55 protein-coding genes, 1 tRNA gene and 1 pseudogene (1 of these 57 running past the window's edge) are annotated in these 54908 nt (G+C 62.2%); 21 read left to right on the top strand and 36 right to left on the bottom strand.

Annotation, left to right across the window (positions count from 1 at the left end; all coding sequences use genetic code 11):
- Positions 1 to 353, top strand: the 3' portion of a protein-coding gene (locus tag ACZ1JX_RS11940) for a DUF3237 domain-containing protein (protein WP_465123764.1). The gene continues 109 nt to the left of window position 1, outside the view; only the last 353 of its 462 coding nucleotides appear in the window; the start codon falls outside the window, past its left edge; the stop codon is at positions 351 to 353.
- 99 nt (positions 354 to 452) lie between these two features.
- Here ACZ1JX_RS11940 and ACZ1JX_RS11945 read toward each other — a convergent pair whose 3' ends face one another.
- The 5 genes from ACZ1JX_RS11945 to ACZ1JX_RS11965 all read right to left on the bottom strand — a co-directional run bounded on the left by ACZ1JX_RS11945 (position 453) and on the right by ACZ1JX_RS11965 (position 7095).
- On the bottom strand, positions 453 to 2048 hold the full coding sequence (locus tag ACZ1JX_RS11945; protein ID WP_465123765.1) for an MFS transporter: 1596 nt from the start codon (positions 2046 to 2048) through the stop codon (positions 453 to 455).
- Between the two features lie 188 nt (positions 2049 to 2236).
- Positions 2237 to 3292: an amidohydrolase family protein gene (locus ACZ1JX_RS11950; protein WP_465123766.1), complete on the bottom strand. Its 1056-nt coding sequence runs from the start codon at positions 3290 to 3292 to the stop codon at positions 2237 to 2239.
- A 98-nt stretch (positions 3293 to 3390) separates the two neighbouring features.
- Positions 3391 to 4821, bottom strand: coding sequence for an NAD-dependent succinate-semialdehyde dehydrogenase (locus tag ACZ1JX_RS11955; RefSeq protein ID WP_465123767.1), 1431 nt, complete (start codon positions 4819 to 4821; stop codon positions 3391 to 3393).
- A 57-nt stretch (positions 4822 to 4878) separates the two neighbouring features.
- Entirely contained in the window at positions 4879 to 5619 is a 741-nt protein-coding gene (locus tag ACZ1JX_RS11960) for a nuclear transport factor 2 family protein (protein WP_465123768.1), read from the bottom strand.
- A gap of 72 nt (positions 5620 to 5691) precedes the next feature.
- On the bottom strand, positions 5692 to 7095 hold the full coding sequence (locus ACZ1JX_RS11965; protein WP_465123769.1) for an MFS transporter: 1404 nt from the start codon (positions 7093 to 7095) through the stop codon (positions 5692 to 5694).
- Positions 7096 to 7254: 159 nt separating this feature from the next.
- Here ACZ1JX_RS11965 and ACZ1JX_RS11970 point away from each other — a divergent pair, with 159 nt between their 5' ends.
- Together ACZ1JX_RS11970 and ACZ1JX_RS11975 are read left to right on the top strand one after the other, a co-directional pair.
- Positions 7255 to 8175: an SDR family NAD(P)-dependent oxidoreductase gene (locus ACZ1JX_RS11970; RefSeq protein WP_465123770.1), complete on the top strand. Its 921-nt coding sequence runs from the start codon at positions 7255 to 7257 to the stop codon at positions 8173 to 8175.
- A complete protein-coding gene (locus ACZ1JX_RS11975; RefSeq protein WP_465123771.1) occupies positions 8172 to 9092 on the top strand; it encodes an SDR family NAD(P)-dependent oxidoreductase in 921 nt (306 codons plus the stop codon). Before ACZ1JX_RS11970 ends, ACZ1JX_RS11975 begins: the two co-directional genes overlap by 4 nt.
- 148 nt (positions 9093 to 9240) lie before the next feature.
- On the opposite strand, the gene ACZ1JX_RS11980 is transcribed toward ACZ1JX_RS11975, so the two are convergent.
- The gene (locus ACZ1JX_RS11980; RefSeq protein ID WP_465123772.1) at positions 9241 to 10428 is read right to left on the bottom strand and encodes an amino acid aminotransferase; all 1188 of its coding nucleotides are present in this window, start codon (positions 10426 to 10428) and stop codon (positions 9241 to 9243) included.
- A gap of 112 nt (positions 10429 to 10540) precedes the next feature.
- The gene (locus tag ACZ1JX_RS11985; RefSeq protein ID WP_465126406.1) at positions 10541 to 11338 is read right to left on the bottom strand and encodes a DUF1134 domain-containing protein; all 798 of its coding nucleotides are present in this window, start codon (positions 11336 to 11338) and stop codon (positions 10541 to 10543) included.
- Positions 11339 to 11555: 217 nt separating this feature from the next.
- Here ACZ1JX_RS11985 and ACZ1JX_RS11990 point away from each other — a divergent pair.
- Positions 11556 to 11648: transfer RNA gene (locus tag ACZ1JX_RS11990), tRNA-Ser, on the top strand.
- A gap of 398 nt (positions 11649 to 12046) precedes the next feature.
- Here the strand turns inward: ACZ1JX_RS11990 and ACZ1JX_RS11995 are convergent.
- From ACZ1JX_RS11995 to ACZ1JX_RS12005, 3 genes are all read right to left on the bottom strand, one after another.
- Positions 12047 to 12514 carry a PIN-like domain-containing protein gene (locus ACZ1JX_RS11995; protein WP_465123773.1) on the bottom strand — a complete coding sequence of 156 codons (468 nt, stop codon included), beginning with the start codon at positions 12512 to 12514 and terminating at the stop codon, positions 12047 to 12049.
- On the bottom strand, positions 12511 to 13209 hold the full coding sequence (locus ACZ1JX_RS12000; RefSeq protein WP_465123774.1) for a MerR family transcriptional regulator: 699 nt from the start codon (positions 13207 to 13209) through the stop codon (positions 12511 to 12513). The genes ACZ1JX_RS11995 and ACZ1JX_RS12000 overlap by 4 nt, the downstream gene beginning before the upstream one ends.
- A gap of 94 nt (positions 13210 to 13303) precedes the next feature.
- A complete protein-coding gene (locus tag ACZ1JX_RS12005; protein WP_465123775.1) occupies positions 13304 to 13903 on the bottom strand; it encodes a hypothetical protein in 600 nt (199 codons plus the stop codon).
- A 74-nt stretch (positions 13904 to 13977) separates the two neighbouring features.
- Between ACZ1JX_RS12005 and ACZ1JX_RS12010 the strand changes: the two genes are divergently transcribed.
- On the top strand, positions 13978 to 14370 hold the full coding sequence (locus ACZ1JX_RS12010) for a hypothetical protein (protein ID WP_465123776.1): 393 nt from the start codon (positions 13978 to 13980) through the stop codon (positions 14368 to 14370).
- Here ACZ1JX_RS12010 and ACZ1JX_RS12015 read toward each other — a convergent pair.
- The 11 genes from ACZ1JX_RS12015 to ACZ1JX_RS12065 all read right to left on the bottom strand — a co-directional run bounded on the left by ACZ1JX_RS12015 (position 14367) and on the right by ACZ1JX_RS12065 (position 22518).
- Positions 14367 to 14570 (bottom strand): HGGxSTG domain-containing protein, encoded by a 204-nt coding sequence (locus ACZ1JX_RS12015; protein WP_465123777.1) that lies wholly within the window; start codon positions 14568 to 14570, stop codon positions 14367 to 14369. The two genes, ACZ1JX_RS12010 and ACZ1JX_RS12015, sit on opposite strands and share 4 nt — an antisense overlap.
- Positions 14473 to 15357: a hypothetical protein gene (locus tag ACZ1JX_RS12020; protein ID WP_465123778.1), complete on the bottom strand. Its 885-nt coding sequence runs from the start codon at positions 15355 to 15357 to the stop codon at positions 14473 to 14475. Before ACZ1JX_RS12020 ends, ACZ1JX_RS12015 begins: the two co-directional genes overlap by 98 nt.
- Positions 15358 to 15450: 93 nt before the next feature.
- Positions 15451 to 16746 (bottom strand): AAA family ATPase, encoded by a 1296-nt coding sequence (locus ACZ1JX_RS12025; protein ID WP_465123779.1) that lies wholly within the window; start codon positions 16744 to 16746, stop codon positions 15451 to 15453.
- On the bottom strand, positions 16739 to 17689 hold the full coding sequence (locus ACZ1JX_RS12030; protein WP_465123780.1) for a toprim domain-containing protein: 951 nt from the start codon (positions 17687 to 17689) through the stop codon (positions 16739 to 16741). Before ACZ1JX_RS12030 ends, ACZ1JX_RS12025 begins: the two co-directional genes overlap by 8 nt.
- Complete coding sequence (locus tag ACZ1JX_RS12035; protein ID WP_465123781.1) at positions 17686 to 17997, bottom strand: hypothetical protein; 312 nt, start codon at positions 17995 to 17997, stop codon at positions 17686 to 17688. Before ACZ1JX_RS12035 ends, ACZ1JX_RS12030 begins: the two co-directional genes overlap by 4 nt.
- Positions 17990 to 18190, bottom strand: a complete 201-nt coding sequence (locus ACZ1JX_RS12040; RefSeq protein WP_465123782.1) for a hypothetical protein — start codon at positions 18188 to 18190, stop codon at positions 17990 to 17992. The genes ACZ1JX_RS12035 and ACZ1JX_RS12040 overlap by 8 nt, the downstream gene beginning before the upstream one ends.
- Positions 18183 to 18371: a hypothetical protein gene (locus tag ACZ1JX_RS12045; RefSeq protein ID WP_465123783.1), complete on the bottom strand. Its 189-nt coding sequence runs from the start codon at positions 18369 to 18371 to the stop codon at positions 18183 to 18185. Before ACZ1JX_RS12045 ends, ACZ1JX_RS12040 begins: the two co-directional genes overlap by 8 nt.
- Positions 18372 to 18374: 3 nt before the next feature.
- The gene (locus ACZ1JX_RS12050; RefSeq protein WP_465123784.1) at positions 18375 to 18563 is read right to left on the bottom strand and encodes a helix-turn-helix domain-containing protein; all 189 of its coding nucleotides are present in this window, start codon (positions 18561 to 18563) and stop codon (positions 18375 to 18377) included.
- A gap of 94 nt (positions 18564 to 18657) precedes the next feature.
- Positions 18658 to 20301 carry a hypothetical protein gene (locus ACZ1JX_RS12055; protein WP_465123785.1) on the bottom strand — a complete coding sequence of 548 codons (1644 nt, stop codon included), beginning with the start codon at positions 20299 to 20301 and terminating at the stop codon, positions 18658 to 18660.
- A 202-nt stretch (positions 20302 to 20503) separates the two neighbouring features.
- Positions 20504 to 20977, bottom strand: coding sequence for a hypothetical protein (locus ACZ1JX_RS12060; RefSeq protein ID WP_465123786.1), 474 nt, complete (start codon positions 20975 to 20977; stop codon positions 20504 to 20506).
- Positions 20978 to 21261: 284 nt separating this feature from the next.
- Positions 21262 to 22518, bottom strand: a complete 1257-nt coding sequence (locus tag ACZ1JX_RS12065; RefSeq protein ID WP_465123787.1) for a tyrosine-type recombinase/integrase — start codon at positions 22516 to 22518, stop codon at positions 21262 to 21264.
- Positions 22519 to 23384: 866 nt separating this feature from the next.
- Here ACZ1JX_RS12065 and ACZ1JX_RS12070 point away from each other — a divergent pair.
- From ACZ1JX_RS12070 to ACZ1JX_RS12085, 4 genes are all read left to right on the top strand, one after another.
- Positions 23385 to 24005, top strand: coding sequence for a hypothetical protein (locus tag ACZ1JX_RS12070; RefSeq protein WP_465123788.1), 621 nt, complete (start codon positions 23385 to 23387; stop codon positions 24003 to 24005).
- Positions 23998 to 24582, top strand: coding sequence for a hypothetical protein (locus ACZ1JX_RS12075; protein ID WP_465123789.1), 585 nt, complete (start codon positions 23998 to 24000; stop codon positions 24580 to 24582). Before ACZ1JX_RS12070 ends, ACZ1JX_RS12075 begins: the two co-directional genes overlap by 8 nt.
- Positions 24583 to 24591: 9 nt before the next feature.
- Positions 24592 to 25320 carry an NUDIX hydrolase gene (locus tag ACZ1JX_RS12080; protein WP_465123790.1) on the top strand — a complete coding sequence of 243 codons (729 nt, stop codon included), beginning with the start codon at positions 24592 to 24594 and terminating at the stop codon, positions 25318 to 25320.
- Between the two features lie 230 nt (positions 25321 to 25550).
- A complete protein-coding gene (locus tag ACZ1JX_RS12085; protein WP_465123791.1) occupies positions 25551 to 27026 on the top strand; it encodes an ADP-ribosylglycohydrolase family protein in 1476 nt (491 codons plus the stop codon).
- 21 nt (positions 27027 to 27047) lie between these two features.
- On the opposite strand, the gene ACZ1JX_RS12090 is transcribed toward ACZ1JX_RS12085, so the two are convergent.
- Complete coding sequence (locus ACZ1JX_RS12090) at positions 27048 to 27284, bottom strand: helix-turn-helix domain-containing protein (RefSeq protein WP_465123792.1); 237 nt, start codon at positions 27282 to 27284, stop codon at positions 27048 to 27050.
- Positions 27285 to 27293: 9 nt separating this feature from the next.
- On the opposite strand from ACZ1JX_RS12090, the gene ACZ1JX_RS12095 reads away from it, so the two are divergent.
- Complete coding sequence (locus ACZ1JX_RS12095) at positions 27294 to 27938, top strand: hypothetical protein (RefSeq protein ID WP_465123793.1); 645 nt, start codon at positions 27294 to 27296, stop codon at positions 27936 to 27938.
- Between the two features lie 402 nt (positions 27939 to 28340).
- Here ACZ1JX_RS12095 and ACZ1JX_RS12100 read toward each other — a convergent pair whose 3' ends face one another.
- From ACZ1JX_RS12100 to ACZ1JX_RS12125, 6 genes and pseudogenes are all read right to left on the bottom strand, one after another.
- Positions 28341 to 28841 carry a LacI family DNA-binding transcriptional regulator gene (locus ACZ1JX_RS12100; protein WP_465123794.1) on the bottom strand — a complete coding sequence of 167 codons (501 nt, stop codon included), beginning with the start codon at positions 28839 to 28841 and terminating at the stop codon, positions 28341 to 28343.
- Positions 28842 to 28849: 8 nt separating this feature from the next.
- Positions 28850 to 30841: a glycoside hydrolase family 97 protein gene (locus tag ACZ1JX_RS12105; RefSeq protein ID WP_465123795.1), complete on the bottom strand. Its 1992-nt coding sequence runs from the start codon at positions 30839 to 30841 to the stop codon at positions 28850 to 28852.
- 50 nt (positions 30842 to 30891) lie between these two features.
- Positions 30892 to 33336, bottom strand: a complete 2445-nt coding sequence (locus tag ACZ1JX_RS12110; RefSeq protein WP_465123796.1) for a TonB-dependent siderophore receptor — start codon at positions 33334 to 33336, stop codon at positions 30892 to 30894.
- Positions 33337 to 33576: 240 nt separating this feature from the next.
- Positions 33577 to 34632 (bottom strand): LacI family DNA-binding transcriptional regulator, encoded by a 1056-nt coding sequence (locus tag ACZ1JX_RS12115; protein ID WP_465123797.1) that lies wholly within the window; start codon positions 34630 to 34632, stop codon positions 33577 to 33579.
- A gap of 63 nt (positions 34633 to 34695) precedes the next feature.
- Positions 34696 to 36003 (bottom strand): MFS transporter, encoded by a 1308-nt coding sequence (locus ACZ1JX_RS12120; RefSeq protein ID WP_465123798.1) that lies wholly within the window; start codon positions 36001 to 36003, stop codon positions 34696 to 34698.
- Positions 36004 to 36185: 182 nt separating this feature from the next.
- A pseudogene (locus ACZ1JX_RS12125) lies at positions 36186 to 36818 on the bottom strand (tyrosine-type recombinase/integrase).
- A gap of 566 nt (positions 36819 to 37384) precedes the next feature.
- Here ACZ1JX_RS12125 and gntA point away from each other — a divergent pair.
- From gntA to ACZ1JX_RS12140, 3 genes are read left to right on the top strand one after another with little or no spacing between them, the layout of a single operon-like run.
- The gene (gene gntA / locus ACZ1JX_RS12130; RefSeq protein WP_465123799.1) at positions 37385 to 38071 is read left to right on the top strand and encodes a guanitoxin biosynthesis heme-dependent pre-guanitoxin N-hydroxylase GntA; all 687 of its coding nucleotides are present in this window, start codon (positions 37385 to 37387) and stop codon (positions 38069 to 38071) included.
- Positions 38029 to 38655, top strand: coding sequence for a DUF1989 domain-containing protein (locus ACZ1JX_RS12135; protein ID WP_465123800.1), 627 nt, complete (start codon positions 38029 to 38031; stop codon positions 38653 to 38655). Before gntA ends, ACZ1JX_RS12135 begins: the two co-directional genes overlap by 43 nt.
- Positions 38655 to 38939 carry a UvrB/UvrC motif-containing protein gene (locus ACZ1JX_RS12140; protein ID WP_465123801.1) on the top strand — a complete coding sequence of 95 codons (285 nt, stop codon included), beginning with the start codon at positions 38655 to 38657 and terminating at the stop codon, positions 38937 to 38939. The genes ACZ1JX_RS12135 and ACZ1JX_RS12140 overlap by 1 nt, the downstream gene beginning before the upstream one ends.
- Positions 38940 to 38979: 40 nt before the next feature.
- Here ACZ1JX_RS12140 and ACZ1JX_RS12145 read toward each other — a convergent pair whose 3' ends face one another.
- From ACZ1JX_RS12145 to ACZ1JX_RS12155, 3 genes are all read right to left on the bottom strand, one after another.
- Positions 38980 to 41160 (bottom strand): hypothetical protein, encoded by a 2181-nt coding sequence (locus tag ACZ1JX_RS12145; protein ID WP_465123802.1) that lies wholly within the window; start codon positions 41158 to 41160, stop codon positions 38980 to 38982.
- Positions 41161 to 41814: 654 nt separating this feature from the next.
- A complete protein-coding gene (locus ACZ1JX_RS12150) occupies positions 41815 to 43083 on the bottom strand; it encodes an SGNH/GDSL hydrolase family protein (protein WP_465123803.1) in 1269 nt (422 codons plus the stop codon).
- 126 nt (positions 43084 to 43209) lie between these two features.
- Positions 43210 to 43698 carry a recombinase family protein gene (locus ACZ1JX_RS12155; RefSeq protein WP_465126407.1) on the bottom strand — a complete coding sequence of 163 codons (489 nt, stop codon included), beginning with the start codon at positions 43696 to 43698 and terminating at the stop codon, positions 43210 to 43212.
- Here ACZ1JX_RS12155 and ACZ1JX_RS12160 point away from each other — a divergent pair.
- The gene (locus tag ACZ1JX_RS12160) at positions 43586 to 43825 is read left to right on the top strand and encodes a hypothetical protein (protein ID WP_465123804.1); all 240 of its coding nucleotides are present in this window, start codon (positions 43586 to 43588) and stop codon (positions 43823 to 43825) included. The genes ACZ1JX_RS12155 and ACZ1JX_RS12160 overlap by 113 nt on opposite strands.
- A 255-nt stretch (positions 43826 to 44080) precedes the next feature.
- On the opposite strand, the gene ACZ1JX_RS12165 is transcribed toward ACZ1JX_RS12160, so the two are convergent.
- Positions 44081 to 44857: an IclR family transcriptional regulator gene (locus tag ACZ1JX_RS12165; RefSeq protein WP_465123805.1), complete on the bottom strand. Its 777-nt coding sequence runs from the start codon at positions 44855 to 44857 to the stop codon at positions 44081 to 44083.
- Between the two features lie 83 nt (positions 44858 to 44940).
- Here ACZ1JX_RS12165 and ACZ1JX_RS12170 point away from each other — a divergent pair, with 83 nt between their 5' ends.
- From ACZ1JX_RS12170 to ACZ1JX_RS12185, 4 genes are read left to right on the top strand one after another with little or no spacing between them, the layout of a single operon-like run.
- The gene (locus ACZ1JX_RS12170; protein WP_465123806.1) at positions 44941 to 45726 is read left to right on the top strand and encodes a 2-keto-4-pentenoate hydratase; all 786 of its coding nucleotides are present in this window, start codon (positions 44941 to 44943) and stop codon (positions 45724 to 45726) included.
- Position 45727: 1 nt separating this feature from the next.
- Entirely contained in the window at positions 45728 to 46669 is a 942-nt protein-coding gene (locus ACZ1JX_RS12175; RefSeq protein ID WP_465123807.1) for an acetaldehyde dehydrogenase (acetylating), read from the top strand.
- Complete coding sequence (dmpG, locus tag ACZ1JX_RS12180; RefSeq protein ID WP_465123808.1) at positions 46666 to 47706, top strand: 4-hydroxy-2-oxovalerate aldolase; 1041 nt, start codon at positions 46666 to 46668, stop codon at positions 47704 to 47706. Before ACZ1JX_RS12175 ends, dmpG begins: the two co-directional genes overlap by 4 nt.
- 4 nt (positions 47707 to 47710) lie before the next feature.
- Positions 47711 to 48655: a ketopantoate reductase family protein gene (locus ACZ1JX_RS12185; RefSeq protein WP_465123809.1), complete on the top strand. Its 945-nt coding sequence runs from the start codon at positions 47711 to 47713 to the stop codon at positions 48653 to 48655.
- Here the strand turns inward: ACZ1JX_RS12185 and ACZ1JX_RS12190 are convergent.
- From ACZ1JX_RS12190 to ACZ1JX_RS12200, 3 genes are all read right to left on the bottom strand, one after another.
- Positions 48643 to 49488 carry an aldo/keto reductase gene (locus ACZ1JX_RS12190; RefSeq protein ID WP_465123810.1) on the bottom strand — a complete coding sequence of 282 codons (846 nt, stop codon included), beginning with the start codon at positions 49486 to 49488 and terminating at the stop codon, positions 48643 to 48645. The genes ACZ1JX_RS12185 and ACZ1JX_RS12190 overlap by 13 nt on opposite strands.
- Positions 49489 to 49629: 141 nt before the next feature.
- Positions 49630 to 49806 (bottom strand): rubredoxin, encoded by a 177-nt coding sequence (locus tag ACZ1JX_RS12195; RefSeq protein ID WP_465123811.1) that lies wholly within the window; start codon positions 49804 to 49806, stop codon positions 49630 to 49632.
- Complete coding sequence (locus ACZ1JX_RS12200) at positions 49799 to 51043, bottom strand: cytochrome P450 (protein ID WP_465123812.1); 1245 nt, start codon at positions 51041 to 51043, stop codon at positions 49799 to 49801. The genes ACZ1JX_RS12195 and ACZ1JX_RS12200 overlap by 8 nt, the downstream gene beginning before the upstream one ends.
- Before the next feature lie 136 nt (positions 51044 to 51179).
- On the opposite strand from ACZ1JX_RS12200, the gene ACZ1JX_RS12205 reads away from it, so the two are divergent.
- Positions 51180 to 52322, top strand: a complete 1143-nt coding sequence (locus ACZ1JX_RS12205) for an acyl-CoA dehydrogenase family protein (RefSeq protein WP_465123813.1) — start codon at positions 51180 to 51182, stop codon at positions 52320 to 52322.
- Positions 52323 to 52355: 33 nt separating this feature from the next.
- Here ACZ1JX_RS12205 and ACZ1JX_RS12210 read toward each other — a convergent pair whose 3' ends face one another.
- On the bottom strand, positions 52356 to 53009 hold the full coding sequence (locus ACZ1JX_RS12210; protein ID WP_465123814.1) for a class II aldolase/adducin family protein: 654 nt from the start codon (positions 53007 to 53009) through the stop codon (positions 52356 to 52358).
- Positions 53010 to 53119: 110 nt separating this feature from the next.
- Between ACZ1JX_RS12210 and ACZ1JX_RS12215 the strand changes: the two genes are divergently transcribed.
- Positions 53120 to 54382, top strand: a complete 1263-nt coding sequence (locus ACZ1JX_RS12215; RefSeq protein WP_465123815.1) for an aromatic ring-hydroxylating oxygenase subunit alpha — start codon at positions 53120 to 53122, stop codon at positions 54380 to 54382.
- Between the two features lie 2 nt (positions 54383 to 54384).
- On the top strand, positions 54385 to 54894 hold the full coding sequence (locus tag ACZ1JX_RS12220; RefSeq protein ID WP_465123816.1) for an aromatic-ring-hydroxylating dioxygenase subunit beta: 510 nt from the start codon (positions 54385 to 54387) through the stop codon (positions 54892 to 54894).
- The last annotated feature ends 14 nt before the right edge of the window (positions 54895 to 54908 follow it).

Raw genomic sequence — 54908 nt, forward strand, 5'->3', positions numbered from 1 at the left:
GCGGCGGGCGTGTCGAGGGGCCGCTGATCCAAGGCAGGCTGATCGGCAATGCGGCGGACTGGCAGGTGACGCGGCCCGACGGGGTGACCGTGGCCGATGCGATCTATGCGCTGGAGACCGATGACGGGGTGGTGATCCAGATCCGCAACCGCGGGCTGCGGCACGGGCCTCCCGAGGTCATGCAGCGGCTGGCTTCGGGGCAGGAGGTCGATCCTGCGGAATACTACTTCCGCACGGTGCCGGAATTCATCGCGCCCAAGGGGAAGTATGACTGGATGAACCGGTCGATCTTCGTTTGCTCGGGCGCGCGCTATCCGCTGGGGATCAAGCTGTGGGTCTGGCGGGTGACTTGAGCGAACCTTGCACCCCCGCGAAAGCGGGGGTCTCCATCGGTTTGCGCTCACGTTCCGCAACAACAACGAGGCCCCCGCCTTTGCGGGGGCGCAGATATGCTAGGCAGCCCGCTCCAGCAATGCCGCCTCGTCCCGCTCGGCGCGCTTGGCGATGATCAGCATCAGCACCACGATCGGGATCGCCACGGTGTTGATCGAGAGCATCGCCGTGCGCAGGGAGCCGGTGGCGTCGGACAGGAGGCCCACCACGTAGGGGCCGATGCCCATGCCGAGGATGGTCATGACCAGCAGGTAGAGGCTGGAGGTGAGGCCTCGCATGCGCGGCAGGACCTGATCGTACATGATCGCATAGAGCGGGGGCAGCCAGCCGGTGAGGATGAAGCTGTAGATCAGGAAGCGGGCGTAGAAGCTGCCGGGATCGGCGGCGTAGTAGACCCAGAACGACATGATCGGCGAGATGCCCATGGCAAAGAGCGCCACCCATGCGCGCCCTGCTCCGGGGAAGCGCTGTTGCAGCCAGTCGGACAGCGGGCCCCAGACGAGCGGGCCGATGATGCCCATACCAGCCGAGAGCAAGCCGAACTGCAGCGCGGTCTCCTGCATCGTCAACCCGTAGCTGCGGATCAGGAAGCTGGGGTTGAAGGCCATCATGCCGTAGTTCAGCACCGACTGCAGCGTGCCGACCGCCATGCACATCATCACAGTGGGCGAGCGCGAGATGACGCGGAAGGCCTGGGCATCGCCCAGCTTCATGCCCTGCATCAGGTTGACGATGACGAAGACGCCGAGGCCGATCACGCTCCATTGCAGGGCGTGGGGATTGATCGACAGGCCGCCCAGAACCATCGCGGGCTTGGGGCTGATCGCGTTGCTGAGCTGTGTGAGCGCGTAAGCGGCAGTGGCGATCAGAGCGAGGGCCAGCAGATTACCGCGCACCATCGCGGGGCTGGCGCCCCTGCCCTTCATGCCGATCCAGTGGAAACCGGGGGTGACCGAGCCGAGCAGGGCAAGGCTTTTGCGGAAGGGGTTGGCTTCGGGCGCGGTTTCGATGCCGTCCATCTGGCCGCGGACCGGCTCCTTCAGCGTCCACAGGAACGCGGCGAGGACGAAGCCGGGGGTGGCGGCGACGAGGAAGGCGAACTGCCAGCCCTTGAGGCCACCTGCGGCATGGTGTGCGTCCCACCAGCCTGCCGCCACGCCGCCCAGCACCAGCGATCCGCCAAGGCCCAGCGCGATAGCCGAGGCCATGACCGACATGACGAAGCCGCGCCGATGCTTGGGCCAGAAGTCATAGAGCAGCGAGGTGCCTGCAGGCGACGTTGCCGCCTCGCCGATGCCGACGCCGAGGCGTGAGAGGGCGAGCATCGAGAAGCTCGAGGCAAACCCCGCCAGGCCGGTGGCGGCGGACCAGAACAGCAGGCTTATCGCCAGCAGACGGGTGCGTATCCAGCCGTCGGCCAGGCGGCCCACCGGCAGCGAGAACAGCGCGTAGAACAGGGCAAAGACGGTGCCGTAGAGCAGGCCCATCTCGGCATCGCCGATGGCCAGATCCTTCTTGATCGCAGGCGCGAGGATCGCGAGGATCTGGCGATCGAGCAGGCTCATCGCATTGGTCAGCGCGACGAGGACGAGCGCGTACCATGCGCCGGGGGCCAATTTCGCACTTGGGGGCGTGCGGCGCGGTTCTATGGTCATTGGCTCTCCCGTCGTTCTTTTTCGCTACCTCGGAATGCCCACCCCCAGCCCCTCCCGCCTGCGGGAGGGGGGATGAAAGTCCGTCATAAATTCCTGCTCCCCCGCGAAGGCGGGGGCCTCAGTCGGTCTAAGACGCGTTCCGTAACACCACCGAGGTCCCCGCTTTCGCGGGGACGCAGCGGTGATTCCTACAGCTTGAACCACTTCTCCGCGTTCGTCTGGAAGAACTTCTTCTTGGTTTCGGCACTCATGTCCATTGCATCCAAGTCGCGGACTTCCTGCGCGACGTACTGGTAGGGGTAGTCCATCGCGTACATCACGCGGTCCTCACCCATGACCTGCTGGCAGAACTTGATCGCCGGTTCCCACGCCACGCCCGAATTGGTGACCAGGACGTTGGTCTGGAGATATTCGGCGATGGTCTTCTTCAGCGGCTTCATGCGCTCGTAGCGCTGCGAGCGGACGCCGGCCTGGTGCATGTAATCAAGGCGGTAGAGCCAGTAGGGCAGCGCCTCGCCCATGTGGCCGACCATGATCTGCAAGCTGGGGTACTTGTCGAAGATGCCGATGGTGATGAGGCGCAGCAGGTGCATGCCCGTCTCGACGCCGAAGCCGAAGATCGCGCCATCGAGCCCGGCATCGAGCATCGGGCCGATCATCGAATCCGGCGAAGTGGCGGGGTGGATGTAGAGCGGCTGGTCAACCTCGACGAGGGCGCGGAAGATCGGGTCGAAGAATTCCTCGTCGAGATAGCGGCCTTGCGTGTGGCTGTTGATCTGGATGCCCTTGAAGCCCAGTTCCCTGGCGCCGCGATGGATTTCACGGGCCGACCATTCGGGATCCTGCGGGGCCACGGTGCCCATGCCGATGTAGCGATCCGGATGCTTTTCGCAGGCGGCGGCGAGTGTGTCGTTGGCGCGGGTGGCGAGGGTTTTCGCTTCCTCGACGTCGAGCAGTGGTTGGACCCCGGGCGAGGTCAGCGCGAGGATTGCCTTGTCGATGCCGGTCGCATCCATGTCGGCGATGCGGCGATCGCCGAGGTCAAGCAGGCGCTCGAGGATCTGGGTGGCGCGTTCAGAGGGCGATTGCGCGTAGAAGCCCCAGAGCGAAACCATGCCCTTGTCGGCAGTGCCATCGCGGATCATGCGCAAGTAGACGTCGATGATCTCGCGTGTGGCGAAGGCTTCCTCGGTGGCGATGCGCAGGTAGCCTTGGCTCCCGCCAGTTTTCAGTTCTTGCGTCATTTTCTCTCCGATCCTCGCCACATACCTAGCGCTTGCGGAAGGTGCCCCTCCCCCATGCTTCGCATGGTCCCCCTCCCCGTCCCGGGGAGGAATGAAATTCAGCCCTCGTGCACGGCCTTGGTGACCATGCAGGCGAGGACGCCTTCGGGGCCGTCTTCGGCGCCGTGGCCGGACCACTTGACGCCGCCGAACGGAGAGTCCGCGCCGCCGATCATTGTCGAGTTGAGGCCAAGCATGCCGGTCTCGATCTCGTGCGCTAGGCGTTTCTGGCGGGCAGCACTGTCGGTCCAGGCGTAGGCGGCAAGACCATAAGGCAGGCGGTTGGCCTCGGCGATCATCGCCTCTTCGCCGGTGAAGGGGTTGATCAGGGCGACGGGGCCGAAGGGCTCCTCGTTCATGATCGAGGCATCGAGCGGGACTTCGGACAGGACTGTGGGGGCGTAGAAGTACCCGGCGTTGCCGATGCGCTCACCGCCGGTGTGGAGGCGTGCGCCGCGCGTGACGGCATCGCCGATCAGGCGGTCCATCGCCTCGGGACGGCGGAGGTTGGCCATCGGGCCCATCTGCGAGCCGTCTTCCAGACCGTTGCCGACCTTGATCCGGCCCACGCGCTCGGCAAAGCCATCGCGGAAGCGTTCGAAGACGTTTTCCTCGACGATGAAGCGGGTGGGCGAGACGCAGACCTGGCCTGCATTGCGGTACTTCGACGCGGCCATCGTATCGAGGGCCTTGTCGATATCGGCATCGCCGAAGATCAATACCGGGCCGTGGCCGCCCAGTTCCATCGTGGTGCGCAGCATGTTGTCGGCGGCAAGGCGCATGAGGTGCTTGCCGACGACGGTCGAGCCGGTGAACGACAGCTTGCGGATGACGGGCAAGCCAAGCAGGTGGCGGCTAACTTCATCGGGCACGCCGAACACGGCTTGCGCGACTTCCTTTGGCAGCCCGGCATCGAGCAGGCACTGGAGCACGCCAAGCGCCGAGGCGGGCGTTTCCTCCGCTGCCTTGAGGATGACCGAGCATCCGGCGGCGATGGGCGCGCCAAGCTTGCGTCCCGGATTGCCGAGCGGGAAGTTCCATGGCGCAAAGGCGGCGACGGGGCCGACCGGTTCGTGCGTGATGGTGCTGCGTTGTCCGGCGGGGCGGACGAGCGTGCGGCCATAGATGCGGAAGACTTCGCCCGCGTAGAAGTTGAACAGGCCGACGTTCATCAGGACTTCGATGCGCGCCTCAGGCAGGGTCTTGCCCTCTTCCATCGTGGCGATGCGGGCGAGATCCTCCTGCCGCTCCATCATCAGGCGCGCTGCGCCTTGCAGCACGGCGGCGCGCTGCTGTGGCGTGCTGGTCCGCCAGATGCGGAAGCCCTTCGCCGCGACTTCGAGCGCGCGGTCGAGATCGGCGGCTTCGGCCAGCGGCAGTTCGCCAATGGTCTCGCCCGTGGCGGGATTGACGACGGCGTGGGTGCGCCGGCCTGCGCCGCTCACGCGCTCGCCGTCGATGATCATGTGAAGCGTGGGATAGGTGGTCATTTTCATTCCAGTGCTGCCGACGGGAGCCGGGAGGAAGTGGCTCCCGCCAGCATTCGTTTAGCCGCGCGCGTTCTCGCGGTCGATGTCGCCCTGCCAGCGCTGGGCGACCATTTCCTCGCCCGTCACCGGGTGCTTCATGTGGAAGGCGTTGAGCTTGTGCGTGGGCCACAGCCAGTGGTCCTTGATCAGCTCGTCCGGGCCGGTCGGATCTTCGGGATAGGTGACCTTGGGGAACGGCACGTATTCGTGCGGGGTGTGGGCCCAGCCGTGTTCGAAATCGGCATGCCAGATCGGCATGTAGTTGAGGATGTGCATCCGCCACACGCCGTCCACCTTCTTGTAGGTGTTCTCGTAGATGCCGCCTTCCCACCACTGGCGCGCCTTGAGGTGCGGGGCATCGCCTTCGTAGTCTTTGTGGCGCCCTGCCTGCATCATCGAGCGGGCGCGACCAAAGGCGATTTCGCCGCCGGGCTGGACGTTGATGATGTCCTGCAGCTGCGGGTGATCGAGCAGGAAGCCGTCGATCGGGCCGTTGTTGCCGTATGTGAAGCGCTTCTGGAAGCGTTCGACGTAGAGGCGGCGCACGCCTTCCTTGCCCTTCCAGACGCCGCCGAAGAAACGCACTTCGCCGTCGTCGGTGAACAGGTCCACCGTCTCGTTATACATGCACTTGTCGATCAGGTAGCCGTAGAGGTGCTGCAGCTTGCGGATATCAAGCTCGTCCTCGCGGACGGTGAGGCGCTTTTCGAGATCGGCAAGGCGGCTTTCGAGCGCGGCAATCTGGCTGCTATCGGACACGTTCAACTCCCATGTATTTTGCCAATTTATTTGTAAGTCTTACTAACAATCTGACCAAGTCGAACGACGCTGTCAACGCCCCTCCGCTTCAAGCCGTTCAACTTCCTCGCGATAGGGCTTGATCGCCCGGAACATGAGGAAGGTGGCGAGCGGCATGAGCACGCTGGCGGTGATCAGCATCGCTTTCCAAAGCTGCGTGGGATCACCGATCAGCACATCCTGCACCTTGCCGACGACGTAGCTGCCCATCGCGCCGAAGAAGGTGAACATGAACAGGTAGAAGGCGGTGACCTGCCCGCGCATGTCATTGGGAGCGACGCGCTGGACGGCGGCGTTCTGCGGCACGGCCCCTGCTATGCCGAACATGCCCGAGAAGCCGAACATGATCAGCGAACCCCACGCCGTGGGCATCAGGATGGCGGTGATCGTACAGACGGTGACACCGGCGGCGCAGCATGTTGCGGCGCGGACGTTGGCGTCCTTGTAGCGCTTGGCCAGCCATTCGACGAAGATACCGCCGAGCAAGAGGCCCGAAAGCGAGGCGACGAGGATCGTGCCGCCAAGCGCCGCGCCGATCTGCCCCTCGTTCCAGCCGAACGTGCGGACCATGAACGGCACGCGCCAGAACTGCAGGCCGAAGGTTTCGATGGCGCTGAGTGCGAGGGCTCCGAACAGCGGGTAATAGACGCGCGGCTTGGCGTTGATCGCGCGGAAGGCATCGAGGCCCATGAAGGTCAGCACCTTGCGGCCGAACGATGCGTCCTTGGGCACTTGCGGGCCATCAGCAGCAGGCGCGAGGCGCGGCGGCTCCTTCACGGTGAGGAACAGCAGGCCGACCAGCAGCGAGGGGATTCCCATGAACACGAGAATCCACTGCCAGCCGAGGATCGTCAGCGGCCCGAGGTGCGTCGGTCCCCAGGACGCAGTCATCATCACCAGCATGCCGCCGATCAGTGGTCCGAGCGTGGTGCCGCCGATGAAGCCGAACTGCAGCAGGGCGAAGGCGCGCGTCAGCTTCTTGGGCGGAAAAGCATCGGCGAGCAGCGAATAGGACGATGGCGCGTGGGCGGAGCCACCAGCCGCCAGAAACACGCGGCTGCCGACGAACTGGCCGAAGCTCTGCGCAAGGCCGCCCGCCGAGATGATCACGCCGACCAGCGCCGACCCTGCCCCCAGCACGTACTTGCGCGGATAGATGTCCGCTAGGCGCGCCAGGGGAATGCCGACGAAGAGGTAGCAGATGATGCTGGCCGGCCCTGCAAGGAAGCCCAGCTGCGAATCGGTGAGGCCGAAATCGTGCTTGATCCGCTCGGCCAGCATGCCGAAGGTCACGGCATCGAAGAAGGTCAGGAAGGTGGCGAGGATGATAACGGTCAGCGCCCAATAGGCGGCGCCCGCCGGGTGGGATTCACGCTCCTGCACGGCGATCCGATCGGGATTTGCGGCCAGTTCCGCTGGCGCGACGACACCTGCCATGACTTCTCCTCTCCTGCCGCGCCCTGCCCTTTGACGGACCTTTTCGAAGCGGCGATATTGTTAGTCTTGCATACAATTCTCTGCTGGTGAATACAAAAGGCGAAAAATGATTCCCGCTCCCGTTCAAGGGATGACGAACAGGCAAGAATGGAGAGGCAAATGCAGAACCTGCCGGGCAAGACGGCTTTCGTGACGGGCGGCGCCAGCGGCATCGGTCTTGGCATCGCCAAGGCGCTGCTGGGCGCAGGGATGAACGTGACCATCGCCGACATCCGGCAGGATCACCTCGATTCCGCGGTCGAGGAGCTGGCGGGCGGCGACCGCGTGCTGGCGGTCAAGCTCGACGTGACCAACCGCGAGCAGTTTGCAGCTGTGGCCGATGCGGTCGAGGCGAAGTTCGGCAAGATTCACATACTCGTGAACAACGCAGGCGTCGCCGTGGTCGGGCCAACCGAGCTTGCGACCTTTGCCGATTGGGACTGGGTCATGGGCGTGAACGTTGGCGGCACGATCAACGGCATCGTCACCATGCTGCCGCGCATCTTGGCGCACGGCGAAGGCGGGCACATCGTGTGCACCGCATCGATGAGCGCGCTGGTGCCGGTGGGAATGACCACGATCTATTCCTCGGGCAAGGCGGCGGTCACTTCTATGATGGAATGCATGCGCCCAGAACTCGAACCGCGCGGCGTGATCTGCAGCGCCTTTTGCCCCGGCGCAGTGCAATCGAACATTGCCGATGCTGCCAAGACCCGGCCTGCAGACCTTGCCGACACCGGCTATGCCGAGGCCGACAAGCGCCGCGCATCGGGCGGCAACTTCATGCACCTCTACCAGACCAAGGAGCAGGTCGGGCAGCGCGTGCTGGAAGGCATCCTCAACGACGAGCTCTATATCCTTACCCACTCCGAATTCCTGACCGGCGTGGAGGAGCGCGGGCTTGCCACAACAGCAGCGGTGCAGACGCATCTGCCCGAGAACCCGGAGTACAAGCAGACTTTCGCCATGCTGTTTCGCAACCCTGCGATCACCGAGGAGATCGCCCGGCAGAACAAGCTGAAAGAGGCGCGCGGCGCATGAAGGACTTCGCGGGACGCACCGCCTTCGTCACCGGGGGCGCGAATGGGGTGGGCATCGGACTGGTCCGCCAGTTGCTCAATGAAGGCTGCAAGGTCGCCATTGCCGATATCCGGCAGGATTCGATCGACAAGGCCTTGGCATCACTCGACAATCGGGAAGTGATGGGCGTGCAGCTCGACGTGGCCAGCCGCGATGGTTTCAAGGCGGCGGCGGACGAGGTGGAAGCCCAGTTTGGCCCGGTTTCGATCCTGTGCAACAATGCGGGCGTGAACCTGTTCCAGCCGATCGAGGAAAGCTCCTATGACGACTGGGACTGGCTGATGGGCGTCAACCTCCACGGTGTGATCAACGGGGTGATGACGTTCGTTCCGCGCATGGTCGAGCGCGTGAAGGCGGGCGAGCAGAAGGGCGGGCACGTGGTCAACACCGCCTCGATGGCGGCCTTCCTCGCTGCGGGCAGCCCCGGCATCTACAACACCACCAAGTTCGCGGTGCGCGGGCTTTCGGAATCGCTGCACTATTCGCTGCTGAAGTACGAGATCGGCGTCTCGGTGCTCTGCCCCGGCCTGGTGAAGAGCTACATCTATGCCAGCGACGACGTGCGGCCCGATGCCTTGAAGGGGGCGATGAAGCCGGTCGATCCAAGCGCGGTGGAGCGGCTGCAGGGGCTGCACGAATTCGGCATGGAGCCCGACGTGATCGGCGCCCGGGTGATCGAGGCGATGAAGGCCAACCGCCTGCACATCTTCTCGCACCCCGACCACAAGCAGGAAATGCGCGAGATCTTCGACGAGATCATCGCCGAGTATCAGGACTACCCGAAGGACCCCGGCTTCGACCGGCGCGTGGCCTTCGAGAAGTTCCGGGCGGACAGCTTTGCCGAGGCGCGACGGCAGTCAAGGGCGGCGGATTTTTGAGGGGCTGCGTTTGTGCCCACCCCTGCCCCCTCCCGCTTGCGGGAGGGGAATGAGAGCGCTGCCTTTGCCCTCCCGCAAGCGGGAGGGCCGCGAGACTTAGCGAGCCGAAGGCGAGCTTAGTCGCAGCGGGGTGGGCAGCCCGCGCCGCTCAAGCGACGTCGCGCAGAGCCTCGACGAACTTGTCGATGTTGCCGGTGGTCAGACCCGCAATGTTGATGCGGCCCGAGCCTGCCATGTAGACGCCATGCTTTTCGCGGATGGCGAGGATCTGCTCGCCGTTCAGCGGCAGCATCGAGAACAGGCCGTTCTGCACGCCCAGCGGGGCCATGTTGATCGGGCCGACCTGCTGCGCGGCGGCAAGACGATCGCGCACCCAGCGCATGCGGTCGCGCATCTCGTCAAGCTCGGCCAGCCACATTGCGGTCAGTTCAGCATCGCTGAGGATCAGGCGCACGGCAGCCGCGCCATGGTCAGGCGGCATCGACCACGAAGCGCGGGCGATGGTTGCGCCGTTGCCCATGGCATTGGCGAGCGCGGTTGCGTCAGACGTGACGGCGTAGAACGCACCGACACGGTCGCGATAGAGGCCGAAGTTCTTGTCGCACGAATAGGCCACCAGCGCTTCGGGCGCGAGGCTCAGCACCTTGCGCAAGCCATAGGCATCGGCTTCCATGCCAGCGCCAAGGCCTTGATAGGCAAGGTCGAGGATCGGCAGGACCTGGCGCTCGACCAGCAGCGGGGCGATCTCGTCCCACTGGGCTTCGGTGTAATCGACGCCGGTCGGGTTGTGGCAGCAGCCGTGGAGCAGGACGGCATCGCCGGCCTCGGCCCCTGCCAGCGCGGTCTTCAGCGCTTCGAGATCGGCAAAGCCATCGGCGGTCATGTGGCTGAAGGTCTTCAGCTCCATGCCGGCAGCCGCGATGATCTGCGCGTGGTTGGGCCACGAAGGCGTACCCATCCACACCCGCTTCACGCCCGACCGCTTGGCCACCTCGATGGCGAGACGCACCGCGCCGGTACCGCCAGGGGCCTGCATGCCCTCGACCTTCGAACGGTCGAAGTCCTTGCCGAAGACGTAGGGGATCAGCGCGTGGACGAAGCCCATGTCGCCTTCGGGGCCGAGGTAGGCCTTGGAATCCTGATCGGCCAGAAGCTTCGCCTCGGCGGCCTTGATCGCCTTGAACACCGGGGTATCGCCCTCGGAGGTGCGATAGACGCCAACGCCGAGGTCGATCTTGTCGGCACGCGGATCGGCGTTGTGGAGCTTGATCAGCGCCAGCAAGGCATCGGCGGGCTGCGCGGCAAGATTTTCGAGCATGGTTCTCAGGCCTTCCATCCGGGGAGCGAATTGCGGCGGCTCCATGCCGCCGGAAGGCCGCGGGGGCAACCCCCGCATTTCAATTACAAGGTATGCGGGGGGCAATTTGCACGGTTGTTGCGCAAAACCCTCAGAACGGGAACCAGTTCTGCTTGCGCGAGAACTTCATGTAGCCCCCGTTTATGCCGAGGCGCAGGCCCGCACCCGAACGGACGGGAATCAGTACCGTATCGCCCTTGCGCAAGTAGCTCACGTGGAAGCCGCCGATGAGGTAGGCCTGCCCCTCGCCCGCCGGGAATCGCTTGTAGAGCTCTTCGCTGTCGAAAAGGTTATACACGAGCACAAAGGTGCTGGCGGCATTGGCGCCTGCGTCGAAGCCGATTGACGGGCCGGTCCAGTAGACCGGGCGCTCACCCTCGACCTTGTGATGCAGCGTGCCCGAACCATAACGCAGGCCGACGACCAGCGCGCCGCCCGCCTCGCGCCCGACGATGTAGGCGTTGGGCTCGCCCTGCTTCTTGAGCAGGTCCTTGATCAGGTCGGCAAGGCCCGCCGCGCCCTTGCCGAACACGCCTTCGGCAGCGCAGATCAGGTCATCGTCCTTGTAAGTCGTTCCTGCAGCCGCTTTGGTGGCAGGCGGCGTTGCGGCGGTGGCTGGAGCCGTCGTGGCCGAAGGCGGCGGTGCGTCTGCGGGAAGCGCCGGGAGGCTGCCCGCCTCGGCTCCAGCCGGACTGGCAGCAGGGGATTGTGGGGACGTCTGCGCGGGCTGCGCCGGCATTGCACCGGGGGTAAGATCACCATCGATCACGGCGTTCGGGTCGACGGTCTGGACTTGCGCCGAAACGCCTGTCGCGGCCACGGACAGACAGGCCGCCATGCCGATAGCAAAGCGGCGACCGAGCACGCGTGCGTGATAAACCAGTGTCATCATATTTCTGTCCGTCCGATCCCTGCGCAATGCGCGCGCCCCTGCCATGCTACCAGAATCCAAGGCTGGCCTGCGAACAATGAACCGGCGATGAGTCGAGTCGGAAACGCGCCAAAGCGTAGTGAAGAGCAGATTTCCACCCATGCGGATTTTTGCCCGAGAAGCCCTTGCCGCCCCCCACAACCCTCGTTATAGCGCCCCCTCGCCGCTGCGATCCGGAGACGTGGGTGAGTGGCTGAAACCAACGGTTTGCTAAACCGTCGTACTGGTAAATCCGGTACCGAGGGTTCGAATCCCTCCGTCTCCGCCAACATTGCTTGATTTTATTGATATTTTTTCAAGATCGCACGCCTGTTCCCATAACCGCTCCCCGATAGGTCCGGCACTTGAGGCAAACGCCAGCGGCTGGATTCGCTCAATCGGCGCACACCTCAACATTTCTCAACAGGGGCGGGACAATCGTCTGTCATGTCATTCGGGCGGCCTTGCCGGTGCCCGCCATGGAAGCTGGAAACGACTACACACCGAACGCGACAAATCGCGGCTGGAAATGGCTGGTTTGTGCGGGTTTCGAGAGGTGGCAGCTTCTCAGTCAAAAATGACTTGCGACTTGGATTCGACCAAAAGCCCGGTTTTCTGCGGGTTTGCGGCAAGTCAGTTTCGGGTCACTCGTGAACCAGCCGAACCACAAGCCCATGGCACAGATGCCTATCCAGCCTTGCCCTTCTTGGCCGCCTTTTTCAGCTTCTTTTGCGCCGACTGAAAATCAATCGCGACCGGCTGTAGCTCCCCGGTCTCATTGATGTTCCACGGCGGGCGGAAGCATTGCCGAGGCTTCATGGCGAGCATGCATTCTTCGATCCTGGCCCACCACATGAGAATATGCGCCGATTGCATGGTGCCTTTCGCCTGCCCCCATTTCGGCGGCAGATGAATCACCTTTGCGCCAGTCCGGAAGACTGCATCGACCTGAGGGGGATTTTCCAAAAAGTCCCGGTCGGCTGAAAGAATCGCATCGCCGCCATCGGCCATAAACTCGGTGATCCAGTGAACGTCTGACTTCCCGGCCTGTCTGGCGCTCACGACGGAATCCAGTATCCAGCCGTCCCGCAATGCAATCTCGCGGACCGCTTTGATAATCGCCTCTGCGACGTGCTCGTCAGCCCTGATCCTCAACTTGCCAATTCAAGCTCAAAGCGCACGGCACCCTCAACCTGCCCGCGTGACACATTGAACCAGCGCGCCACTCTGTCAAAGTTGCCGTCTTCCGCTTTCCATTGCCGAAACAAGGCATCGGTCGGGATGCCTGCGCTGTCCACCAGCGGCTTTCCGAATGCCCGCGCCGGATCGAGAACAATATCGGGATGGTCGCCCGGGCGAGGCTTCCAGCGCGAGGCCAAATGCGTCGCCGGATCAAAGATCACTCCCTTGGCAATCGACGCTTCGATTGCATCCCAGATCAGATACTGACCCGTCACTAGTTCCCAAGTTGGCCGGTCGCCAACCTCCTCGGAAGCCTGAGCAATCACCCGGCGACGGTCGGTTAGATATTTCACATCGGACAAGGCAAAGGGATGCTGAACGCTCCATTCCTTGCGTGCCATTTCGGCAGCCTTGCGAAGCGTCTGCATCGAGACGCCTTGGCCACGAAAATACTCAATGAACCGCAGTTCCATCAGGTCCAGAAAGCTGACCGTGGGGGACTTCTTGAAGTCGCGATCCACAATCGGCCCGGATTTGCTGCTTGGCCAGCCGTTTATCCACCCGCGCAGCTTGGCCGCATGGGAAACGCCCAGCAATCGGGTTGCATCCCCGATGCTGTAGAAACCCGCAAGCAACGGGTCGCGGTCAATGGCTTCCATGACTCCCATGATCTTATCCTAGCGGCTGGGCTGTCCGATGACACCCCAAAATCGGCATGGCTTGCAATCGCACCATGCATCCCACCGGAACCAAGGGGCTGATTCAAAGATGCTCACCCAAGTATGCAATGGCTCTAATTATCGGGACGAAATGCCCGTCGAGCGCGGTTCGGCTTGGCTCGAATCCATCGCCCAATTGCGTTTCGATCCGACGTTCCAATTTCGCGCAGTTTGGGTTCGTCGGATTTTCCTTCCGGTCGCGCACTGCGAACACCTTTTGCATTTTTAGGTCCAGCCGGACCGAATAACGGGCGCAGTCTGGGCGATCATTCTCGTAGGAAACAGCATCCGGCGAGAACTGCGCGTCGAACCAGTCAATTTCCGGCGCATACACGTATTGCTCGCTCACCATAACCGACGCTTCGAGACAACGGCCTGTTTCCCGGTGACATTCAATTGTGACTGTGCCGGGAACCAGTGCGCCACCGCCATCTATGCGTTTCCAGCTCCCTTGAGCACGAACGTATCCGCCGTAGCTGAATAAGTGAGCGTTAGTGTTTGGCCGCGCCCCCTGTGCCGATTCTAGCACTGCAATTTCTCTAGTTAGTTCAAATGCAAGCAACGCGATGAAAAAGGCAATCTTCCACCAGTTGCGGCGACGTTTTGCACCAAGTTCTCGGGAATCGTTCGTCGCGTCGGTCATAGGCACCGCCTTCATTGCAAATAGCCGGTTTGGCGTTACGCTTGTTTCTTGTCCGGAATGATAGGCGTCAAGCGATGACAATCCAGTTCGTAATGGCTGTGCGCTTTGCCTTGGGATCGGCAGTCCTACTCTCTATGACAGCGTGCAACGGCAAACCGCTTCCCCTTCAGATCGAAAAATACTGCGTGAGCGACACCGGCTTGTCGAAATATTGGCTCACGCTGAATACCTCAGAGCGACGGGGCGCGATCAGGTATCAATACATGGGGCAAGATGCCCGGTATGTCGTCAAGGCCATGCAGATTGAAGGGCGCGAGGTAAGTGGCCGGGCAGATTTTCAGTCCAGTTCGACGGGCGAAACGCGCGGCAATCCGATAGTTTTCACGTATGACAGCGCCGCCGACACATTGAAGGACGGCGCTGCCTCGGCATCTTGCCAGAACCGTGAGACGAATGAGCAAGGCTAGCAGTCCACCACCCGCACCAGCTGGGCAATCTCCCTCAAGGATCGAGCCGCTGCCATCGCTCTGGCTGAGCGCCCGCCGTGTTTTCGGGCGTTGCTATTCCCCTCAGGCGCACCCGGATTCGTGCCCCCGTGCATACGGCACCGCTTCCGCCCCTTGACGGCTGGGGATTGACACTCCGCTCCCGAACGGGTCCGCGCCAAGCAGCGCGGGGCCGATGCCAGCCGTTCCGGTTGCATGGGATTGATCGTCAATTTTTCCATTTCCCTTCCCCCCGGTGTGGACGTTCTCGGCAATGACGGCCTGCCCGCCGCGATTATCGACATGGACATGGCGCACGACTTGTTCCCCGCCGCGACGCATCCGAGCTAGCGTTTCCATTTGCCCCTGAGAGGTGCGCAGCAGCTTTGTGGCGAGGTTGCCAAACATCTGCGCAGTCGGCACCCATTCCGCCGACCCGAGCTGGCTGAGCGCCCGGATTGCCGCGTCATGCGTGACATACATTTGCACCAGCAACAGCGCCTCCGCCTGATCGCGCGGGGCCATGCTTTCGATGAACGACAGCGCAGCGTTGTAGCGGTCGGCATTGTCCGCGCCGACTGAGCCAAGGTATTTCAGCAGTTCATTGGCGCGAGCGTTCACCGGGTCCATCGAAACCGCCGCGAACGTCTTTTGCAGCTTGAGCAAGCCGTGTGCCTCGCACTTCCCGGCAATGCCGATGGACATGCCACCTTCCGGCTTCCGCGTGAGCGTCACCCTGACCGGCTGGCGCTGCTTTCGCTGCGCAACGGCAATCTCCGCCAGTTCGGTTTGCTGTTCCTTGGTCATTTCATCCCAGCCGGGAATGCCCTTGGCCAGCGTCTCCTTAGCTTCCTCTGCCGTGCCCGATTCCGGCACCGCAATTTCAATCGTGTTGCCCTTGGCCGGGGCTTTCGATCCGGTCGCCTTTGCCCGCCGTGCCGGTTTGGTCCTGGTATCTTTCGCCGTCATTCCGCACCTTTAATTTAGGCCCTAAACCTCCACTCACCCGCACCCGCACCACCTGCACTCCCTATAAGGGAAGTGCGGAAGGTGCGGACGGGTTCAGCACGGGTCGCCAGCCGCACTTTCCGCACTTTCCGCACCGCACTTTTCAGAGTGCGGGTAACTCACCTGAGACGGGTCCACGGGATCACCGACCACGACGAACGGACGTTCATCGCCGTTCTTGTCGGGCAGGCTTTCCACCTTGAGCGCGCCGTTGCGCTTCCACGTCTTGAGGATCGCCTTGATACGGGCCTTGTCCTTGTCGGCGGACAGCCCGGCGACCTGAGCGACAGCATGGCCGACCCAATCCTTGGCCTGCGCACTGTCCCGCCATTGGCCAGCCGCGACGCGCAATTGCACTTGGTAGAGGTGCCACGTGCTCAGCCCGTGGAACACGTCCGGCTTCTCCCAGAGGCAGGCGACGCCGACATAATCGGCAGGCTCGCTGCCATCGCCGTTATCGAGGCACTGGCTTTCCAGCTTGATCCACGTTGCCGCGTCCGGGGGAGCGCGATTGGCCTTGCCAGTATCGACGCGCACCAGCGAGCGGCGAAGCGCGGGATCGGTAATTCCCAGTTCCTCGGCCTCGGCCTGGCTCATCGCATTGAGCGGCAGCACGACGCGGGCAGCATCGCGCAAGGCGACCGCGCCGCGCCCATCCTCTGCCGTCACCTCACGCCCGCCCAGCTTCTTGGTATGGTGCACCAGCACGACCGCGCAGCCCGTTTCCTGAGCCAGCCGCTTCCACCGCTTGGCGATGGCGTCGATTGCCTCATTGCTGCTTTCCCGCACGGTATGGCTGGACACGAACGGGTCCACGATCACGACCGAGATTGCCAGCTCCCGCACAGTCGCAGCGACCTGAGCAAACACGCCCTCGGCTATGGCGAAGCCGTCGCGATCCTCGGTTGCCGTGCAAAGCGGCTGGACCAGCCCACTATCGACGCAAAGCCGGTTTCGGCAGTCGTCCGGCACTATGCCGTGGAACAGGCAGGCAGCGGACACTTGACGGTCCAGCTCGTCTTGCGAATCCTCAAGGTTGTAGATCCATGCGGATTGCGGGCCGCGCGGGAGTGGCTTGCCAAGCAGCGGTTGCCCGGACGCGAGGGACAGCGCGAAAGCAACGCTAATCGTGCTCTTGCCGGTGCCGCCCGGTGCAATGATCGCCGTAACCTCGCCCCTCAGCAGCCAATGGCCAAGCAGCCATTGTCGCGTTGGCAGTGAGCTGGGATCGGGCCAGCGATAGGGCGTGGCACGAATGGCCGTGTCGGTGGGCGTGGCATCGGCAATGCGGCTGGCCACGTCATCCGGTTCCATATCGGCAAAATCCATGGGAGCGGTGGCGTTACGCATGGCCCACATTCCCCGCCTGAGCGATCCGGGCCGCGACCTCGGTAAGCGCAATGTCCGCAAAATCCGCTCCTGAGTCCGCTGAGCGCGTTTCCGGCGCTAGGGGCAGCGGAGTGGCCAAAAGCGCACCGATTGACTCAGCGGCCCTCTGAGCGGCTTCCAGCCCGATATTCTCCGATAGGTGACGGTCATCGTCCGCCGCGACGATCAGCGTTCGGCTGGGGAACAGCTTGCGCATGGCGCGGGCGACGGATTCGAGGTTGCGCGCTGACAAGGCCGCGACGACGCCGTGCCCGGTCGCGTGGTGGACCGCTGCCATAGTGGCGAAGCCTTCCCCGATCACCAGCGGCCCAGCCGATGGCCTGCCATCTTGCACTAACGCGCCGTGCGACCAGAACAGGCCATCGGTGCGCCCGCCGGACAGGAATAGCTTGCGCCCGCCCGGATAGACGCGCTGGACGTTCCACAGGCGAAAGCCGGGATCGACCATCGGGACAAGCAGCGCGTCACCATGCTGGCGGATGCCAAACGCGGGCAGGCGCTTGTGTGCCAAATAGCCGTGCGCGGGATCGGCTTTGCCAGCGCCGCGCCACAGGTTGCGGGCCGTGCCAGCCGCAGCTTCCTGCTTGGCCAGCGTTTCCGCCTTGCGCCGGGCTTCGCTTTCGCGGACCTGAGCCATGATCGCGCGCCGTTCGGCTGGTGACAGCGAACGGGGATCGCTCCCCGCGCGCCATACCGTTCGCACGCCCAGCCGGTAATGCCGGAACACGCCAGCGGGCACGCCATCGAGGTGCAGCCATGCCCAGCCATTGCGCCGTCCGGGCTTGTCGCCATCGGCGCGGAAGCGGACGGGATCACCGGAAGCGAGCTTGTCGGCAATCGGCTCTACGGGGCGTATGCCGGCAGCCCCCATGGCATCGAGAAAATCCGAAACGGGATCGGTCACAGTGCGGCCCTCCCTTTTTCGGTCAGTCGAAGCACCGCCGCGCCCTTGCCGGACGGATTGCAGCGACGCGCGCCAGTCGGCTCCACAAGCCCCATGGCCCGCAGTTCGGAGAAACGCGGTTGCAGGCTTTCGCGGGCGACCTCGGCAAAGGCGACAGCTTCCAGCACCGTTGCTTCGCCCAGCCGTTCCAGCGAGCGCATGGCGACGCGGCGAAGGTAGGAGACGCACGGCTTGATCGCCTCGGCAGCGTCCTGGCTGGTGCCGTCCGGGCCTTTCGAGCCGGGAATCTCGGGATAGCGATCAGACATGCTCGCCTCCCTTAGCCAGTGCGGGAAGGCCATGCCGGGAAAGCAGAATGCGCAGCCAGTTGGCCTGCTTGTCGCTGAGCGGGGCAGTGCGGAAGGCTAGGCCACCGCAGAATTGCCCTTCCTTTTCGGACAGGGAATCGACGGCCAGCAAGGCGCGTGCGGCATCGGGGAAGCGGGGGAAGGTATCAGCCATGACAGGCACCTCCCCCAAATGCGAGCGCGGCGACCATCGCAGCCAGTTCGGGCCGGACGTTGTGCGCTGCGATCAGGAATTGCGCCTGAATGGCGAGAGGGGTAGAGAGGGGGAGCGAAAGGCCTGCAAAGCTATCGCGCGAAGCCCCGGTGCCAGCCGGGGTTTTGCTTTTCTGGGGCATGGCTCAGGCCTCCCCCGCGATCAGGGCGTGCAATGCCTCTGCTGGAATGATCGTCCTGCCACCGACGCGAACGGCGCGAAGGCGACCAGCCGAAATGTGATTGTAGATCGTCGTCCGGCCAAGGCTGGACGCATGGCAGGCTTCCCGAATGCTGTAACCGATCTTCGGGGGATCGTGCTTGATGGACTGCATTGCTTCGGTCCCACATTGCGGAGGCGGGATGCCTTCGCTTGGTGGGGGACCAATTAGGCCGGATTTGGCTAGCCTTGGACCGGGGGAATGCGGCTTACCGGGGGGATTGTGAGAGTCCCCCCTCCCATAGATGCGCGATCATACGTTCAATGTGGCGCGTATCCCTCGGCTTCCCAGTCTTTGGATTGCGCGGCAAATCAGCCACGATTGATGCCGCTGCCGATCCTTTCGAGATACCCGGCTGAGCCGCCAGCATGGATATAGCCTGGCCGATAATTTCATCGTGATTTAGACTGCGATTGGCGGGCACAGTCCCCCCTGATCGTGTCGATTTGCCGTTTGTGGCTCGCCATGCATCGAACGCCAGCCGCGACAACAGAATCGCGCATCCCGCCCCATGATCGTCGGGCGTCATGCCGCGATAGACGTGGTGCAGGCTTTCCGGGTTTACACCGTTCCAATAAAAGCGAGGCACTAGCAGCGGACTGCCAATTGTCGGCGCCACATAGGCTGGCAAACTGCCGTCCCTTAGCGCGCCATGAAGCGCGCGACTGGCTTGGCGATACGTCTCCATGAACGGCGGGGGAGAGCCATCCACGCGCGGCTCGATAACCGCGCCACTAGGATCGCGGAAAATCAGATCACCAGCAGTATTCTGCCAAATTTCAATGTCGTGTGACGGCTTGCCATGCGCCAACCACGACAATGCTTCGTCCAGCGGCATGACGGTGCCGACCTCAGGCAATGCCGCTGGTAGCGGGACAAAAAACGCCCGCGCCGTGTCGTCCTGATCGGGAAACAGCTTCAACAGGTCGGCGCGGCTAACCTTGACCGAGCGGAATGCGTCCCTGCGATCCTGCAACACTCTTTCGATGGCGCTACCTTCCTTGCTCCAAGTCAGGCCCGTGCCGTATCGCAAGCCGTCATAGAGAATGTCGAATTGAGCAAAGTCCTCAAATCGCACCGGGTCAATCGGAGCAGTGAGCACCTTGCTTTCGTCAGTCGAATGGCTTTCCACATACTTGCCGCGCGCCGCGATTTGGCCACCGCTTGCCCGGATTGCCAGCCTAGCAATGGCATCGGAAAGCGCCGCCTGAGGATCGGTTGCATCGAAGGCGTTCCCGGAAATTGCACGGTCGAGGCTGTCACGGTCCAGCGCAAAGCCGAACGCGATCCACGTCAATGCCTCGGACAGCGTGACAAACGGCGCATCCGTGGGGAGCCGTTTCTTGACCGGCTCCGGCTTCGATTGGGCATCATATGGGCGCGGGAGCGCGGGCAAGTCAGCGGGATCATGCAAGGGCTGGCTTTCCATCCACTCCGTGAAAGCGTCGCGGTCCAGATACACCGAGTGACAGGACCAACGCTGCCATTCGTCGGGCAAGAATACATCTAAGGGCAAGCGCCCCTCAAACCAGACATGCTCGTTTCGTTCTGCCCCTGCCCATGCCCAGCCGGGAACGTCGCGGGATTCCAATCCGTCGCTGAAATGCGCCTGCACCGCGCCCGACAGCAAACCTCGCTGCAAGACAAGCATGGAACGCTCTTCCATCTTCTTGCGGCGGACGAATGCAACTTCATCGCCTTCGGAAAACATCTCGATAAGGACGGGCGAAACATCGAGCCATGGAGCGGGATCGGCATCAGGCACCGCAGCTTTGACGCGCTGGTGCAATTCCCGGATCGCATCCCGGCAGGAAATTGAATTGGGGCGGACGCTGCCGCCATGCGTTACCATATGTCCGCCTCCCTAGCGGTTCCCCAAAAGGTGGCGGGGAAGCACGTGGGAAGCGTGCTTTTCGGATGGCCGTCCTATCCCCGCCGAATTAAATAACGGTTGGATATTCATTTTTTCAGAGGGAAGCGTGAGCAATCCCCCAGCTGCTCAATACCCATCTTCATATTCGCCCGGATCGCTGATCGGACACCCCTTACAGCAGTCAGAATTTTAGACCTTTACGTTGGTCGGGGTTTTCCCGTTCACAACGGCCCACCCACTCGATGGAGCTAATTGACGGGTTTCTTGGATTCATCGTGTTAGTTGAGATCGATGATGATGTAATTGATCCATCTTCTCGGGATATACTGACGGTTTCGTAGTGATGAACAATGAAACCTGCATTATTTCGAGTATCCTCTTGACGTTCCCCCCAGTATGAACGTGGGCGCACAGACAAATCGTAGGTCGTTATCACAGCGCCTGAAAATGGGTCCCGGTAGACGATTTTTTTCCGCTTAAAGTCGATAACATAATGATCCTCATTGAGGTCGTTGGAAGGTGGCTCCCTGAAGTGGCCAATACACTTCAGACCGATGCGATTGTCCGGCGAAGACGCAGCAGTTAAAGCTACGATCAACAACGCGCCCGATGCGCACATTTTCGCTTTTAAGGTTTTACCGCTCCAAGCGTTCATTCCGACCGCTCCTGCCACGCGCCGGTATCTGGCTCATAGCATGTCGTTACTATGGGGCCGCCGCCGTCGGGTGTAATTTCGATCTTAGCGGGTTTTTCAGGGCTGTGCTTGGCGACTCCCGCAGCCATGGCGTCATGCTCGCTGTGATAGCGCTGCGCATCATTCCCGACGTGAAGTATTATTAGTGGCACAATTCCGTCCTTTTAAAAATCGCATCAGCGACGCCGCAATCTGGATGTCTTTATTCTCACAAACCCGCAAGACCATAAGAGTTCGTAGGCAGCTTATTGCAGAGGTCCAGCCTCGGCTTTCCGAATGGGCGTGACATTGGCACCAGCCGCAGGGCTCGTGGCGCAATAGGTCGCCCAATCGTCCATGAGCCTCCGCCGCTTGTCGAAGAGGTCGCCGCGCCGATAGGCCCGCTCCACCTTGTTCTCGATGGTATGCGCCAAGGCCATTTCCGCGACCTCATGGGCATAGCCGGTGCATTCAGCAGACCAGTCGCGGAAGCCCGAACGGAAGCCGTGCACGGTCACGTCAACTTTCATCCGGCGAAGCAGCATGGTCATGGCCATGCCCGACATTTTCCCGCCCTTGGTCGCCGGGAACAGCCATTCCTTGCGCAGCCCTTGCGTGGCTTTCAAAATCTCCACGGCGCGCGGCGACAAGGGCACGCGATGTTCCTTGCCCGCCTTCATGCGGCTGGCCGGGATCGTCCAGATTGCCTTGTCCAAATCGACCTCATCCCACTTCGCGCCGATCACCTCACCAGTGCGGGCAGCGGTTAGGATCGTAAATTCCAGCGCCAGCGCAGCCACGGCCTCCCGCTTGTGCAGCGCGCCGACGAATGCCGGGATCGCTTCATAGGCCATGGCCTTGTGATGGCCGCGCGTGAGCCGTGAACGGGCAGGCAGGATTTGGGCGATATGCCCGCGCCACCGAGCAGGGTTTTCGCCCTCTCGGTATCCGCGCGCCTTGGCGGCATCGAGGATCGTTTCAATGCGACCGCGCACGCGGCTGGCAGTCTCAGCCTTGGCTTTCCAGATCGGCTCAAGGATTTTCAGGACGTGGGCGGTCCCGACCTCTGCAACGGGCAATTCCCCGATCACCGGATAGACGTAAGTGGCCAGCGTGTTTTTCCATTGCTGCCGGTGCTTGTCATTGCGCCAGCTTCCCTCATTCGCGCCGATGTAGGTTTCCGCCACGGCCTTGAACGTCATCCCGGCGATTTGTGCCGCCTGAGCAGCAGCAAGGGCCTCAGCGGCCTCCCGCTGGCGTTCCTCAAGGGGGTCAATCCCCGCCTTCACCTTGAGGCGCAGCGCGTCGCGGGCGTCGCGGGCATCGGCAAGGGAAATGCCGTCCGGTCCAGCCGGGCCAAGCCCAATGTCACGCGACTTGCCGTTGAGCATGAAGCGATAGACCCATGACCGGGCACCGCTTTCCTTCACCAGCAAATGCAGCCCGCCACCATCGGCATGGCGACCGGGCTTTGCATTCTTCACCGCCAAGGGCGTGAGCACGTTGCTGAGCTTCTTGGGCATTATGGCTCCCTGTCCGGGAACCGAACCTGCCCTTAGATCGCCCCAATGGCGTCGCGGCATCGCGTTCCCAAAACTGCTCCCCGATAATAGCGCGGTTTTATGGGAACGCAACGGGACGCATTCGGATAAGCAGACGGGCAATCCCCACTAAATCCGCCTATTTTAGCAGTTATCGTGGAGGTGCTCGGACGCGGCTGGACGCTAGTTAGGCGGACTCCGTCTCCGCCACTCATTTCAGACAAACTTTTCTCTGAAAGGCCGCTCTCGGGCGGCAAGTGCGCGGATTCGTGCGACTTTTTTCTGCAGAACGGAACCACGAAACTGAACCAGCGGAGCATGCGGCCCCAAGTCGCGGCCATGGTCCGCAGCGGAGAACGGAAACTGGTTCCGTTCTGACTCCTCCCAGATGCATCAAAGCAGCCGGCCAGAGTGAACTCGCGACGGTTAACAGGCGATGGTTGACGCTCAGCAAAGTTGACGGCGTTAACTTCGCTCGCGCTGCCCAATTTACCGACGTTTCGGTCATCCCGCCCGCCTGAGCGTCAACTTTTGAACCACCGTGAGAAGCTGCGCTCACTCCAAGAAAAACGGCTGGGTTAACCGGCGTCAACCTGCAGCTCCCAAGGCATACAAAGATGTGGCCGCTTTAAGTTCACATTGCGATCCTAACCCGAAAGTAACTTTACCTCTCAGGTAAATTTACAACCTCGGGTTCGTTTGACAAATCAGGGCTCTTAAAATGAACCTGAAGTATATTTGTGGATAAGTGCACCTTCTTTACCTCTTATGTATAGACTTTGCCGACTTAATAGTATCGATGGGATTTTTAGAGTGTGCGTATTTTCTCCGGGTCAACGGAGGTACGCATGTCCCAATCAGAAGTCATCTTTCGCCATGACGAGTTCGGAGGCCTGGACTGGCTCGGTCTGCCCGGCCAGGATCCCGACCTTGTCATCCAGGTCATCACCGAGCTCCTGACCGAAATGAAGCCCAAGAACGTCATCGAGCGTTGCTGGGTGCGCGACATCGCGATCCTGACCGCCCGAATCGACTTCCTGCGCCGTGCCCACTGGATGATCATGGCCTGCATGATGGAAGACATCGCGTTTGCCGATGCAGAGATGGACAAGCGCGCGGGAAGGGCTTCCGCTGATAGCGAAGACCTGCTGATGCTGATCCGCCGGATGACGCAGGGCGAGAGCCTGCCCGAAGGTTCGCGAGACCCGCGTGTCATCCGCCTGCTGGGCCGGGCCATGCGACAGAACTTCGCCTTTACCAGTGATTTTACCAGACTGGAGATTGGCGTGTGCCGGGAGCGTGATCGCCTGCTTGGTCTCTATGACAGCCGCCGGGTTATGCAGAGGGCTGAAGCAGCTGAAGTGCTTGGCCTCACCGAAGCCCTTGCGATGGCGGGGACCTTGCCGCCAGGCAGCGAAGCGACTGCCGACGCCGCACCGCAAGCGGCAGTGGAGGCAGCCAATGGCTGAGCCGGTCCAGCGTAGCGAGGCCGCCCGTGCGGCCAGCCGTCGCAATGGTGCCCGCGGCTGTGGCCCTCGCACGGTTCAGGGGAAGCGCAAGTCTTCGCGCAACGCGCTCAAGCATGGCCTGCGCGCACGGCAAAGCATCGAGCCCAAGTTTCTGCCCGCCTGGGTGCAGATGATCGAAATGCGTATCCGTTCGTGCTTCGGCTTTATGGGCGCACGGCGGCGCGAAGCGATGGATCGTGCGATCACGGCCATGCTGCTGCTCGACCAGGTCGACCGCGCGCTGGCTGCCGAGATGGCAGACCTTCATGCGCAACTCCATTCGCCCGATCTTGCCGAACGCCTGCGCGATGGCCGCTTTGACCTTGCCCGGCTGCGCAAGTTGCTGGGCTACCGCTGCCGCTTTCGCGGCACCCGCGACAAGGCGTTCTACCGTTTTACGGTCGATGGGCTTATGGTTGATCCGCGACTGATGCCGCCGCCGAAGAAGAAGCGCCGCAAGAAGGTGGAGAAGAACGCAAAGGCGACGGCTGCGCCCTCCCCCGCATCTTCCTTCACCAGTTCCACCTCGGGGTCTTGAGGTTCGGCGATGCTCACCGATTATCCGCTGCTGTCGTTCGACCGCAATCGCTATACGGTGCCGCACCTGCGCGTCGAGGTAGTTGCGCTGACCGTAGACGACGGGCGCACCAAGGTGTTGATGCGTCAGTGGCGCGACGATCCCTTTGCTGGCCAGTTGATCCTGCCCGGCGGATTCGTCCGGACCATGGCATCTCTGGAGGACTGTGCCCGCGACATTCTCACAAGCATGGGGGGACCTGAAGAGGTCAAGCTGCACCAGTTTGGCGTGTTCAGCGCGCCTGATCGCGATCCGCGCGGCTGGGTCGTGAGTGTGGGCGTTTTCGCCCTCGTCCCCTTTGAGGCCATGACGGAGGCCATTGCCAACCTGCGTGACCTCAGTCTGGTCGAAGTCAGCTACGACGAGAGCGTCCGGCTTTCTACCCTCACAATCGAGCGCTACCGGGTTCCGGCGGGGTTCGATCACGAGGACATCATCGTTGCCGCGCTCCAGCATGCTCGGGGCACGCTGGAAGTGTCTACACACGCATTCGATCTTCTGCCGCAGGACTTCACACTGCTCGAACTGCAGCAGGTCCATGAGGCGCTGCTCGGCGAGAGCGTCAATCGGGCTGCATTCCGCAAGCGCATGCTGGCGCGGACCTTTCCTGATGGCTCTTACCTCGCGCCTACTGGCGAGCAGGCATGGTCAGACGGCAGGCCAGCCCGGCTGTACAGGCTGGCGGCGCACCACTTTTGAGCGGAGGAGAGGAGTTGTCACTACACTCTTGCGAGTAGTGCTGAAGTCGAGTGCGCAAAGGATCGCACAACGAACCAGTCACGAGGCGGCATTTGGATAAAGAGCTGGTCATCTGCAGATAAGACTTGAATGACACGCAAAGTCATGGCGACACACGAGACATCAAGCGCGAGGTGATTTGCATTGCCTTTGAGTAGCTTGGGTCACGTTGAACAGCAGATTGGTCAGCCATGCGTACCAGTATCACGCACCCGTTGCAGATTGCCGAAGTCACCGTGCCGGGCACCGGCGGCCGGATCGGGGTGACGTTCCTTCCCGGCAAGAAGCAGCCCCATGCCGCAACCGGGCCGTGGGCCCGCGACCTCGATCTCGACCTTGATGCCATCGCCGCGTGGAATGCGGCGGCGGTGGTGACGCTGGTCGAGGATCACGAGCTGGTGCGCTACGAGGTCGACGGCCTCGGCGCTGCCGTTGAAGCGCGGCACATGGCGTGGGTACACCTGCCGATCCCGGATATGGGCATTCCCGGTGCAGTGTTCGAAGATGCGTGGAACAAGGTTGGCGCCGGACTACGCTCAATTCTGCGCGATGGCGCGAGCATCGTGGTCCACTGCAAGGGCGGACTGGGCCGTGCTGGCACCGTTGCGGCGCGACTGCTGGTCGAACTGGGCACGGAGCCTGCCGCGGCAATCTCGCAAGTGCGCGCAGTGCGGCCCGGGGCGATCGAGAACGAGCGCCAGGAAGACTACGTCATGCGGCTCGCCCGAGTGGATGAGCCACTGCCTGATACCGGCCCCGATGCCACCCGGGATCGTGCGGTCGGCACGCTGCTTGGCCTTGCGGTTGGTGACGCGCTTGGCACCACGCTGGAATTCTCCCGCCGGGACAGCAAGCCGCGCGTGACTGACATTGTCGGTGGCGGTCCGTTCCGTCTGCGCGCGGGAGAGTGGACCGACGATACTGCCATGGCCGTGGCGCTCGCAGCAAGCCTGATCGAGAAGCGCAAGCTCGACGAGGCCGACCTGATCGAACGCTTCTGCGACTGGCAGGACAATGGCGAGTATTCCTGCACCGGCACCTGCTTCGATATCGGCGGCACGGTCAGCCAGGCGCTGGCGCGCTATCGCAGCACTGGTGATCCGATCGCAGGTTCCACCGCTGCGCACAGTGCGGGCAATGGCAGTCTGATGCGACTTGCGCCCGCTGCCATCCGTTACTGGCAGGACCGGCAGGCTCTGCGCGATGCCGCAGCCCGGCAGAGCCGCACCACCCATGGCGCGCCAGAAGCGGTCGACGGCTGCGTTGCCTTTGCCGAAGTGCTGGCCGATGCGATTGCAGGCCTGCCGCGTCATGAGGTGATGCGTTCGCGAACTGGCGACTATGTCGGAGCGATTGCGCCTATCATGGCGGGCTCGTGGCGCGGCAAGCACCGTAACGAGATCAGCAGTTCGGGCTATGTTGCGCACAGCCTTGAAGCCGCGCTGTGGTGCGTCAGCCGCACCGCAAGCTTTGCACAGGCCGTGATCCTTGCGACCAACCTTGGCGATGACAGCGACACCGTGGCGGCGATCACCGGGCAACTGGCGGGCGCGCTCTATGGCTATGAGGGTATTCCGAAAGACTGGCTGGACAAGCTTGCCTGGGCCAAGCCGCTGGAGACTATGGCGCTGGAACTGACCACGCCGTGGGGGTGGTACCCGAATTAGCGCTTCACCGCAGCGGCTGCCTCAGCCCAGCCCGCCACCGCCTTCAGCATCCGGCTTGCGCAGCAGCAGATCGGAATCGACCTTCAGCGCGTTCGAGAGGAGTTCGACCATCTCCAGCGTCGGGCAATACCGCAGCCGCTCAAGTGAACTGACGTAGGTCCGGTCAATCCCCGCAAGGTGCGCGAGCGCCTCCTGCGACAGGCCACGCTCGCGCCGCCAATGGCGCAGGTTCCGAGCGAAGATCTGTTGCAATGACATGGCCCGCACATGGCAGGAGCGCTGACTTTACATCTACGGAGTATACTCTACATTCTTTGTCATCCATGCAACTCGATGAGGGAAACCGTGCCTGAGTGCTATCTTTGTGGTGCCTATATCCAACCGGGCCGCGGCCACCGTCGCAACATCGAGACCGGGACTTCCGTGCGCTACTACATGAACCGCCATGGGGGCACGTCCTACGGTGTCCGTTACGGACTGCGCACCCTGTGCCACATTTGCGCGCAGATCCATGATCGCTCCCGCGAAGGCAGCGCCGCTCGTGCTGCACTTTACGCTATCGGATGGGGTCTATCGGCATTCCTCGGTTGGCAGATGCTGGGCCAGGCCGAAGGCCCGGGCGGAAAGCTTTTCGGCATCGGTTTTCTGCTTGGCTTGCCGGTGTTCATTCTCGGCTTCATCGCCGAACAGCAGCGCAGTCAGGAAATCGCCAGCGAGGTCTGTGCTTTTGCCGATGATGACGTGTCCGATGGACCGGCAGAGGCGTCCCTCACCCGCACAGCCCAGGAAGAGGCTGATGCTCTCGCAGCGCGGCAGACCAACGCGGAAATGACCAGTGCGCTGGGGCTGCCAGCCCTCGCGCTGTTCGCGATTATCGTGTGTTTGTTGATCTTCGTGATGTTCAATCAGTGACGGGATTTGATTGGCCGCGAACGACGGAAGATGGGACAATCTTGCCGGTCAGAGCGTCGATCGGGAAGGTCCGGATTTGCCGAAACTTGCCATCCGGTGGACCGCGAGAGCACTCCTGCCCATGTCCGGGTTTGCGGACGATCCGGAAGGGCAGCTTACGGACCGCGAAACCGGGTTAGCGGCCGTTTAAACGAGGCGGCGCCAACGGTGGCTGTCGACCAAAACTTGCCAGTCAGGCGCGGTGCCGACTATGTCGGCTTTGGTGCCAATCGGTCGATCGCTCCAACTAGGCTTAGCAGGTGGCGAGACGCTAAAAGAAGATAGCAATATTCTGCGCCGTCGCGCGCATTGCAGTGACAAAAATCGCTACTTCCTGGAGGCCCATTGAAGCATTAAGCACATTCAACTCCGTAGCTGCGCTCCTTCTTTCAGGTCATCGGCGATTTTCGACACTTTGACGCAGTATTTCGCTTCAGAACGGCCAGCCTTTTTGGGACGGGCCGACGCAAACGTCAGCCACAGTTTCTGAGGCACCTGTTCACTGTTGAATCCGCTGTCATCGATGGTCAGTTCGACGCCAACGCCGTTTCGGATTGCCAGATCAACGATGGCTTCCGCGAGTTGTGCAAGGAACACGTCGATTTCAGGACCGCCTGCAGGCAGCGATTTGTCTCGAGTTGGGTGCCCCGACGTTCTTCCGCTGCGCAAGTTGCTCGCATGGGGGTTGATCGAAAAGTCATGCGTTCTGGCGATCTCGTCGATCCGGCGCCTTGTTTCAGCCCTTACACCAGGCTTGCCGGCAAGCGATCTTGAGACGGTAGAAGGGGTGACACCAGCCAACCGCGCAATATCGGCGATAGTCCTGACGCCTTGCGGTTGGAGGTGGCAGCTTGCTTCACCCATGCGTGCTGTCACAGTGCGCGGAAGCGGATGGCCTGCCCGCCGCCCGACGCCAGAGCGAGAGTGAGAACAGTTCTGGAGGTAACGATCTTGCGCTGGATAACGATGCGCTCGGGCGCAGTCCGCCAGTCCGCTCCCGGCCCGTCGGCATAGATCTGCGCTTCGTAGCGCTTGCCTGGCTCAAGGAAGTCCAGTGGGATGGACAAGTTCCGGGCAGTGTCGTTGGTCAGGGCACCAAGGAACCAGTCCTTTCCGGATCGTGCTTGCCTCGCTGTGACCACATACTCGCCGATCTGCCCTGCCAGTGTCCGGCTTTGCTCCCAGTCCGTGGGCACCTCTCGGATGAACTGGAAAGCAGGGTTGCCCTCGTAGTTCTCGGGCAGATCCACGGCCATTTGCACAGGGGAGTAGATCACGACGAAGAGCGCAAGCTGCTGCGCGAGCGTCGAGGGGACGCGATTGCCCGGGCGCTTGTCCCGGTAATCGAAGTTGAAGACGCCGGGGGTGTAATCGAATGGCCCTGACAGCATTCGCGTGAACGGGACGATGGCAAGATGGTCCGGCGCATTTCCGGAGTCCGGGCTGCCGCCATTGTATTCCTGCCCGCGCGCGCCTTCGCGGCTCATCAGGTTGGGCCAGGTCCGGCGCAGGCCTGTGTCCTTGACCGGCTCGTGCGGGAAGAGCGCGATGTGGTGCCTCGCCGCAGCTTCGACGACCTTCTGGAAGTTCTCTACCGCATACTGTCCGTCGGGCCATTCGGTCATGTCATGACGCGTGCCGACATAGCCCAGCTTGATCGCCTTGATCCCGTAGCGGTCGTAGTAATCGAGCGCGGGTTCGAGTTGGCGCAGGTAGTCCTGCACCTGGGCCCCGGTCTCGTGATGGCCGACGATGTCCACCCCTCGGGCCTTGGCGTGAGCGGAGACCGCATGCATGTCGAAATCCGCAGCCGCTTCGTTCTGGATGAAGCGGGAGTGCCCGTTCAGCCACCATTGCGGCGCTTCCCAGCCCTTGTTCCAGCCTTCGAACAGCACGCCGGGGATGCCATGCGTGGCTGCCCAGTCAATGTATCGCAGCGCGCGAGCGGTGGTTGCGCCATGGTCCGAGCCCGGCTCCCAGGTGTACTTGCCGATGTGCATGCCCCAGAAGATGCCGATGTACTTCATCGGCTTGGCCCATGATGCATCGCCCAGACGGTTAGGCTCGTTGAGATTGAGAATCAGGGTTGAGTCGGCAAGCTTTGCGGCATTGTCAGCCACAAGAACGGTCCGCCACGGCGTTACGAGGCCGCCATGGGCGCGCACCAGATCACCGTTGGACCATGGCGACAGATCGGCCTTCAGGGTCTTTGTGTTGTCCGCAACCAGCCGCAAGTTCATCGAGGCATAATCGACCAGCGCGGCTTCATGAACCGCCATGGCGACGCCTTGGCCCTCAACCGTAAGGGGCGTCTGAACCGCCGGCAGGGCGGACAATGCCGAGCGCGAATACTCGTACTCGGAGTATTTCTCGCGATAGGCCGGAATCCACCACGCGCGGTAATTTTGCGCGAACGCGAACTGGGTGACCTCATCGCTGATGACAAAACGCTCCGACGTTTCGCCGGGGAGGACGTAGCGGAAGCCGAACCCGTCGTCGAAGACACGGAATTCGATGCGCAGCTTGCGTCCGTCAGATGCCGTGACGGTCGCGAGGAAGCCGTTGCTCTCGTCCTTGATGACCCGGCGTTCGCCCCAGGGCTGTTGCCATGACGCATTTGTCGACGTTCGCCTGGTGTCGGCGAGGACCAGGCCTGAAACCAGCGGCTCGCGGTCCTTGAAGCGGAAACCCAGCAAGGAGCGATCAATGATCGGCTTGCCCTTGAAGCTCGCGCGATAGACGGCCTCGCCCTTGTCGACGGCGAAGTCCACCTCCAGCCGCCCATCGGGTGAGCGGACCTCCAGCCACTCCTGCGCCCGCGCTGCAGGAGATAAAAAGAAAGCCGTGGCAGCAAGAGCTGCCACGGCAAGGTGGGAGGTGAATTGACGGATAGCGGTCAGGAGAACCATCGTCGTCAGAACTGGAAGGTTACGCCTGCGCGGACCCGGCGGCCGAAGATCGGACGGCCCTGAAACGCAGTCTCGTTCACGCCGGTGATCACACCTGCACGCGGGTTGCCTTCGGTAAGACCCACCGTATCGAACAGGTTCGTGACAATGACTTCGGCCGAAAGGTTGTCGGCAATGTTCCACCGTCCGCCAAGGCTGACTTCGGTGAATGCCGGCAGATCGATGCGGTTCGACACATCGGCAAAGCGCTTACCGGTGTGCATGACGTTGCTGTAGATATCGACCTTGCCGTCGAGCAGGTGGAGGACGGGGCGGATCGAGAAGGTCATGGCCGGCTGGCGCACGATGCGGTTGCCGCTGAAGTCGAACGGACCATTGCCATCGGTGCCGCTGAAACCAGTGTACTTGATCGACTGCAGGTTGCCCGAGAAGTTGACCTCGAACAACTCGACCGGACGGAGCGCGAGTTCCAGTTCGACACCGTAGGAGCGAGCGGCCGCCTGCGCGGTCTGCGGAGCACCTGCGACGATGTTGTTGAACGAGATGTTCGGGAAGTTGTTGTAGAACACGGTCACGAAGGCAGAGACCGGGCGCGAGGAGTACTTTAGACCTGCCTCGACCAGATCGATGCGGTCTTCCACCGGGTTGCAGCAATTGAACCACTGCGAGAATTCAGGCGTGACGCGGAAGCTGCGGCTGTAGCGGGCAAAGGCGGCAAGGTCGGGGTTGAACGTGTAGTTCAGACCTGCCGAGAACGCCCATTCTCCGGTCTTGAACTTGTAGGGCGTGATCGCGCCGCTCAGCACGGTGACCGCATCGTCGAGCACGGTGTTTGGATCACCAAGGTTGACGGTCTTGCTCTGGGCAATCGTGCCCTTCTTGCTGACGTGGTGGTAGCGTGCGCCGAAGTCCAGGCGCAGGGCCGGGCTGACTTCGAACGAGTCCGCAAGGTACAGCGCGTTGATCGTCACGTCGTCGCGGAAGTCCTGCAGGTTGCTGTGCAAGCCGACGATGCCGTTGCGGGTCAGGGCGATGGTCTTGTTGCCGGCAGCATCAAGACCGAAGACATCGATCGATCGGGGCTGGTTGGCAGCCTCGGTCAGCACGTTGTTCCAGTTCCACTGCTGCCGCTGCGTGAACTGGCTGTGATAGTAGCCGACGGTCAGCGTGTTGCTGCCGGTCTTGGCCGTGAAGCTGAGATCGCCCACCAGATTGTCGACATCGACATAGGTCGAGAAGATGTTCTGAACCAGCGTGAGGCCATTGGCGATGCTGGCCGTGGGAATCGCCGCACCGGTATTGGCGTTGAAGTAGCCGGCACGCACCGTTGCAGGATTTGCTGCCTGCAGACGTCCCAGCGAGTTGTCCAGGAACGCCTGCGCGCCAGCCACCTGGTCGCTGAACAGCGCGTTGAAGTCGACCACGCCGCCGGTGTAGCGGCCCTTGGCGCTGACGCTCAGCCAGTCGTTGAACTTGTTGTCGAAAGTAACGGTGAACGTATCGGTGTTGGTGTGGACACCGTTGCCGAGGTCGATCGAGGTGCTGCCGGTGCCGTAGAGATCCGGCACGGTGATGTTGCGGAATGCCGGGGATACGACCGTGCCATCGCCCGCATCGAGACCGGGCAGGCCCTTGCTCTTGCTGGCGAGCGGAATGCCCGTGTAGAAGATGTTGCGATCGTTGAGCTTGCGATAGCCGACGTAGATCTCGCCATCGTCGAGCAGATAGGTAAGGCCTGCACGGAACTGGCCGCCGCGGTTTCCGGTGAAGCCCGGATCGCGCATGCCGTTGTTCGAGCGATAGAACCCGCCGACGTTGAAGCGCAGCTTGTCGTTAATCGGACCGGTCAGGCTGAAGTCACCGCGATAGTGATCGTAGTCGCCCCATTCCAGCTTCACGAGGCCCTGCAGGTCGGCCGTGCCCTTCTTGGTGATGACGTTGAGAACGCCGCCAGGGGCATTCGAAGCTGTGATCGATGCCGAACCGCCGCGCACGATCTGGGCGCTCTGGATGGTCTGGTCGACGCGGTAGAAGATGTCGGCGTTGGTGAAGGCACCGGCGCCTTCCTCCCACACGGGAAGGCCATCTTCCAGAACGGGCACGTAGCGGAAGTTGTCGTTGGGAAGCCCGCGTGAATAGACGTTGTTGCCGATTTCGCCGCCAGAGGATTCAGCAAAGATGCCCGGCGCCGTGGCGTAGACTTCCGAAATGCTGACCGGCGCACGCTGCTGCAGATCGGCCGACGACAGCGTGGTAATCGCGTAAGACGTTTCCATCTTCTTGCGGCCCGAACTGGCGCCGGTGACGATGATCTCGGCAAGGCCGAGGTTGTCGTCAGCCGCAGTAGCATCTTCCGTGGCCGCAGGCTGTGCAGTCTGGGCGTGGGCTGGTGCGGCCATCGCAACGAGTGCGACAGTGGAGAGCGCGGCGATACGCGTCGAAACCTTCATGACATCCCCCTTGAAAAGGTGCTTGCAGACGACTCATTGGTGGCCGTCTGGCCGACGCTCTTTTCCCGCAAAACAACAATCGATTGCAATGAATTTGTGCAATAATATCCAGAGTTGCAGTCCATCCAACCGCTCCATGGATGATAATGAACTGATTTAGCTTGGTTTAACTGCAATCGCTCAGAGCCGTATGGTTGGAAGTTGCATAACTTTTTCGATTCCTGGCGCGAAGGATTGCAGTCACGCGCCACAGGATCCACGAATGATCAGCTCTGTTGGCAATCGCTCGGATACGGCGCGGTGGCCGTCCATCATGCGCAGCACTTTGGACACCAGCATGTTGCCAGCCTTGATCACGTCCTGCCGCACGGTGCTCAACTGCGGGCTGGAGAACGAGGCAACGTCGATATCATCATAGCCGATCAGGGCGACATCTTCGGGGACACGCAGGCCGTGCCGCTTGAGCGCCTGCAAAGCTCCGAGCGCAACAATGTCCGAGGCAGCAACGATCGAGTCGAAAGCTACCCCGCGCTCGACGAGATTGTCGACGGCATCAGCACCCTCATAACGGCTCGAGAACGGAGTCTGGACGATTGCAGGATCAAAAGGAATGCCCTCGGCGGTCAAGGCAGCCTTGTAGCCCTCGAGCCTCTGGGCGATCTGAGACAGTGCCGTCCGCGCCTCGGCGATCGGCGGCATGGATCCGAAGAACGCAATACGCTTCCGACCGGTCCGGATAAGGTGGCGCGTCGCGCGGAAGCCACCATCAAAGTTGTCGGTGCCCACCGAACAGTAGCGCTGCCCTTCGGTTTCCACGCCCCAAACCACGATCGGACGATTGGCCGCCCCGAAACGATTGAGCGCATCATGAAACTGCGACTGCCCGAAGAAGATGAACCCGCGATAAGGGGAGGTGTCGATGAACTCGCTCAAAGTCCGATCATCATGCGGAGTTTGCCAACTGATCGAGAAATCGCGACGCCTTTCTCTTAGCGCAGCGCCGATGCCGCCGAGCAGCGACAACTCGAACGGATTGCCGAGCTGTCCGCCATGCCCGGTGGCAACAGGCAGGACGACGCAGACCTGTTCTGGCAGGTTCCCCTTGCCGGACTTGCCCTTCGGCCCCCGCTTGGGTGCGGAGTAGCCCAGCCGTGCCGCCGTCTGGACCACCAGTTCGCGTGTCTCCTCACTGATTGCAGTGTTCCCTGCAATCGCCCGCGACACCGTGGCGGTCGAGAGGCCGAGCTCCTCGGCAATGTGTTTCAGCGTAAACTTGCGTCCGGCACCATCTTCCATGCAACTCTCCTTGGACCCAGCCATCGGAGATAGATTTGCGCAAAATATTGCACAGTTTGCAAACTAAATTGCAGATCGCCGTGCCCCGGTCGCCGCGATGACGGCGGCGAGACAGCAGAAAGCCCCGGCGATCAGCAACGTGCCTGACGGGTTGCCCGCTGGAAACATCCGGACCACCGCGCGCATGCCAAGGCCCATCACCAGCTGCGGCACTACAATGAACACGTTCATCAGGCCGATCGCGCCGCCTGCCTCTCCCTGCCGGGCGATACGGCTCGCCATGACGAAGGGCGCGCTGAGCATCGAGGCATAGGCTATGCCGATCAGGCCAGCGCAGACCAGCAGCAGCAGGGGGGTTCCCGCCAGCGCTACACCTGCAAAGCCGAAGGAACCTGCCAGAAGGTTAGTGGAATGGACGCGAGACACGCCGAACTTCTCGAAGAGGCGGGGCAAGATGAAGGCGAAGAGCCCCGCCACGCCATTGTATGTCGCGAACATGACACCGACCCAGTCCGCGCCGTCGCCATAACGCGGATCTTCTACCGATCTGGCAGCGAAAGCGCCCTGTGCTACGACCGGCGTTGCGTAGACCCACAGCAGATAGAGCGCAGCCCAGGCAAAAAACTGCATGGCCGCGATCCGGCGATAGGCAAGAAGATTGGCTAGCCAGTCTGCCGAAGTCCGTCCGGTCTCGCGCTCGTCCACCTGTTGATCCGTCAAACAGATGCCGAAGCGCGCGTAGTCTTCCTTCGAGTATTCGCGCACCTTGAGGACCGTGCCGGCGACCGAGATCGCCAGGCATGTCGCCGCCGCAAGGAACGCCAGCCGCACCGAGACCGGCGTGGCACCTTCGGCAACGACATTGGGCATTCCAGCGACGCTGAGGGCCTTTGGCACCAGAGCACCAAGGAACGCACCAACACCGATGAAGACGGTCTGCATGGCAAAGCCCCTGCCGTGCTGCTGCTCGGGCAAAGTGTCGCCAACCAGCGCTCGGTAGGGTGCATTAAGGGCGTTCATCGAGATTTCGAGCAGCCAGATCATTGCGATTGCCCAGACCAGGCTCGGCGCGAACGCGATCCCTGTGAGCGCAGCAGTCGCGATGATTCCCGAACCGAGCATCCATGGCCGACGGCGCCCGAACCGCGTCCAGCTCCTGTCACTCAGGCGGCCGATCACCGGTTGAACCAGCAGCCCTGATACTGGCCCTGCGAGCCACAGTAGTGCCAGATCTTCGACGCCGGCCCCAAAGCCCTGATAAATGCGGCTGAGGCTGGCGCTTTCTATCCCGAACGTGATCTGCAACCCAAGATAGCCCGCGCTCAGGCCAATGATACGGCTCTGCGTGACTGGCGGCAATGCACCCTTCATTGTTCAGATCCCTGCCATCCTCTGGACTATGGTCGCGCGAACGGCGGTGGGTCGACAAGAGTCAAGATAGCAAAAGTCACAACTTTCGAAACACGCTTCTCGGATAGGCGGTGGGTTACGGACAGAGCCATGAGGCGAATAACGGATGGTGGACTCCCCACCTTTGGCGAGGAGCCACGATCTTAAATCTCGGTGTTCTCAGCAAGCACAAGCGCGTCTTCCACATCAATGCCGAGATAACGAACGGTATTTTCGATCTTGCTATGGCCGAGAAGGATCTGGACAGCCCGCAGATTGCCCGTTGCCCGGTAGATGATCGATGCCTTCGTTCGCCGCAGCGAATGGGTTCCATACTCGCTGCGCATCAGCCCCACTCCAGTCACCCACTCATCGACAAGCCGCGCATACTGTCGGGTGCTGAGATGACCGTTGCGATCAACCCGGCTTGGAAAAACAAAATCCTCCACCGTGCCGCCGCGACGTTGAAGCCACGCCAACAAGCTGCTGCGAGCGTCTGGCAAGAGTTCGAACTGGACGGGGCGGCCGGTCTTCTTCTGGATTACCATCGCGCGTGTACGAATGGTCCCGCCGCTGACTACATCGCCGATCTTCAGTCGCACAAGGTCACAGCCGCGAAGTTTGCTATCAATGGCTAGGTCGAACGACGCGCGATCTCGCAAGCGTTTCCGTTGATTGAGGTAAAACCGAATCTCCCAGATTTACTTTGGCTTCAGCGCACGCTTCGCACCAACTGCTCGTCCTGCGTTCCAAACCTGCCGCTTTGTTGAGGTGGATCCTGTTTGGGGCATCTCCATGATCGTTCTCTGATGGCCAAAGTGGCCACGCTTAAAACGTGCGACGCACAGAAGCGGGAATGAGGCAAAAGCGATCATACATTCCCCAGCAATCAAAAAATTGAATGGCGGGTTTTGGCGACGGATCTGCCTATCGGCGGCTGAGCGAAAACGGCAGTTTTGTCCCAGACCAGATCAAGCCCTTCAGCCCGATCCACCATTCGATGAACGTATGGCAAGTTCTGACTGCTTCACCTTGAGCCTTGAACGTCCGAAATGAAGGCGATTGCCGCGAAGTGACTGCAATCGAAACGCACCGGCCGACCAGAATACCTTGTTCCGATACGGGTGCTCGACAGCCCGAAGATTGCGGAAACCCGATCTTCGCGTTTGGCTGACCACTCGAACAGCTATTGTTGCTCTTCAAATACGACCTTGGCCCGGCAGTCTGCCACGGCACGTGGTTTACATATGCTACTTCGGACAGAGCTTCTGCTCATTGGTGCTCGATCAGCTGAGGGTCGGGAGAATTGCGGCAGGAACCTGCCCGCATTATCGCCGTTTTAACGGGCCGGAGAAAGCCCCTTATGAACGTAACGACCCAAGACCTTAGCGATGCGGAAGAAGCCCTGTTCAAAACCATCTCTGCACCGGAGTTTCCTTGTGTCGGTGCCAAATCGGCAATGGCACGCGGCACGCTCAAGGTGCTGACCTGCCGCAGCCTTGCAAGTGGTTGGGACGATCTGATCATCCATCGCGAACTGATGGACTGGGCTGCGCAATACCGCTCGGAGCCAGAGGGCCTGCGCAGCCTTGCCGTGTCGTTTGACGGTCCGGGCGATCTCGATGAAGCGCAATTCGAGGCGCTGATGTGGGAGCGTATTCAATCCTTTGCCGACAAGGACGCATGGCTGGGGCAACCCTACGATCACCGCGTCAGCGCCGATCCATCCGACCCGCACTTCTCGCTCAGTTTCGGCGGCGAAGCATTCTTCGTGGTTGGCCTTCATCCCAACGCCTCGCGCCCGGCACGCAGGTTTGCTCGCCCTACGCTTGTGTTCAACCTTCATGACCAATTCGAACGCCTGCGCAGCGAAGGCCGTTATGAAAAGATGCGCGAACGCATTCTTGAGCGCGACGTCGCGCTTGCCGGGAGCATCAACCCGATGCTCGCCAGGCATGGATCTGCAAGCGAAGCAGCGCAGTACAGTGGGCGGCTGGTCGACCAGGAATGGCGGTGCCCTTTCCGCGACAAGCGCGATACGGCCGCGTGAGCGTTCAGGAAATAGCGCCACGGTCCGGGACCGCGTTCGTGCTGCGCAAAGGCGAAATACTGCGCGTTATCGACCCTCGCGGCGTTCAGGTGAGCGATATGCTTGCGTTTGCTCAAGCCGATGTGCGGGAAGTGATCTCGGCCGGGCGCACGTTCGATTATGAGGAAACGATCAGGCTCACAGCGGGGAACCGTATCTGGTCCAACCGGTCGAATCCCTTGCTTGAGATCATCGAGGATACTGTCGGACGGCACGATTTCCTGCTGACGCCGTGCAGCGAAGCGACCTTTCGCCATTTCTATCCCGACGAACCGGTACACCGGGGCTGCTTCGGCAACCTGGCCGAGGCGCTCGCCCCCTACGGGATTGAACCCGATGCCATCCCGGTGGCATTCAATATCTTCATGAACGTGCCGGTGGACGGTGAAACGGGACAGATCGCAGTGCTGCCACCGACGAGCCGCGCCGGCGACTATATCCGGCTTGCCGCATTGACCGACCTTATCGTTGGGCTGACCGCATGTTCTGCCGGGGCGTCCAACGGCGGCAGTTTCAAGCCGATCCATTACCGGATCGAAGATTGATGGCGATGAAGACCGACATCACCGAACTGGCACGCCGTATGGCGGCTGCGGCCGAGGCCCAGGACTTTGAAGAAGCGCGGCGACTCCGTGACCAGATCAACCTTATACGCGGCGGGGCCAGCCCGACGGAAGCCGCCCGCGCTGACACGGCGGGGCTGTCCCGTCAAAAGTCAGGGGCAATGGGCATTGGCACCAATACGCCAAAGCCGGTCAGACCCGCGGGTTGGCAGTCGCCCAAGAAGCCGGACCCTATGACGTCGGGTCGGCGGGCCAGGCAACGGTGATGCTCAAGACAAGCAAGCCGGCTCGTGGCTTCTGTGCCGGTCATCCTGACCATGACAGAACCAGACCTGTATAGGGGGGTACGTCATAGCACAGTTCGTCCGGGGTCGCGGTGAAGGCTGGAATGACCTCGCCCGAGAGCTTGCGCACAATGACCTCGGGCAACGCCGCGCGGCCCGTGCGTACCAAGGCGAACCTTGCGACGTGATTGTCTTCGCCGTCGATCTTGAGGCTTAGCGTGCGATCATCGATGCGGGTGACGGCGCGCAGGAAATAATCGCAGAAGATCACGAAAGGCGCGCCGGGAACGCGGTGGTAGGAGCGGGTCGCGAAGACCATGGCAGCCACGGCGCCATAGATCTCTTGCCCCACCTGGCCGGCAGGCTGCCCGTCGGGATAGAGATCCTCCACTGGGAAAGACAAGGCGCGGTCTATCTCGCCGTTGCGCTGTTGGGTAGCGATCGCCTCTTTTGGCAACGCATCAGGATAGTAAAACCAGGCGCGATGCAGAGCGTAGCGGCAGTACTCGGACACCAGCATCTTCGCAGAAGGAATCAGGTCCGGTCCCCCAAGGTCCAGATACCGTTCGAAAGCGGCATAGCTGTCGAAGCATTCGTTGAGGGCCATGTAGGGCGCATCCTGCAGGCAGGTGACAGCCATAAAGTTGGAGTAGTGCTGTGCCAGGCCGATTTCACTCTCCCAAATCTGTGCGTTGTGAAAGAAGCTGGCGAGGTAGACGTAGCTCAGAGCTAGGTAGGTCTTGCGGTTCGTGATGCGCCAAAGCCGGATGCAAGCAGCTGCCCCCCAAGCTGTTAGGTTGGCCTGATAGTTGAGATCGAAGCGCATGCCCCGCGCGGTCTCCAGGGCGTTGCGCGCTTCGTCGAGAAAGCGGACTTCGCCGGTCAGTTCGAAGGCCTGGAGCATGACCCAAGCATAAATGCCTCCGACATCGGTCTGGCCGAGGTTGTCAGCAGGTGCGACCCGGGTAATGACTGAGAAGTCAGTCACATCGTACTGGACTGGCCACTTGTACTTGAAATGCTGCGCCGCGCGGATGCCATAATCGATCGTGCGCAGGAAAAGGTCCTTGGCTTCCTCGTCCCCTGCCAAGGCTAGATTGCTGAGATTGAGGAGCGGATGGTAAAGGTACCAACTATCGACCGCATCCGCGTTCTTGTCAGGTCCAACATCGGAGAGATAGCGCCGCAAAGTCTTCAATTTCGGGTCGTAGAAATTCTCCATGCCGCGCCGAATTTCGGCACCAAGGGGGTGGACCTTCCCTTCCCAGATGCCCCAATCCCGAATAGCCAAGGCCAGTGTGAGCTGGACCATGGAATCCGGATATTCGGCCGACGTGTAGGGGTGGAAATAGACTTCGCCAAAATGCCGCCCGCGCGCCTTGGGGGAGCGGGCAAGATCCCGCAAAGTGCGCTTGGTGCGTTCGATCCACGGCCGCCGCATTGTCCGGGGCTTGTCGAGGTTGCGGTAAATTGCGCCCAGCATATCCAGGAACTGCCAAGCGCTCTCGGTCTCATCCTCTTCAGCCTTGCGGCGGAAAACGAGGTGCGTGTCGTACAACACCGTTTGCAGGCCAGCCGGAATGGCCGCCGAAGGGTTACCCGGCTGAGTGGGCGCAAGATAGCCGAGGACCGGCCACTCGCCGCCAACGACGCTTTCAGGCGTGGTGCCGGTTGCGAGGAAATAGGGATTCAGCGCGGTAAGGTTCTGGACATAAAGCAGTTTTCCGAGCTTGGGGCGTTCCAGTTCCAGATAGCATAGCCCTGTGTTCAGCTTGCGCTGCCTGGCCTCGAGTGTACCGCGCGTGCCCAGCGGATCCCCGTCTTTGTCAAAGGGGATAAGGTCATGCGGGAAGTAGGGTAGGTGGACCGTCTCGGCCGGGGTGAAGCGGACACGGTAGGCAAATTGCGCCAGGCCGGTTTTCTCACCAGTCAGCTCGCCTGTAAATCGGCCGATCTCGCTACGCGCTTCCCAGGCGATCAGGCAGTCCTTTGGCCGCTTCCGGGTAACCGAAGCTGACGCGGTGAACAGCGGCGCGCGCAGAGCTATCCCGCCACTGTCACCGCCTCGCATCACGATCCAGACGTCGGCGTTGTGGTGCACCAGCTCGATCTGGAAATTTTCGTGCGCGGCGGCCTTTCCGATCCTCTTGCCGCGCTTGACCGCCTCGCGGGCCTCGATCGCTTCCAAGGGCAGGCTTTCCATCAGGCCGCACCGTCCCAAGGGCCGCGGCATGCACCGTAAGGACCACCATTGCCGGTCACGTGTCGAGCAAAACGAGAGAAAACCAACTGCGCGGGGGCTCCAGCGCTGTGACGCTGCGTCTTCGTCAAATGCGTGGCCCGCACGATACCACCGACGTCTCCAGATTTTCGGATGATGCCTAGCGCATTCACGTGAGACTGCGGGTTACGGCCGCAACATGTGGATTTGACCCCGCAACGGGTAAGGTGGGCCTCAATGGCGGTGGCCGATACGCTAGGCTCCCGCGTTTGTGCGGGGCGCTGGCTGTCAAGAGGGGGCCAATCGGCATCGGCGCCTCGGAAACCGGGAGTGTTTTGGACCATCGTGCCCTCGTTCCTGCGCGCCCCGCTTTCAAAACCACAATTCTGACGTTTGTTCCCCCACCAGAGATGGAACAGATTGCAGTTGGATGGCCAATTTTCTTGCAGAAGGTGCCCACGCCCTAGAAGTCGGCAGCCGACGGCGAAACGGCGATGTTCGATGCCACATCCCAGACAGCAGTCGCCCGGATTGGACAGACGTCGGAATCAGGTCAAACAACCACCCCATTCGACTCATGTCCTGTTGGGCCCACTTGGAACACAGCTAAATCCCGGGACTGGTCAGGTCGGGTGGCTAAGGGAACAATGACAGGTCTATCCCGTCTCCCATTCTGGCGTAGCCGGCATCACTGGGATGAAGGTGGTCGCCGGAGTCGAACGCGGCCTTGAACGCGTCGGCATTCTCTCGATCCCGCACCATCACTTCAAAATCGATCACGGCGTCGGGCTCGCCTGAGTTTCTGATCCAGTGGTTCACGGACGCTCTCAGACTGACCTTGGCAGCGGTGTTCAACTCGCTCGCCGGGTTTGGGGTCAAGGTTGCGATGTAGACCTTTACGCCTCGCTCATGGGCCCGGGCAATGACCTGCCGATAGCCCCCGATCAGCTCATCGGCGGACAAGTCGGGGTTCGTACCGAACGGGCTCTGCCCCGAGAAGTTAATGTCGTTGATGCCTTCAAGGAGTATCAGGTGCGAGATGCCCTCGATGCGCAAGGCATCGCGGTCGAGCCTGGCAAGGCCTGCTGCGCCCCAGCCCGGCGCCAGCAACCGGTTGCCCGCGATCCCGGCGTTGACCACATTATAGCGTCCGTCGCGTGTTCGCCCCTTAAGCCGATGGGCCAGTCGCTCAGGCCAGCCATGCGGAGCGCGGGGATCTACGCGATTGCCGTCAGTGATCGAATCCCCGAAGGTGACAATGACATGCGGTGGCGAGCCGCTCAGAACACTCACTCCAGACACGAGCGAGCGCCCCTTCAGCGGGCTGCTCCGAGCGATTGCCAGATCACGGGTCTGGTCCCCGGGCGCGAGCAGAAATCCGCTGCCGCCGCGCCCTTCATTCATCATGGGCGAGGCAAGGGCCGCACTCACGACCAACTGGGTTCCGAACTCGACCGGCAGGTCGACGGGATCGCTGATCACAAGTGCAGCAGTCGGGATCGTCACGCCATGCGAACCGCCGCTGAAAGTAACGGAGTGGAGTGACCCCGGTTTCACGATGAATGGACCTTGCGCAAGGCCAACGGTGACGGCCGTCAGACGGAGCGGCGCATTCCCTTCCTGGTTCGACAGCCGGAGCCGGATGCGTGACCCGTCAGCCATCAAGGTTACCTGATAACGAATCGTTCCAGTGACAGGCTGGGGCGTCAGCTCAGCCAGCAGCGCTTCTGGCGGCAGGTGCCAATGCTGCCTGGCAAATTCCAGGAACACATCTGACGGCTTCTCGTACGTTGCAGGGCTGGATTGAAACGCTTCGCGCCAAGCTGGTTGCGCTATCGCTGTGGTGGCACCACAGATCAACATGGCCGCGCCCACCAAACCAGCCCATATTGTTTTTGCTGTCACCGCGTCTCTCAATGTTTGCCTGGGCCGCCGAACCCGATACCAGGTGCATGCAGCGGCCGCTTGTCGAGGCCCTCATCAAAGCGCAGATCGAGCCCGCAAGCAATTTATTAAAACCAGCATTCTTATTTAGAGCAACGACGCAATGGGAAGCGTTGTGCAGCCGATGTAGATCGGGTTGCGCAAGATTGCATAGACCTGTCCCCGCGACAGGAACGTGCCGCCATGGCTGCGCCCCGAGGCGGTCTTGCGCCTGGGGCTGATGATCCCTTCGCTGCGCAAGGCCTCGGTCACAAGGCGTACGTTGCCAAGGGTGCGGTAGCGCGTGAAGATCTCGCGCACGAGTTCGGCATGCTCCTCGACCACCACCAGCGTGCGGCCCGAGGGCCGGTAGCCCAGCGGCGGGATGCCGCCCATCCACATGCCCTTGGCCTTGGAGGCAGCGAGCTTGTCGCGGATGCGCTCGGCCGTCACCTCGCGCTCAAACTGGGCGAAGGACAGCAGCATGTTTAGCGTCAGCCGTCCCATCGAGTTGGTGGTGTTGAACGACTGGGTGATCGAGACAAAGCTCGTGCCGCAGCGGTCGAAGGTCTCGACCAGCTTGGCAAAGTCGAACAGCGAGCGTGTCAGGCGATCGACCTTGGATGACCTCGCGTTTGGGCTTGGGCTTGCAGTCAGCCGCTACTTCAGCGGGTGGCGACGCGTCGCAATTTGGCGCTTTCTGCTCGGCTGTCCCTTGCTTTAGTCTTCTTGCCATCTCGGGCTCCCTGTCTCGCAGGAGCCGCTTCTCGGCTCCCACCAGCCGGAGCCCGGACCATCGCCTATGGCCGGGTATGCGAAACTGCTGACGCAAGCGCAGATTCGCTGCAGCGGACATAGGCAAATGCAGCGCTGACAGTCGAGTGGAATCAGTGGTTTGGAAACAGAAACGTGACTGCAGGCCCCACCGGTTTCACACTATGGCTAGCCGCGAAACGAGGAAATGAGCCAGCCGGATTCCCTAGGCAGCGTTGGCCTCGATCTCCCTTGCCGCATTCCTAAGCGCATCGAGGATCACTGGATCCGCATGATCCTGATGGTCGGCGCCAACAGGCAGCGACACGGATATCGCTGCGACTACTCCACCCCGTGCCGTCCGGATGGGCACGGCGTAACAGAGCAAGCCATCCGCAATTTCTTCATTGTCGACAGCGTAGCCCTTGGCCACCACATTTGCGAGTTCGGTTCGGAGTTCCGCTGGGTCGGTTATCGTGCGTTGTGTCAAGGCAGGGAACGGTCCGGTCGCGAGATAGGCTTCACGAACTTCAGGCTGAAGGTGCGCCAGGAGCACCTTGCCGATGCCGGTACAATAGGCCTCGAGTTGAAGCCCCACCCGGGTAAAGAAATCGCCAGCCCCGCGCCCAGTCTTGATGCGGTATGTGACCATGTCGTTATCGAGAGTTCCAAGCTGCGCCACGCACCGTAGCTTGTGCGCCAGTCGGTGGAGCACGGGCGCTGCAGCCGCGATCAGAACCTGTTTCTGGTCTACCGCTTCGACCAGCGCCATCAGACGAGGCCCTGCAACGAGCCGCCGGTTTTGGAGGCGTCGGAGGTAGCATTCCTTCAGCAGCGTCGCCACCTGGCGATGGGCGGTGGCTTTGGGCAGGCCGACGTCGGCCGCAATCGCGGCAACGCTGCGGCCTTCCCGGTCGCCGAGGATGGCTTCGAGCAGGACGAGTGTTCGGCCGAGCGAAGCGATGGTTGGTGTGCCGCCTGCAGGTGGCAATTTTTGTCTCATATGGTGAGACTATAGACTGGGCCCGATCTGGTTCCAAGCCTGCACCGCCGTTAGATCCCGGTGCGAGCAGGAGGAACCGACCGATGCAACAACCCAGCCAAGAAGCTCTCGCCGAGCGCCTGCGCGATGCTTATTCCAGTGGTGCGGTGGCACCGCTTCGCGACGGGCTGGAGCCGACCGATGCCGCAGGTGCCTATGCCGTGCAAGAGATCAACACCCGCTTCTGGGAAGCGCAGGGACGCCGCATCGTTGGTCGCAAGGCGGGGCTCACGGCCAAGGCGGTGCAGGCGCAACTCGGCGTGGATCAGCCCGATCTCGGGGTGCTGTTCGCGGACATGCGCGTAGCCGATGGCGGCGCGCTCGATCCGGCGCGATGCCTTCAGCCCAAGGCCGAGGCGGAGATTGCCTTCGTGCTGGCGCAGGACCTGCCCTCGCCCGATACCACGCCCGATCAGGTCGCCGCTGCGGTGGCCAGCGTTCATGCCGCGATCGAGATCGTCGACAGCCGGATTGCCGACTGGAAGATCACCTTTGCCGATACCGTGGCCGACAACGGCTCGTCTGCCTTCTTCGTGCTGGCCGATCAGGGTCTGCCGGTGGACGGGCTGGATCTGGAAGGCGCAGGCATGGAGATGACCTTCGATGGCGAGGTCGTCTCGACCGGGGTCGGTGCCGCAGCGCTCGGCAATCCGCTCAACGCGGCTGCGTGGCTGGCCCAGACGCTGGCGGCGCGGGGAGAGCCGCTCAAGGCCGGGGACGTGCTGCTGGCAGGTGCGCTCGGCCCCATGGTCGCGCTTCGGCCGGGCGTCACGATTACCGCAAAGATCGCCGGCATTGGCGAATGCAGCTTCACTTATGGAGACGCCTGAGATGAGCAAGACCAAGGTTGCCATCATCGGTTCGGGCAACATCGGCACCGACCTGATGATCAAGGTCATGCGCCTGTCCGAAACGCTCGAAATGGGCGTGATGGTGGGCATCGACCCCGCCTCTGACGGGCTGGCGCGGGCGCAGCGGATAGGCGTGGCGACGACGCACGAGGGCATCGACGGGCTGCTGGCCATGCCCGAGTTTGCCGATATCGGCATTGTCTTCGACGCGACCAGCGCGGGTGCGCACAAGCGCAACAGCGCGCTGGTGCTGGCGGCGGGAAAGCGCATGATCGACCTCACGCCTGCGGCCATCGGACCCTACACGATCCCGCCGGTCAACGGCGATGCCAACCTCGATGCGCCCAACGTCAACATGGTCACCTGCGGCGGGCAGGCGACGATCCCCATCGTTGCCGCCGTGAACCGGGTGGCCAAGGTCCACTACGGCGAGATCGTCGCCTCGATCAGCTCCAAGAGCGCAGGCCCGGGCACCCGCGCCAATATCGACGAGTTCACCGAGACGACCAGCGAAGCGATCCGCCATGTGGGCGGCGCGACGCGCGGCAAGGCGATCATCATCCTCAACCCTGCCGAACCGCCGCTGATCATGCGCGATACGGTCTATTGCCTGTGCGAGGACGGCGACCGCGAGGCGATCCGCCAGTCGATCCACGACATGGTGGCGCAAGTGCAGAGCTATGTGCCGGGCTACCGGCTCAAGCAGGCGGTGCAGTTCGAGAGGATCGGCGGCAACCAGCCCCTGCGCATTCCCGAAATGGCCGAGACCGGGCAGAACTCGTTCACCGGGCTCAAGGTTTCGGTCTTCCTCGAAGTGGAAGGCGCGGCGCACTACCTGCCAGCCTACGCCGGCAATCTCGACATCATGACATCGGCGGCGATGAAGACTGCCGAGAAGATTGCGATGAGGATGGCGGCATGACTTTCGATCCGACCACGCAGAAGCTGTACATTCAGGACGTGACGCTGCGCGATGGCATGCACGCGATCCGCCATCAGTATGGCCTCGATCATGTCAAGAAGATCGCGAAGGCCCTCGATCTGGCCAAAGTCGATGCCATCGAAGTCGCCCATGGCGATGGGCTGCAGGGGTCGAGCTTCAACTACGGCTTTGGCGCCTATACTGACTGGGACTGGATCGGCGCGGTGGCCGAAGCGCTGGAGCATGCCGTCCTTACCACGCTGCTGCTGCCGGGCATCGGCACGGTACAAGATCTGAAGCATGCCGCCGAAATGGGCGTCAAATCGGTCCGCATCGCGACACATTGCACCGAGGCCGACGTTTCGAAGCAGCACATCGAGGCTGCGCGCAATCTCGGCATGGATGTCTCGGGCTTCCTGATGATGAGCCACATGACCAGCCCGGAAGCTCAGGCGAGCCAAGCCCTGCTGATGGAAAGCTATGGCGCGCATTGCGTCTATGTGACGGACAGCGGCGGCGCGATGAATATGGCCGACTATGCCGCGCGGCTTCGCGCCTATGATCGCGTGCTCAAGCCCGAGACCCAGCGCGGGGTGCATGCGCATCACAACCTGTCGCTCGGTGTGGCGAACTCGATCGTCGCGGTCGAGAACGGCGCGGTGCGGGTCGATGCGAGCCTTGCCGGGATGGGCGCGGGCGCGGGCAATGCGCCGCTCGAGGTTTTCATTGCGGCGGCAGACCGCATGGGCTGGAACCACGGCTGCGATCTCTACGCGCTGATGGATGCGGCCGAAGATCTTGTCCGGCCGCTGCAAGATCGCCCGGTGCGCGTGGACCGCGAGACGCTGACGCTGGGCTATGCCGGGGTCTATTCGAGCTTCCTGCGCCATGCCGAGAAGGCTGCTGCCGATCATGGCATCGATACCCGCTCGATCCTTGCCGAAGTGGGGCGACGCAAGATGGTCGGCGGGCAGGAAGACATGATCGTCGACATCGCGCTCGATCTGGCCAAGCAGAAAGAATTCGCGCAAGGCTGATCCCATGCGGATTGCAGTCATCGGAGCAGGAGCCATCGGCAGCGCGATTGCTGCCACCTTGGCGCAGACGGGGCGCGACGTCGTGCTGGTCGCGCGCGGGCGCAGGCTCGCAGCGCTTCAGGCGGGGCCGCTGCGGATCGAGAGCAACGGCAGCATGCGGGACGTCCCCGTGCCGAGCTGCGCCGCAAGCGAACTCGGTGACGGTGCGATCGGCATGGCGATCTGCTGCGTGAAGACGAACGGTCTGGACACGGCGCTGCACGATGTACGCGCTGCGTTGCAGCCCGGTGCCGTCGTGCTCACACTGCAGAACGGGGTGGAGGCGCACGAGGTTGCCGCGCGGTTGCTGCCCGATGCGGCCATCGTGGCGGGCCGGATGCATGGCTTCTTCGAGATGAGCGGCGATGTGGTGCGGCATGTCGGGGTTCCCCCCTCGATCATGCTCGGCTCGCCGCAGGGCAACGGGGAGGCCGAGCAGGCCGTGGTGGCTGTGCTGGCCGACAGCGGCATTGCGGTGGACGTGTCTGCGGACATCACCCTCGCGCTGTGGGAGAAGTTCCTGCTGGCAGCGAGCCTTGGCAGCGTGGGCGCGGCACTGGCCACGCCCGCAGGCCAGGTCCTCGCCACGGCGCAGGGCGAAGCGATGCTGCGCGAGGCCATGGCCGAAATCGTCGCACTCGCCCGCCATCGCGGCATCGCGCTCGATGACGGGCACATTGCCCGGGCGCTGGCCTTCGTGGCGAGCTTTCCGCCAGACGCGACAACCTCGCTGCAGCGCGACCTCGCCGCTGGGCGTGCTTCGGAATATGACGCGCTGACCGCCGCGGTCGGGCGGCTGGCCAGGGATCGCAGCGCGGCTGTCTCCGTTTTCCCGGGGCTTGAAGCACTTATCGCAGCGAGACTGGAAATTCGCGGCGACGATCTTAATCTGCGCCCTCAGGGGCAGTAGTCCTCCATGCCTTCCGGGGCAACGAAGGTGCGCGGGTCAACGCCGAAGCAGCTCTCGCCCCGGTCCAGCCCGCCCATCGCGGCCATGTCCCGGTTGGTCAGGACGAAATCATCGAGTGCGAGGTTTTGCGCCATGTGCGCGACGCTGCTTGCCTTGACGACGGGCAGGACGCCAAGCTGCGCCAGCCAGCGCAGGATCACCTGAGCGGGGGCACGGCCATGCGCATCGGCGATCCCGGTAACAACCGGGTCCGCCAGATCGCCGCCGTGTCCGAGCGGGCTCCATGCCTGCGTGGCTATGCCACTTCGGCGGTGAAAGTCGCGCAAGTCTGCCTGCTGGAACGAGGGATGCAGCTCGATCTGGTTGACGGCGGGGGCAACGCCGGTTTCCCCCATGATGCGTTCGAGATGCTCGGGCAGGAAGTTGGAGACGCCGATGGCGCGGATGCGGCCCTCGTCTCGCAGGCGCACCAAAGCCTTCCATGTTTCCACGAAGCGATCCCGCGCCGGGACCGGCCAGTGGATCAGGTAGAGGTCAAGCACATCGAGCTTCATGCGCTGCATCGTGCGCTCGAATGCTGCCAATGCTTCGTCATGACCGTGGCAGGAGTTCCACAGCTTGGTGGTGACGAAGAGCTCGCTACGGTCGATCGGCGCGGTCCGGATCGCTTCGCCGACTTCCACCTCGTTGCCGTAGATCGGCGCGGTATCGAACGAGCGATAGCCCAGCGCGATGGCCCGGTGAACCGCAGCGACGGTGTCTTCGGCAGGGATGGCCATGGTCCCGAGCGTCACCGCAGGGAACCCGGCCAGGCCGGTGACTCGCGCACTCATGCGAGCTTGCCCGGCAGTTCCAGCACCAAGGCCTTGTCAAACGGGTTCACGCAGACCAAGGCTTTCATGTCGCTTTGCTCCGTAGTAAAGTGATTTACCAATATCGAAGCATTGTGAGGCAGGCAAGTCCCGGTCGATTGGTCACCAATCGATCAGGGTGTAATCCTGTTTTTCCGAGCCGCATTCGGGACATATCCACTCTTCGGGCACATCCTCCCAACGCGTGCCGGGTGGCAGGCCGCTGGCCGGATCGCCCTCGGCCTCGTCATAGACATGCGAACAGTTCATGCAGCGATAGCGACGGTAGGGTTCAGCCATGGGCCGCCTCCTTGCGCTGCATGGTCACCATCATCTGCTCGTAGCCATTGGTGAAGCAAGACGGCAAGCGGAGGGGTTCGCCCGCAAGCGTGACTTCCATGTCCCGCGCGGCCATTTCCTCGATCAGGGTGACGAGCTGCAGCTCGGCAAGGCGAGCACCAAGGCAGCGATGGATGCCGTAGCCGAACGAGAGATGACGGCGCGAGTTCTCCCGGCGCGGGTCCCAGCGGTCGGCATCAGGGAAGATCGCTTCGTCGCGATTGCCTGAATTGTACCACAGCACGACCTTGTCGCCCTTGCGGATGGTCTTGCCGCCGAATTCCGCGTCGCGCGTGGCAGTGCGGCGCATGTGGGCGATAGGTGTCTGCAGGCGGATCGTCTCCGTGGCGGCGCCAGAGCCGAGTCCACGCACGTCTGCCTTGACCGCCGCCCAGGCATCCGGAAACGCGTTGATCTGCTCGATCAGCCCCGACATCGAATTGCGCGTCGTGTCGTTCCCACCGACGAGCAGCAGCGCGATCGCGCCGATGAAGCGCTGTTCGTCCATCTCGCCGTAGGACGACGAATGGGCCATCATTGAAAGGAGGTCCGGCTTGGGCGGCAACGCGCGCCTCTCGTCATAGAGTTCGCGGAAGCGGGCGGCCATGGCGAAGACGTGGCGTTCACGCTCGGCATTGAGCACCGGGTCGGGACCGATGTCGATCCGCGCCGCCCAATCGGACCATTCCGGCAACTTGTCGCGTTCTTCCCAAGGGAAGTCGAACAGCGTGGCGATCATGGCGGTGGTCAGCGGGATCGAGACGGAGTGGACCCAGTCGAACGGCTGCCCGACCGGCAGCGCATCAAGAATCGCGGCGGTCCGTTCGCGCAACGGTCCGGCGAGCTTGGCAATCTCGCTCGGTGCGACGGCCGGTGCGATTGCCTTGCGCTTTTCGGAGTGTTCGGGATCGTCCATCGCGATGAACATGCGCAGCTGCACCCCGGTATCCTGCATGTCGAAGATGACGATGCCGCCGTGTTCCCATGAAGAGGAAAAGGTTGCGGGATCGCTTTCGACCGCGACGATGTCGTCGTAGCGGGTGATCGACCAGTATGGTCCGAAAAAGCTGTTGGGGCAGAAGTTCACCGGATCTTCCGCACGCAGCCTTGCGAACAGCGGCCGCCACGCACTGCGCGCCCAGAGCCCGCCTTCGGATACGTCGATCCCGTCGCGCGATAGCGCCTGCGTCAGTGTCATTTCCCGTCTCCTCTCCTTCCGGAAATCTAGTTTACCACTTTACATTATTCCCGGAGTGCATTGTATGCGCGACTCAGGATAACAGATTTTTACGTTTTGCATATACGCAAAAAACAGGTGAGGAAGGCAAGGGATCATGCTGGAACGGGACGGAAGCCTGCTCTTTGGCGAGGAGCACCGCGCATTTCGGGATATGGTGCGCAAGTTTATCGCCCGCGAGTTCAGCCCACGCATCACCGCCTTCGAGGACGCCGGAGTCGTCAGCCGCGACTTCTGGCGCCTTGCGGGCGAGGCAGGCCTGCTCTGCCCGACGATGCCAGAAGCCTACGGCGGACCAGGCCTCGATTTCACCTTCAACGCGATCCTCAACGAGGAATTCACTTACGCGATGATGGCCGACAGCCTGACGCTGCAAAGCGACATCACGATGCCCTACCTGGTGCGCTATGCGAGCGACGAACTGAAGGAGCGCTGGCTGCCGAAGCTTCTGACCGGCGAGGTCATCGCCGCCATCGCCATGACCGAGCCCGGCGCCGGCTCGGACCTGCAGGGCGTGCGCACCAGCGCGCGGGCCGAGGGTGCCGACTTCGTGATCAACGGCTCCAAGACCTATATCACCAACGGCCAAAACGCCGACATCATCCTGACTGTCTGCAAGACCGAGCCCGAACTCGGTGCCAAGGGCACGTCGCTGATACTGGTCGAAGCCGACCGCGCCGGATTCGAGCGCGGTCGCAATCTCGACAAGGTCGGCCAGTGGATGGCCGATACGTCCGAACTGTTCTTCAACGATGTACGGGTTCCGGCAAGCAACGTGATCGGCGAGGTCAATCGCGGCTTCATCTACCTCGTCAGCGACCTGCCGCAGGAACGGCTGTCGATCTCGATCACCGCGCAGGCGGCGGCGCAGCGGGCTTTCGATGAAGCGGTTGCGTTCACCCGCGATCGCACGGCGTTCGGCAAGAAGGTCATCGACTTCCAGAACACCCGCTTCACCCTGGCCGACATCAAGGCCAAGCTGCAGGTCGGCTGGGCCCATCTCGACTGGGCAATCGCGCGCCACGTGCGGGGCGAGCTGACTGCTGACGAGGCGGCGGCATCGAAGTACTGGCATACCGAAATGCAATGGCTGGCGTGCGATGCCGCGCTGCAGCTTCATGGCGGGGCGGGATACATGAATGAGTATCCGATTGCCCGCATCTGGCGCGACGCCCGCGTAAGGCGGATCTATGGGGGTACGAGCGAGATCATGCGCGACCTTGTCGGCCGATCGCTGTGACGGCCTGAAGGCCAGACCCGGCGGCTGAGGCTATCAGCCGCCGAGGTAGTCCCACATCCTTTCGACCACGCCGCCGCTCCAGACCTGCCGGTCGCGAATCTCCTCTGGCGCAAGGACGCCCTGCATCGGATCGCCGCCAAGCTGGCGCACGTCCCGCTCGATCCGCGCAGCGTCCTCGAGGAACCAGGCCAGCGTCACCGCCTTGGGCAGGCTTTCGGCCGCGACGACCGCTCCGTTGCCGCACAGGACGATAGCAGGCGCATCTCCCATCGCCTCGGCTACTGCCCGGGCCGACGCATCGTCGCGCAGGAGCCGAGGATCATCCCATAGCGGCACGCGATCGAAGTAGGCTCCGATGCCATGCCTTGGCAGTGGGACGAGCGAGCGCGTCGACAGCGCCATCACCACCGGCGGCATGACCCGGCAGATGCCTGCGATCGTGGGACGGCGCGCATAGATCTGCTGGTGTACGCGCACTTCGCCCAGAACCCCTTCTGGCAAAGGCCCGTGAACGCGGCAGAGGGTGCCCGGCATCGTTGCTGCGACCCTGAGCGAATGGGGAGCGGACACCACGAAAGTCTCCTCATCGATCCGCGCGCTGCAATGACCGTAGGCATGCACCAGCCCCGCCCGGTCCAGCGCCGCTGCCGCGCGGCGGACTATGGTTTCGGCTTCGCTCTTATCCATGTCCCATCATCTCCTGCTCAAGCGATCTTGTAAACCTGTTGACACATCGAGGCACCAGTTTACATAGCAAGCGCACGGTTTGTAAATGACTGGCAACAAGGGGATCTGAAATGGCGGATTTTCCGCGGATCATCGAGGATGCAGGGGCGAATCGATTCCTCGTACCGCGCAGGGCCTTCACCGAACGGGACACGTTCGAACGGGAATATCGCGCGATCTTCGATCGTTGCTGGCTCTATCTCGGCCATGCGTCGGAGCTTGCCAAACCCGGCGCATTCCTGACCCGCAAGGTTGCGCGCCGTCCGATCCTGTTCACGCGCGACAAGGAGGGTGAATACCGCGCCCTGTTCAATGCCTGCCCGCACCGTGGGGCCCTCGTCTGCCGCGAACGCAAGGGCAAGTCGCGCGCGTTCATGTGCATGTACCACGGCTGGACCTTCGGCTCTGACGGCCATCTGATGAGCCTGCCCGGCGCATCAGGCTATCCCGAAGGGTTCAAGACCGATCCGCAGAAACAGATGGTCCACGTTCCGCGCATGGAGCGTTTCGGCGACTTTTTCTTCATCAGTTTTGCAGCCGATGGCGAGGATCTCGCGACCTATCTGGCTGAGGCGGGCGATTACCTCAAGCTCGTGTCAGAACACTCCGAAAGCGGGATGCAGATCGTCGGCGGCACGCAGGAATATGCCATCCGCGGCAACTGGAAGCTGCTGTCCGAGAACAGCTTCGATGGCTACCACGCCGCCTGCAACCATTCGACCTACCTCGACTATCTCAAGAACGCCAACGGCGCGCTGGGCGCCACCCCGCTCAAGGGCGATGCCCACGATCTTGGCAACGGCCATGCTGTTGTCGAATACAGCGCACCGTGGGGTCGTCCGATTGCCAACTGGGTGCCGCTGTGGGGCGAGGAAGGCAAAACCGAGATCGCCGCGATCCGCGCTTCGCTGGAACGTCGCATCGGGCCGGACCGGGCCGAGCGGATCGCCTCGCGCAACCGGAACATGGTGATATTCCCCAATCTCGTGGTGAACGACATCATGGCGATCACCGTGCGGACGTTCTACCCGACCGCGCCTGACTACATGGAAGTCAATGCCTGGGCCCTCGCCCCGCGCGAGGAGAGCGAGTGGCTGCGCAAGTACCGGCTCTATAACTTCACCGAGTTTCTCGGCCCCGGCGGCTTTGCCACGCCCGACGACGTCGAAGCCATCGAGAAGTGCCAGCAGGGCTATGCTGCGGCGGGCGAGACGCTGTTCAACGACATCTCCAAGGGGATGAACCGCCCGGACGGCCCGATGTTCGACGACGAGGAGCAGATGCGCTGCTTCTGGCGGGAGTGGGACCGTCGCCTCGCCAAGGTGGAGGATTGACCATGCACGACATCCGGACACTGGACGATGCCCTGCTGCTGCGGCTTCGCGTGGAAGACCTGCTCTATCTCGAGGCAGACCTGCTGGATCGCTGGAAGCTGGACGAATGGCTGGCGCTCTACACACCTGACGCGTGCTACTTCGTTCCGCCAAGCGACGTTGACGGCGACACCGCCGATCCCGAACAGTCGCTGTTCTATATCAACGACGACAGCGTGCGCATGCGCGAGCGGGTCATCCGGCTCCGCAAGGTCGGCGCGCACAGCGAGCATCCGCGTTCTAAGGTACGGCACCTTGTCTCGAACGTCCGCGCGTGGCGGGACGGAGATCTGATCCGCGCGCGCTCCTCGTTCGTTGTCTGGCGCAGCAAGGACATCACCAGCGACGCATTCGTCGGCCACTATCTCCATGACATCGTCGAGATCGAGGGAGCTTTGCGCATCCGTCGCAAGACCTGCGTACTCGATATGGAAGCACTGCGCCCACACGCGCGGATCAGCATCATCCTGTGAAGGACCACTCGGGC

Source organism: Novosphingobium sp. BL-A-41-Hi4A-0G (assembly GCF_055521735.1).

What these genes read in the sequence shown, in the direction of transcription:
- ACZ1JX_RS12000 (WP_465123774.1), bottom strand. Translation starts at nt 13,209, where the DNA reads ATGGGAGTCATGGAAGCCATTGACCGCGACCCGTTGCTTGCGGGTTTC.
- ACZ1JX_RS11945 (WP_465123765.1), bottom strand. Translation starts at nt 2,048, where the DNA reads ATGACCATAGAACCGCGCCGCACGCCCCCAAGTGCGAAATTGGCCCCC.
- ACZ1JX_RS12060 (WP_465123786.1), bottom strand. Translation starts at nt 20,977, where the DNA reads ATGAACGCTTGGAGCGGTAAAACCTTAAAAGCGAAAATGTGCGCATCG.
- ACZ1JX_RS12170 (WP_465123806.1), top strand. Translation starts at nt 44,941, where the DNA reads ATGCAACAACCCAGCCAAGAAGCTCTCGCCGAGCGCCTGCGCGATGCT.
- ACZ1JX_RS11970 (WP_465123770.1), top strand. Translation starts at nt 7,255, where the DNA reads ATGCAGAACCTGCCGGGCAAGACGGCTTTCGTGACGGGCGGCGCCAGC.
- ACZ1JX_RS12140 (WP_465123801.1), top strand. Translation starts at nt 38,655, where the DNA reads ATGGCGATGAAGACCGACATCACCGAACTGGCACGCCGTATGGCGGCT.
- ACZ1JX_RS11975 (WP_465123771.1), top strand. Translation starts at nt 8,172, where the DNA reads ATGAAGGACTTCGCGGGACGCACCGCCTTCGTCACCGGGGGCGCGAAT.
- ACZ1JX_RS12075 (WP_465123789.1), top strand. Translation starts at nt 23,998, where the DNA reads ATGGCTGAGCCGGTCCAGCGTAGCGAGGCCGCCCGTGCGGCCAGCCGT.
- ACZ1JX_RS12200 (WP_465123812.1), bottom strand. Translation starts at nt 51,043, where the DNA reads ATGACACTGACGCAGGCGCTATCGCGCGACGGGATCGACGTATCCGAA.
- ACZ1JX_RS12065 (WP_465123787.1), bottom strand. Translation starts at nt 22,518, where the DNA reads ATGCCCAAGAAGCTCAGCAACGTGCTCACGCCCTTGGCGGTGAAGAAT.
- ACZ1JX_RS12080 (WP_465123790.1), top strand. Translation starts at nt 24,592, where the DNA reads ATGCTCACCGATTATCCGCTGCTGTCGTTCGACCGCAATCGCTATACG.
- ACZ1JX_RS12085 (WP_465123791.1), top strand. Translation starts at nt 25,551, where the DNA reads ATGCGTACCAGTATCACGCACCCGTTGCAGATTGCCGAAGTCACCGTG.
- ACZ1JX_RS12145 (WP_465123802.1), bottom strand. Translation starts at nt 41,160, where the DNA reads ATGGAAAGCCTGCCCTTGGAAGCGATCGAGGCCCGCGAGGCGGTCAAG.
- ACZ1JX_RS12160 (WP_465123804.1), top strand. Translation starts at nt 43,586, where the DNA reads ATGTTTAGCGTCAGCCGTCCCATCGAGTTGGTGGTGTTGAACGACTGG.
- ACZ1JX_RS12020 (WP_465123778.1), bottom strand. Translation starts at nt 15,357, where the DNA reads ATGACGGCGAAAGATACCAGGACCAAACCGGCACGGCGGGCAAAGGCG.
- ACZ1JX_RS11955 (WP_465123767.1), bottom strand. Translation starts at nt 4,821, where the DNA reads ATGACCACCTATCCCACGCTTCACATGATCATCGACGGCGAGCGCGTG.
- ACZ1JX_RS12185 (WP_465123809.1), top strand. Translation starts at nt 47,711, where the DNA reads ATGCGGATTGCAGTCATCGGAGCAGGAGCCATCGGCAGCGCGATTGCT.
- ACZ1JX_RS12210 (WP_465123814.1), bottom strand. Translation starts at nt 53,009, where the DNA reads ATGGATAAGAGCGAAGCCGAAACCATAGTCCGCCGCGCGGCAGCGGCG.
- ACZ1JX_RS12120 (WP_465123798.1), bottom strand. Translation starts at nt 36,003, where the DNA reads ATGAAGGGTGCATTGCCGCCAGTCACGCAGAGCCGTATCATTGGCCTG.
- ACZ1JX_RS12165 (WP_465123805.1), bottom strand. Translation starts at nt 44,857, where the DNA reads ATGAGACAAAAATTGCCACCTGCAGGCGGCACACCAACCATCGCTTCG.
- ACZ1JX_RS12070 (WP_465123788.1), top strand. Translation starts at nt 23,385, where the DNA reads ATGTCCCAATCAGAAGTCATCTTTCGCCATGACGAGTTCGGAGGCCTG.
- ACZ1JX_RS12220 (WP_465123816.1), top strand. Translation starts at nt 54,385, where the DNA reads ATGCACGACATCCGGACACTGGACGATGCCCTGCTGCTGCGGCTTCGC.
- ACZ1JX_RS11950 (WP_465123766.1), bottom strand. Translation starts at nt 3,292, where the DNA reads ATGACGCAAGAACTGAAAACTGGCGGGAGCCAAGGCTACCTGCGCATC.
- ACZ1JX_RS12135 (WP_465123800.1), top strand. Translation starts at nt 38,029, where the DNA reads ATGGCGGTGCCCTTTCCGCGACAAGCGCGATACGGCCGCGTGAGCGTT.
- ACZ1JX_RS12190 (WP_465123810.1), bottom strand. Translation starts at nt 49,488, where the DNA reads ATGAGTGCGCGAGTCACCGGCCTGGCCGGGTTCCCTGCGGTGACGCTC.
- ACZ1JX_RS11985 (WP_465126406.1), bottom strand. Translation starts at nt 11,338, where the DNA reads ATGACACTGGTTTATCACGCACGCGTGCTCGGTCGCCGCTTTGCTATC.
- ACZ1JX_RS11965 (WP_465123769.1), bottom strand. Translation starts at nt 7,095, where the DNA reads ATGGCAGGTGTCGTCGCGCCAGCGGAACTGGCCGCAAATCCCGATCGG.
- ACZ1JX_RS12195 (WP_465123811.1), bottom strand. Translation starts at nt 49,806, where the DNA reads ATGGCTGAACCCTACCGTCGCTATCGCTGCATGAACTGTTCGCATGTC.
- gntA (WP_465123799.1), top strand. Translation starts at nt 37,385, where the DNA reads ATGAACGTAACGACCCAAGACCTTAGCGATGCGGAAGAAGCCCTGTTC.
- ACZ1JX_RS12095 (WP_465123793.1), top strand. Translation starts at nt 27,294, where the DNA reads ATGGCAGGAGCGCTGACTTTACATCTACGGAGTATACTCTACATTCTT.
- ACZ1JX_RS12010 (WP_465123776.1), top strand. Translation starts at nt 13,978, where the DNA reads ATGACAATCCAGTTCGTAATGGCTGTGCGCTTTGCCTTGGGATCGGCA.
- ACZ1JX_RS12045 (WP_465123783.1), bottom strand. Translation starts at nt 18,371, where the DNA reads ATGCCCCAGAAAAGCAAAACCCCGGCTGGCACCGGGGCTTCGCGCGAT.
- ACZ1JX_RS12110 (WP_465123796.1), bottom strand. Translation starts at nt 33,336, where the DNA reads ATGAAGGTTTCGACGCGTATCGCCGCGCTCTCCACTGTCGCACTCGTT.
- ACZ1JX_RS12050 (WP_465123784.1), bottom strand. Translation starts at nt 18,563, where the DNA reads ATGCAGTCCATCAAGCACGATCCCCCGAAGATCGGTTACAGCATTCGG.
- ACZ1JX_RS12115 (WP_465123797.1), bottom strand. Translation starts at nt 34,632, where the DNA reads ATGGAAGATGGTGCCGGACGCAAGTTTACGCTGAAACACATTGCCGAG.
- ACZ1JX_RS12055 (WP_465123785.1), bottom strand. Translation starts at nt 20,301, where the DNA reads ATGGTAACGCATGGCGGCAGCGTCCGCCCCAATTCAATTTCCTGCCGG.
- ACZ1JX_RS12025 (WP_465123779.1), bottom strand. Translation starts at nt 16,746, where the DNA reads ATGCGTAACGCCACCGCTCCCATGGATTTTGCCGATATGGAACCGGAT.
- ACZ1JX_RS12215 (WP_465123815.1), top strand. Translation starts at nt 53,120, where the DNA reads ATGGCGGATTTTCCGCGGATCATCGAGGATGCAGGGGCGAATCGATTC.
- ACZ1JX_RS12035 (WP_465123781.1), bottom strand. Translation starts at nt 17,997, where the DNA reads ATGTCTGATCGCTATCCCGAGATTCCCGGCTCGAAAGGCCCGGACGGC.
- ACZ1JX_RS12005 (WP_465123775.1), bottom strand. Translation starts at nt 13,903, where the DNA reads ATGACCGACGCGACGAACGATTCCCGAGAACTTGGTGCAAAACGTCGC.
- ACZ1JX_RS11980 (WP_465123772.1), bottom strand. Translation starts at nt 10,428, where the DNA reads ATGGAAGGCCTGAGAACCATGCTCGAAAATCTTGCCGCGCAGCCCGCC.
- ACZ1JX_RS12040 (WP_465123782.1), bottom strand. Translation starts at nt 18,190, where the DNA reads ATGGCTGATACCTTCCCCCGCTTCCCCGATGCCGCACGCGCCTTGCTG.
- ACZ1JX_RS12090 (WP_465123792.1), bottom strand. Translation starts at nt 27,284, where the DNA reads ATGTCATTGCAACAGATCTTCGCTCGGAACCTGCGCCATTGGCGGCGC.
- ACZ1JX_RS12205 (WP_465123813.1), top strand. Translation starts at nt 51,180, where the DNA reads ATGCTGGAACGGGACGGAAGCCTGCTCTTTGGCGAGGAGCACCGCGCA.
- ACZ1JX_RS12100 (WP_465123794.1), bottom strand. Translation starts at nt 28,841, where the DNA reads ATGGGTGAAGCAAGCTGCCACCTCCAACCGCAAGGCGTCAGGACTATC.
- dmpG (WP_465123808.1), top strand. Translation starts at nt 46,666, where the DNA reads ATGACTTTCGATCCGACCACGCAGAAGCTGTACATTCAGGACGTGACG.
- ACZ1JX_RS12175 (WP_465123807.1), top strand. Translation starts at nt 45,728, where the DNA reads ATGAGCAAGACCAAGGTTGCCATCATCGGTTCGGGCAACATCGGCACC.